38 protein-coding genes, 1 pseudogene and 2 riboswitches (1 of these 41 running past the window's edge) are annotated in these 57,671 nt (G+C 51.9%); of the genes and pseudogenes, 13 read left to right on the top strand and 26 right to left on the bottom strand.

The genetic code is table 11. The annotated features are described in order from the left end of the window. From T496_RS0107425 to T496_RS0107410, 4 genes are all read right to left on the bottom strand, one after another. Nucleotides 1-671, bottom strand: partial view of an anaerobic sulfatase-maturation protein gene (locus T496_RS0107425; RefSeq protein ID WP_027450199.1) — the 5' portion only. Its footprint begins 559 nt before the window's first position; 671 of the gene's 1,230 nt are visible here — the first part of the coding sequence; the start codon lies at nt 669-671; its stop codon lies beyond the left edge, outside the window. 71 nt (nt 672-742) lie between these two features. After that, entirely contained in the window at nt 743-5,542 is a 4,800-nt protein-coding gene (locus tag T496_RS0107420) for an FIVAR domain-containing protein (protein WP_027450198.1), read from the bottom strand. Between the two features lie 164 nt (nt 5,543-5,706). Next, a complete protein-coding gene (locus tag T496_RS0107415; RefSeq protein ID WP_027450197.1) occupies nt 5,707-9,660 on the bottom strand; it encodes a hybrid sensor histidine kinase/response regulator transcription factor in 3,954 nt (1,317 codons plus the stop codon). A 3-nt stretch (nt 9,661-9,663) separates the two neighbouring features. Then, the gene (locus T496_RS0107410; RefSeq protein ID WP_027450196.1) at nt 9,664-10,770 is read right to left on the bottom strand and encodes an acyltransferase; all 1,107 of its coding nucleotides are present in this window, start codon (nt 10,768-10,770) and stop codon (nt 9,664-9,666) included. Nucleotides 10,771-10,988: 218 nt separating this feature from the next. Between T496_RS0107410 and T496_RS0107405 the strand changes: the two genes are divergently transcribed. From T496_RS0107405 to T496_RS0107390, 4 genes are all read left to right on the top strand, one after another. Further along, entirely contained in the window at nt 10,989-14,045 is a 3,057-nt protein-coding gene (locus T496_RS0107405) for a hypothetical protein (RefSeq protein WP_155808754.1), read from the top strand. A gap of 131 nt (nt 14,046-14,176) precedes the next feature. Further along, nucleotides 14,177-15,325 carry an ABC transporter substrate-binding protein gene (locus tag T496_RS0107400; protein WP_027450194.1) on the top strand — a complete coding sequence of 383 codons (1,149 nt, stop codon included), beginning with the start codon at nt 14,177-14,179 and terminating at the stop codon, nt 15,323-15,325. Continuing rightward, nucleotides 15,322-16,353, top strand: a complete 1,032-nt coding sequence (locus T496_RS0107395) for an iron ABC transporter permease (protein WP_027450193.1) — start codon at nt 15,322-15,324, stop codon at nt 16,351-16,353. Before T496_RS0107400 ends, T496_RS0107395 begins: the two co-directional genes overlap by 4 nt. Continuing rightward, complete coding sequence (locus T496_RS0107390) at nt 16,346-17,122, top strand: ABC transporter ATP-binding protein (RefSeq protein ID WP_027450192.1); 777 nt, start codon at nt 16,346-16,348, stop codon at nt 17,120-17,122. Before T496_RS0107395 ends, T496_RS0107390 begins: the two co-directional genes overlap by 8 nt. A 68-nt stretch (nt 17,123-17,190) precedes the next feature. Here the strand turns inward: T496_RS0107390 and cbiD are convergent, their stop codons facing one another. Further along, nucleotides 17,191-18,969 (bottom strand): cobalt-precorrin-5B (C(1))-methyltransferase CbiD, encoded by a 1,779-nt coding sequence (gene cbiD / locus T496_RS0107385; RefSeq protein WP_027450191.1) that lies wholly within the window; start codon nt 18,967-18,969, stop codon nt 17,191-17,193. Between the two features lie 95 nt (nt 18,970-19,064). On the opposite strand from cbiD, the gene T496_RS0107380 reads away from it, so the two are divergent. Continuing rightward, nucleotides 19,065-19,931, top strand: coding sequence for a DNA/RNA non-specific endonuclease (locus tag T496_RS0107380; protein WP_052342123.1), 867 nt, complete (start codon nt 19,065-19,067; stop codon nt 19,929-19,931). 565 nt (nt 19,932-20,496) lie between these two features. Here T496_RS0107380 and cobM read toward each other — a convergent pair. The 8 genes from cobM to cobJ form a co-directional block, all read right to left on the bottom strand. Next, complete coding sequence (gene cobM, locus T496_RS0107375) at nt 20,497-22,344, bottom strand: precorrin-4 C(11)-methyltransferase (protein ID WP_027450189.1); 1,848 nt, start codon at nt 22,342-22,344, stop codon at nt 20,497-20,499. Then, on the bottom strand, nt 22,341-23,480 hold the full coding sequence (locus T496_RS0107370; protein ID WP_027450188.1) for a hypothetical protein: 1,140 nt from the start codon (nt 23,478-23,480) through the stop codon (nt 22,341-22,343). The genes cobM and T496_RS0107370 overlap by 4 nt, the downstream gene beginning before the upstream one ends. Beyond that, complete coding sequence (locus tag T496_RS0107365; protein ID WP_027450187.1) at nt 23,477-24,721, bottom strand: bifunctional cobalt-precorrin-7 (C(5))-methyltransferase/cobalt-precorrin-6B (C(15))-methyltransferase; 1,245 nt, start codon at nt 24,719-24,721, stop codon at nt 23,477-23,479. The genes T496_RS0107370 and T496_RS0107365 overlap by 4 nt, the downstream gene beginning before the upstream one ends. A 12-nt stretch (nt 24,722-24,733) precedes the next feature. Further along, nucleotides 24,734-25,201, bottom strand: a complete 468-nt coding sequence (locus T496_RS0107360) for a DUF4252 domain-containing protein (RefSeq protein ID WP_044110833.1) — start codon at nt 25,199-25,201, stop codon at nt 24,734-24,736. A gap of 1 nt (nt 25,202) precedes the next feature. After that, complete coding sequence (locus tag T496_RS0107355; RefSeq protein ID WP_027450185.1) at nt 25,203-25,616, bottom strand: hypothetical protein; 414 nt, start codon at nt 25,614-25,616, stop codon at nt 25,203-25,205. Then, nucleotides 25,604-26,116, bottom strand: a complete 513-nt coding sequence (locus T496_RS0107350) for an RNA polymerase sigma factor (RefSeq protein ID WP_027450184.1) — start codon at nt 26,114-26,116, stop codon at nt 25,604-25,606. The genes T496_RS0107355 and T496_RS0107350 overlap by 13 nt, the downstream gene beginning before the upstream one ends. A gap of 6 nt (nt 26,117-26,122) precedes the next feature. Next, nucleotides 26,123-26,647, bottom strand: coding sequence for a DUF4252 domain-containing protein (locus T496_RS0107345; protein ID WP_027450183.1), 525 nt, complete (start codon nt 26,645-26,647; stop codon nt 26,123-26,125). A 125-nt stretch (nt 26,648-26,772) separates the two neighbouring features. Next, nucleotides 26,773-28,209 carry a precorrin-3B C(17)-methyltransferase gene (cobJ, locus tag T496_RS0107340; protein ID WP_027450182.1) on the bottom strand — a complete coding sequence of 479 codons (1,437 nt, stop codon included), beginning with the start codon at nt 28,207-28,209 and terminating at the stop codon, nt 26,773-26,775. A 72-nt stretch (nt 28,210-28,281) separates the two neighbouring features. Between cobJ and cobU the strand changes: the two genes are divergently transcribed. From cobU to cobS, 3 genes are read left to right on the top strand one after another with little or no spacing between them, the layout of a single operon-like run. Then, nucleotides 28,282-28,788, top strand: coding sequence for a bifunctional adenosylcobinamide kinase/adenosylcobinamide-phosphate guanylyltransferase (gene cobU, locus T496_RS15120; RefSeq protein WP_027450181.1), 507 nt, complete (start codon nt 28,282-28,284; stop codon nt 28,786-28,788). 3 nt (nt 28,789-28,791) lie between these two features. Further along, nucleotides 28,792-29,802 (top strand): nicotinate-nucleotide--dimethylbenzimidazole phosphoribosyltransferase, encoded by a 1,011-nt coding sequence (gene cobT, locus T496_RS0107330; RefSeq protein WP_027450180.1) that lies wholly within the window; start codon nt 28,792-28,794, stop codon nt 29,800-29,802. Between the two features lies 1 nt (nt 29,803). Continuing rightward, on the top strand, nt 29,804-30,586 hold the full coding sequence (cobS, locus tag T496_RS0107325; protein ID WP_027450179.1) for an adenosylcobinamide-GDP ribazoletransferase: 783 nt from the start codon (nt 29,804-29,806) through the stop codon (nt 30,584-30,586). Here cobS and cbiB read toward each other — a convergent pair. From cbiB to T496_RS13670, 6 genes and pseudogenes are all read right to left on the bottom strand, one after another. Beyond that, nucleotides 30,556-31,512 (bottom strand): adenosylcobinamide-phosphate synthase CbiB, encoded by a 957-nt coding sequence (gene cbiB / locus T496_RS0107320; protein WP_027450178.1) that lies wholly within the window; start codon nt 31,510-31,512, stop codon nt 30,556-30,558. The two genes, cobS and cbiB, sit on opposite strands and share 31 nt — an antisense overlap. Continuing rightward, entirely contained in the window at nt 31,509-32,912 is a 1,404-nt protein-coding gene (locus tag T496_RS0107315; RefSeq protein ID WP_044110856.1) for a cobyric acid synthase, read from the bottom strand. The genes cbiB and T496_RS0107315 overlap by 4 nt, the downstream gene beginning before the upstream one ends. A gap of 111 nt (nt 32,913-33,023) precedes the next feature. Next, nucleotides 33,024-34,235 (bottom strand): annotated as a pseudogene (locus T496_RS14920) (cobyrinate a,c-diamide synthase); the annotation flags it as partial. 85 nt (nt 34,236-34,320) lie between these two features. Then, nucleotides 34,321-35,034, bottom strand: a complete 714-nt coding sequence (cobI, locus tag T496_RS0107310) for a precorrin-2 C(20)-methyltransferase (RefSeq protein ID WP_027450176.1) — start codon at nt 35,032-35,034, stop codon at nt 34,321-34,323. Nucleotides 35,035-35,039: 5 nt separating this feature from the next. Next, the gene (locus T496_RS0107305; protein ID WP_027450175.1) at nt 35,040-36,308 is read right to left on the bottom strand and encodes a hypothetical protein; all 1,269 of its coding nucleotides are present in this window, start codon (nt 36,306-36,308) and stop codon (nt 35,040-35,042) included. Between the two features lie 35 nt (nt 36,309-36,343). Next, nucleotides 36,344-38,503, bottom strand: coding sequence for a TonB-dependent receptor domain-containing protein (locus T496_RS13670; protein WP_231478023.1), 2,160 nt, complete (start codon nt 38,501-38,503; stop codon nt 36,344-36,346). A 65-nt stretch (nt 38,504-38,568) separates the two neighbouring features. Then, nucleotides 38,569-38,764: riboswitch (cobalamin riboswitch) on the bottom strand. A gap of 69 nt (nt 38,765-38,833) precedes the next feature. Further along, a riboswitch (cobalamin riboswitch) is annotated at nt 38,834-39,018 on the top strand. 162 nt (nt 39,019-39,180) lie between these two features. Between T496_RS13670 and T496_RS0107290 the strand changes: the two genes are divergently transcribed. After that, nucleotides 39,181-41,307 carry a TonB-dependent receptor plug domain-containing protein gene (locus T496_RS0107290; protein ID WP_052342121.1) on the top strand — a complete coding sequence of 709 codons (2,127 nt, stop codon included), beginning with the start codon at nt 39,181-39,183 and terminating at the stop codon, nt 41,305-41,307. Beyond that, nucleotides 41,294-42,352, top strand: a complete 1,059-nt coding sequence (locus T496_RS0107285) for a sirohydrochlorin cobaltochelatase (protein WP_027450172.1) — start codon at nt 41,294-41,296, stop codon at nt 42,350-42,352. The genes T496_RS0107290 and T496_RS0107285 overlap by 14 nt, the downstream gene beginning before the upstream one ends. A 133-nt stretch (nt 42,353-42,485) precedes the next feature. Here T496_RS0107285 and T496_RS14915 read toward each other — a convergent pair whose 3' ends face one another. From T496_RS14915 to T496_RS0107265, 4 genes are read right to left on the bottom strand one after another with little or no spacing between them, the layout of a single operon-like run. Beyond that, nucleotides 42,486-42,626 (bottom strand): hypothetical protein, encoded by a 141-nt coding sequence (locus T496_RS14915; protein ID WP_155808752.1) that lies wholly within the window; start codon nt 42,624-42,626, stop codon nt 42,486-42,488. 12 nt (nt 42,627-42,638) lie between these two features. Continuing rightward, nucleotides 42,639-45,893, bottom strand: coding sequence for a leucine-rich repeat domain-containing protein (locus tag T496_RS0107275; RefSeq protein ID WP_081783586.1), 3,255 nt, complete (start codon nt 45,891-45,893; stop codon nt 42,639-42,641). Nucleotides 45,894-45,914: 21 nt separating this feature from the next. Further along, nucleotides 45,915-47,720: a hypothetical protein gene (locus T496_RS0107270; protein WP_155808750.1), complete on the bottom strand. Its 1,806-nt coding sequence runs from the start codon at nt 47,718-47,720 to the stop codon at nt 45,915-45,917. Between the two features lie 47 nt (nt 47,721-47,767). After that, entirely contained in the window at nt 47,768-49,129 is a 1,362-nt protein-coding gene (locus tag T496_RS0107265) for a hypothetical protein (RefSeq protein WP_231478022.1), read from the bottom strand. A 745-nt stretch (nt 49,130-49,874) separates the two neighbouring features. On the opposite strand from T496_RS0107265, the gene T496_RS0107260 reads away from it, so the two are divergent. Together T496_RS0107260 and T496_RS0107255 are read left to right on the top strand one after the other, a co-directional pair. Then, entirely contained in the window at nt 49,875-50,354 is a 480-nt protein-coding gene (locus T496_RS0107260) for a cob(I)yrinic acid a,c-diamide adenosyltransferase (RefSeq protein ID WP_027450168.1), read from the top strand. Further along, the gene (locus T496_RS0107255; RefSeq protein ID WP_027450167.1) at nt 50,351-51,319 is read left to right on the top strand and encodes an aminotransferase class I/II-fold pyridoxal phosphate-dependent enzyme; all 969 of its coding nucleotides are present in this window, start codon (nt 50,351-50,353) and stop codon (nt 51,317-51,319) included. Before T496_RS0107260 ends, T496_RS0107255 begins: the two co-directional genes overlap by 4 nt. Here the strand turns inward: T496_RS0107255 and T496_RS0107250 are convergent. Genes T496_RS0107250 through T496_RS0107240 form a run of 3 tightly spaced genes read right to left on the bottom strand, consistent with a single transcriptional unit; the run spans nt 51,305 to nt 55,841 of the window. Further along, nucleotides 51,305-52,309 carry a S41 family peptidase gene (locus T496_RS0107250; protein ID WP_027450166.1) on the bottom strand — a complete coding sequence of 335 codons (1,005 nt, stop codon included), beginning with the start codon at nt 52,307-52,309 and terminating at the stop codon, nt 51,305-51,307. The two genes, T496_RS0107255 and T496_RS0107250, sit on opposite strands and share 15 nt — an antisense overlap. A 12-nt stretch (nt 52,310-52,321) precedes the next feature. Beyond that, nucleotides 52,322-53,113 (bottom strand): DUF3316 domain-containing protein, encoded by a 792-nt coding sequence (locus T496_RS0107245; RefSeq protein WP_027450165.1) that lies wholly within the window; start codon nt 53,111-53,113, stop codon nt 52,322-52,324. After that, entirely contained in the window at nt 53,103-55,841 is a 2,739-nt protein-coding gene (locus T496_RS0107240; protein ID WP_027450164.1) for a DNA gyrase/topoisomerase IV subunit A, read from the bottom strand. Before T496_RS0107240 ends, T496_RS0107245 begins: the two co-directional genes overlap by 11 nt. 148 nt (nt 55,842-55,989) lie before the next feature. Here T496_RS0107240 and T496_RS0107235 point away from each other — a divergent pair, with 148 nt between their 5' ends. Further along, nucleotides 55,990-57,531: a glycine--tRNA ligase gene (locus T496_RS0107235; RefSeq protein ID WP_027450163.1), complete on the top strand. Its 1,542-nt coding sequence runs from the start codon at nt 55,990-55,992 to the stop codon at nt 57,529-57,531. Nucleotides 57,532-57,671 lie beyond the last annotated feature (140 nt).

The following is a 57,671-nucleotide window of genomic DNA, read 5'->3' as shown; positions in this document are numbered from 1 at the left end:
TCCTTGTCGGCCACATGAGCAAGGTGTCGTCCGTCTTCATGAGGCAGAATTCTTTCGATGATGGGGGCAAACTGGATGTATTGGCATCCGTTCTCTTTGTAGAAGTGATAGACGTCGAGTGGGTAGTCAGCATTATAGTCGTTGACCACACCCATCGCATTCCATTCCACCCCGTGCTTCTGCAACAGTCGGATGCCGCGCATCACCTTGTAGAACGAGGGCTGTCCGCCGCGTGCGCGACGATATTCATCATGTAAATCCTGAGGTCCGTCAATGGAAATGCCGATGAGCCAGTTGTTGGCACGGAAGAACTCGCACCACTCGTCGGTAAGCAGCGTACCGTTGGTTTGTAGACAGTTCTCGATGATACGTCCGCGAGCATACCTTTTCTGGAGTTCCAACACACGCTTATAGAAACTGATGGGGCGCATCAGAGGCTCACCGCCATGCCAGGTGAACAGTACCTGTGGCTGCGTTTGCGACTCTATATACTGGCAGATGAACGTCTCCAACGTGCGGTCGTCCATGTTGAAACGCTCTTTCTGCGGTATGTCAGCATAAAGATGACTCTTCTCTAAATAGTAACAATACTTACAGGCCAAGTTACAAAGACTGCCTGCAGGTTTCGCCATTACGTATAATGGCCGAGCAAAGGGTGCGAATGTAGCCATGTGTTGTTTTTGTATGAAAGGCCGTGCACTACAAAAGGTGCACGGCCTTTAGTATTAGGATGAAAGATGAATTACTTCACAACGGTCTTCTTACCATTGATGATGTAAACACCCTTCTGGGTCTTGTTCACCTTCTGTCCCTGAGTGTTGTAAACCTTGCCAGCCTTGGCAGCAACCTCGATGGCGTTGATGCCGTCAACGATGTCTGCCAGGTTGTTGATGGCAGTCTGCAGGTTGGTCTTAGCTGTGGTCAGACTTTCAACGGTAGCATCCTCTGCAGCCAGCGCTGTCTCGGCATCGCTGATAGCAGTGTTCAGAGCAGAAACACTCTCAGAGGTCTTACCAGTAGTGTCAATAGCCTTAGCGGTAGCAATCAGAGCAGCCAGACTATCCTTTGCAGCCAAGAGGGCTGAGTCAACCTTCTCAATCTCGCCCATGTAGATCAGGCGGAAGTTATCGATAACGGTCCAGTCGCCCATCTCCTGACGCTCGTCCTTCTTCACACCGAGTGTGAGCTTGCCATCTTCTTCAACCTCTACCTCAACAGTGGTCCAGTAAGCACCATGTTGGAAGTACTCGATAGCAGCGTTTGGCATGTTGGGGAATGCACCCTTGTCGCTCTTGATTACATCGGTCAAGGCAGGAACGAGGTCAAGCTCATCAGTGATATTAGGCAGGAACTCCTTCTCGTCGTTAGCCATCAGGTAAGCCAGCTGAACAGCTTCCTCACCAGCATTGAAGGCCTCGCGCTGAGCATCGCCGTTACCATTGCGGAAGAAGCCCTGAACAGCAACCACGTACTTACCTGCCTTCAAACCTTCGAGGCTCTGTGTGAACGAGAAGTTCTCTGGCTCGAAGAACTCGTAGGCGTAGTCGGCAGCACGGTCGCCATTACCATCGGTTGTGGTAGAAACGCGAGCACCGCCATTACCGCCTGTGCACTGCTTGTTCCACATGTCGTAGCCGTCCTGACGGTTCAGGCTGGCATTCTTAATCAGGTAAGACACGTCAACGGGATTCTCCTCAGAGGCATCCTCGATCATGGCAGTACGCTCGGCAGGAGTAACAATGATCCACTGGTTCATTGGGTTGTCCAGACCTGTCTGATCGATGCCGATGTTGCTCCAGTACTTCTTGCCATCAGTACCCTTGTTGGGGTTGTAGCCCAACAGGAAGCCGTCCTGACCGTTAGAGCTGATATTGTAAACGCCCTCCTGGCCATCTACAGGCAGGAAGTGCCAGATGTCCTGACTACCAGTGTCAACATAGCCTTTGTATGACATCCAGCCACCACCGCGGCCGGTCTTGAACTTGAAGTTGTTAACCTCTGGAGTATCCAAGTCAACGAGCTCGAACTCAATACCTACCTGGTCAACAGCAGCGTGGGTGTTCCAGTCGGAACCAGTACCCATGAACATACCTGTACCTACGTTGAACAAGTAAACCTTGCCAGCAGCAGGAGCGCTTCCCTTATAGGTAGCCGTTGTGCTCAGAGCGTTGATCTTACGAGCAGCAGTCAGGTCGTAGAGAGCCTGCTCAATAGCACCAGCAGTAGTAGCCTCGGCAATAGCTGTCTCAGCAGCTGTGGTGGCATCGTTCAGGAACTTAGTAACTGAAGCAAGTGCGTCAGCATCCACTTCGGTCTTAGCCAGATCAGCAGTAGCCTTCAGAACTTCAATGTTCACAAGTTTGGCTACATTCAGGGCTGCGTTCAGAGTATTAGTAGCAGCTACAATTTCTTCGGCATCCTGTGAAATCAGCTTTGTTTTAGCATCGTTCAGGGCCTGGGTCAGTGTCGTTGCCAGTGCAGTAGATGTTGTATTGATGTCGAAACTCTCTGCTTCGGAAATGGCATTGTTCAGACTTGTGATAAGCTCGCTCAGGTCAATGCTGTTGCCAAGATAGAAGAGACGGAAGCTATCGAACATAGTCCAGCTGTCGTCGGTTGTCTTTTGGTCTTGTGCTACACCAATGGTGAGCTTACCGTCTTCACCTACGATTGCAGTTACAGAAGCCTGGTAAAGTCCAGTCTCAAAGGCAGGGATTACTTCCTTGCCCCAGTTTACGAATGCACCTTTCTCGTTGGTTTCTTTTGATGCAATGCCGGGCAGCTTACCTGCTTCAGTAGCAATGTTAGGCAGGAAGGTCTTCTCGCTGTTTGCTTTCAGATAGACCTCACTGATCAGCTCGCCATTGTTGTTGACGATATTTGCCTGATAGTCGCCATTACCCTGACGGAAGAAACCGTTAACGCGTACTTCATACTTACCAGGAACCAGATTGCTGAGCTCCTGTGTGAAGCTGAATGAGTTGGTGTTATAGTATTCGTAAGCATAATCGCTGTTGCGGTCGAAATTGCCATCGTCGCCAGATGACATGTGGGCGCCACCTGCATGATTCCATTTGTCGAGACTCCAAACACGGTTTAGTCCGCCATTGTCAATCAGATAGCTTACATCTACGGGATTCTCTTTGCTTGCATCAGCCAACTTGGCATCAAGTTCTGCACGAGTCACCAGCTTCCACTGGTTGTTGGGGTTGTCAACGCCTTCGCGATCTTTAGCAACGTTACTCCAGTAGCGATAGCTGCCCTTGTCTGTAGGACCGAATGGATCGTAACCCAGCAGACGACCTACGTCAGTGCGGTCACCCTCAGAGTTGATGGTATAAACATTCTCCTTGCCTTCTACAGCATTGAAGGTCCAGGTGTCTTGTCCATTGGTATCTACATAAGCATTGTAGTTGATCCATTTTTCTTCGCGGTTCTTGAACATGTGAGTCTGCATCTTAAATCTGCCACCGTCGGCAGCAATAAGCTTCACGCCAAGAGGATAGATGTCAACAGCAGCATGAGTGTTCCAGTCGGAACCGTTAGCCAGCCACATGCCTGTACCTATATTATAAAGGAAGTATTCTGTGTCGGCAGTAGGAGTAGAACCTGTGAATGTATCAGCTACTCCCAGTGCATTAATCTTGCGAGCAGTACGCAGTTTGAAAAGAATGTCATTCAGAACATCGGCAGAAGTACCGTTAGTGATAAAGTCGTTAGCTTCGGTCAGATCAACACCTTGCTCAGCTACGGCAATGGTCTGTTGGAGAATAGTTACGTCTACGGCTTCGGCAGCAGCTACCGCATTGGTAAGGGCTGTTGCTTTATTTGCCATCTCTTCACCATCTTCGCTATTGAGCGCAGCGCGTGCATCAGTTAATGCATTGGTGATAGCAGTATTCAGGGCATTGGTAGTATTACCATTAAAAGCCTCTGCCTTACCAATTGCAGTGTTGAGCGCTTCTATATATGGAGTCAGGTCTGCTGCGTCAAGTTCACCAGCATATGTCAGAGTGAAGTTGTCTATCAGCATCCATGCGGCTTCGGCACCTTCAACCTTGGCACCTATGCGGAGTGTACCGTTGGTAACAGTAACTTCGATTTCGTTTGTCCATCCTTTACCTTCGAATATGTTTGTAGAGAATTCGTTGGTGCCGTTATATGCCCATTTTCCATTACCAAGTTCTTTGGTGTTTCTGTCGTTGACTCTCTCGTCAGTAACGAGTGAATAAACATTAATCATGGGGGTGGTGACATCGTTGGCATATACCATACCTTTGGTGTTGCCTGCTGGGTCTGCTACATATTCATTGTATCTGTCGGCATTCATGTTATTGCCTCCTGTAGATACATAGATGGCTTGAGCCTTGAATTTATATTTACCATTGGGAACGGCAATATCCTGATAAATATCGCGTTGAGAGATATTCCAGAATTCCCATACTTGGTTGCAATGGTAGAAACCGTCGCCGCCACAATTGTTGTCGCCATACTCTCCATACCATGTCTTGTATGCGTTATCATTTCTGTGACTGTCGGCTACAGGGAATGTACCGCCTAGCACGAGCCACGAGCAATCATCACCTTCCTTCATGGCTTCAAGGCGTTGCTCACGACTTACAAGCTGCCAGATATTGCCGTTCTCTGCAATAGCGGCAGCATCACTTGTTGCCCATCCGTCAGCATTTGCTCCCATAGCTTTGCCGCCAGGGGTTGTCAGTGAATAGCAGTTGGTTAAGCCCTCCACAGTTACAGGAGTAAAAATCCAATTGGTTACGCCATCGTCGGTGTCCATATAGAGATTGCTGCCATTGATGGAGTGATTGTTTCCAAGTTTGGGGTCAAGTTGGAAACGCCCTTCAGCATTGCCGGCTTTCAAGTCAATGTCACGACCGCGAGGACCAAGTTCACCATGGGATGTCCAGTCGCCTCCAGTTTTAATGTGGTTGTCTCCCATCCATTTTCCAGTCTTCACGTTGTAAAGGAAGAATGTACCTTCAGCAGCGACACTTCCAGCATAGGGGGAGGTGAGTGTCACCGGTTCAGGTATCGCTCTTTCCTCAATCTTCCAGAAAGAGCGATGGTTGGTGCCGCTAACGGCAGCAAAGCCTTGTACCACGTTGTCGTTTCTCCAGTTCGCTCCAATAGTACCACTTGTGAAGTTGTAGGTGTTTTGGTCGGTTGAGGCCATTCCATACATACCTTCACCTTCTTCAGTGCATAGGATGATGCTGATTTCTACAGGTGTGTCGCCTGTTTTTACTTCAACCTCACTACTTGCTGTACTTTGCATGTACTTCTCTGTGACAGCATTCTGTACATAATAGCAATTGTCTTTGGTTGTGGCAATTAGCTTCCAATAGGATTTGTCGTTGAAACTACCCAAGGCCACTTTGCCAGTGCCATTGTCTTGCATGAAGATGTTTGCATCGTTTCGATTGCAGATGGAGTAGGTCTTCTGTTCATCAAACGATTGGGCAAACACGCTTCCTGTCAGTGAGGCTATCAAAAGCCCCAATACGAAAGTCAGTTTTCGTTTCATAAGTTTTTAGTTTGGTTAATAATAATGAATGAAAAACAATAATAAAAATTATGTTTTTTGGTTAGGTTCGTTTCAATTTAAGCGCAAAAATATAGCATTTCCCGTTCTCAGAACGAAAAATGCTATTCATAGAATACAAAAATCTATTCAGTGTCCTTTTTTGCCTATGAAAACTCCTTGGGCAATATGCCAAACTGCGCTTTAAAGCATTTTGCAAAGTAGCTTGTGGACGAGAAACCGACGCGTTCTGCCACTTCACTGCTGCGACATCCTTCGCGCAGGAGTAGGGCAGCCTGGTTCATACGCGATGTCTTCAGATAGTCTGTCGGCGTCATGCCAGTCAGCGCTTTTATCTTACGATAGAAGCTGCTTCGGCTCATGTTCAGTTGTTCGGCCAGCGTGTCGATAGAGAATTCCTCGTCGCGCATGTTGTCGGCAACAGACTTCTGCAGACGTTCCACAAACTGGATGTCTTGCTGGTTGAGGCCCAGCGGACTGTCGTCTTGCAGGGATGACGAGTTGAAGCCTTCGATGCTCTTCATGCGTTCGTAGAACTGCTGGCGCAGGCGCAGCAGATTTTCTATCTGCAGATGCAGCTGCTTGATGGCGAAAGGCTTCTCCATGTAGATGTCGGCACCGCTCTCCATGCCTTCCACCTTCGACTCTACGGTGGTCTTGGCCGTCAGCAGGATGAGGGGCAGGTGGCTGGTGTTGATGTTGGTCTTGACGTTCTGACACAGTTCGATACCGTCCATGCGTGGCATCATCAGGTCGCTGACGATGATATCTATCTCGCTATAGTTCAAGATGTCGAGGGCTTCTACGCCGTCGTGGGCCTTCACCACCTTGTACCACTGGCGCAGCGAGTCGGCCGTAGCCTTCAGCAGTTCCTCGTTGTCTTCCACCAGCAGGATGGTGTGTTTCTTTGCTGTGGGAGCGGCAGCCGCTTCTTTCGCCTCCTCGGCTACGGGAGCGATGTCTTCCGTGTCAACAGATGGCTCATCGCTGCTCACCAGTGGCAGCGTGATGATGAAGCACGAACCGCCGCCAGGGGCATCCTCATACTGCAGGTCGCCATGGTGCGCCTCGGCCAGCATCTTGGCATAGGCCAGGCCCAGGCCGGTGCCCAGCGAACTGGCAATGTTGTCGTTGCCTATCTGGTAGTAACGGTCGAAGATCTTGTCGCGCTCCTCGGTGGGAACACCCGAGCCATCGTCTATCACCGATATCTTGATCTTCTCATCGTTGCTGACCTCCAGTTTCAGGATGATTTCCCGATTCGTATATTTCAAGGCGTTGCCCACGATGTTCATCATCACCTTCTTCATCTTGTCCAGATCTATCACGGTGGTGACGCCCTCTTCGGGCAGTTGCAACTGTATCTGCTTGCCTTGCACCTTCACGGCATCGAAGAATTGCTTGTAGATGTCGGTCAGCATCTTCTTGATATCCACGTTCTGCTGCATCAGTGAGATGCCGCCATTCTCGGCCTTCTGGAAGTCGAGCAGCTGGTTGGTGATGCCCAGCAGGTAGTTCATGTTGCGACGTATCGACGAGAGGTGCTCTTTCAGTTCGCTGCCGCCCAGGGCTTCGCCGCCGTCTATCTTCTCTTGCATCTTCTCCAGTGGCAGACTGATCAGCGTCAGCGGGGTGCGAATCTCATGCACCAGGTCCACGAAGAAGCGAATCTTCGACTGGAAGGTCTGCTTCTCCTGCTCGGTTCTGAATGATTCCATCTGTCGGGCATAGCGGCGCTTCAATCTGCGCTGCGTGCGCATGAAGGTGTGATAGATGAAACCGGCAATCAGCAGCAGATAGAAGATGTAGGCCAGCGTGGTGCGATACCATGGTGGCAGAATGGTAATCTTCAGTCGGGCGATCTCCTGATCGTTGTTGTCGCCCATGCGTCTCAACAGGAACTCATAGTCGCCTGGAGGCAGGTTGGCATAGGTGGCCTCCGAGTTGGAGGTGCCTCGCACCCAGGTCTTGTCGAACCCCTCCAGCATATACTCGTATTTGGCAGGAGGCATACCGCAGAAGCGCGACGAGGCGAAGTGCAGCGTAAAGCTGTTGTCAGAGTAGGGGAGCGTGATGCTTTCCTTGGTGTAGAGCAGCACGTCGAGTCCCAGTCTGCGCAGTTCTTCCTGGTCGTTGTCGATATAGGGGAAGTTGATGCTCTGGATATAGACGTGCTCCAGGTCGAGCACGGGCTTCAACTGTTGGGGCACGAAACTGAACAGGCCGTTGGTGGTGCCAAAGAGCATGTAGCCACAATTGGGGTTGCACGACACGTTGGCCTCCTGGTTCTGGATGGTGGCATAGAGCTGGATGTCGCGGAGGTCGCGCGAAGGCGTGATGCGCACGATACCCGCTGTAGATCCCATCCATAGGTTGCCCAGCTTGTCTTCCTCGATAAAGGTGATGGCCAGTCCGTGAATGGCGGAACCATCCACATCGTAGCGCTCGAAGTCCTTGGCATCGGGCATCATACGATACAAGCCGCCGCCATCTGTGGCCAACCAAAGCACGCCCTGTGAGTCGCAGTGAATCACGTTGGCTGCCTGGAAACCAATGGTATTCGATTGGAAGAAATCAAACCAATCATTCTTTGGGTCTTTTCTGTATAGACCTTTGTTGGCCGACGAAGCCCACAACCATCCTTTGTCAGTCTCGGCTATAGCGACAAATGGAGTCATTGCGCTGATGCTAGCATAGCTGCGGAAGTGGTCGTTCTGGCGATTATAGTGTGAAAGTCCCCAGCTTGATAGAATGTAGATATCTCCATTCTTTGTCCGGAATATCTTGTTAATCTCGTTGCTGGGAATGGTGTAGGGTACAGAACTCGAGAAGGTAAAGTTGCGAACAGCACCGCTCTGTGTGTCAATGACGCGGATGCCCTGATGGCGCGTACCTATCCAGAGGTTCTTGCCGTCGAGCATAATACTGCTAATCTCCTGAGGCAGCTGTGCGTGACTATAGGTGCTGACCACTTGGGTACTGGTGTTCAATCGGAACAGCTCGTGGTCGGAGGCTATCCACACTTCGTTGCCCTCACCCATGCACAGCGCATTGATGTTGATTTGCCTATGTTGTTGTGTGGCAAGAGGAAGTTCCAACATCCTGATACCATGGTTTTGTGTGGGCAGAATGTTAATGCCTTCAGTTGCGGTCAGTACCATCAGCGAACTGTCGGCATCCCACACCAGGTGGTTGATGTTGTCGCTGTTCAGCAGATAGCCGGGGGTGTTGTTGGCATTGATAGACTCCAAATGCCCGCTTCCTGGATAGAACCGGAACAAGCCGTTCTCGCTGGCTATCAGTATGTGTCCACTGGCATCCGAAGTCAGGTGGCGTATGCCGCCAACTTGCGCCAATTGCCATTGCTGTCCTGTATTCTCGTGATGCAGGCTGAGTTGTTTCAGTGTGTTGTTGAAGCCCAGCCAGAGATGGCCGTTGCAGCGCGTCATGCTGATGGGGTTCTTGTCGTCCTTATAACCTTCCACCTTGTGCGAGCGCAGGAATTGTCCGTCGCTGCGGTAGATGGCCAGTTCGCCCGAGAACGTAGCCGCATAGATCAGACCGTCGCTGTCCATTTCGATGTCGCAGAAGAAGGTGCCGTGTCGGCTGTCCTGATACAGACTGTCCTTCTTCGAGTCATAGATGAAAAGTCCCTGTCCCTGTGTGGCTATCCAAATAAGCCCATTGTCGGTGTTGATGATTTTTGGCACGGCGGTACTGATGACAACGCCATAGCGGGTTTTCTTCTCAAAGCGGTTGTACTTGTTCTGTTGTCTGTCCAGCACGTACAGTCCTGCCGTACCACCCAACCAGATGTTCTTCTCGTGTTCAAAGATAGAGATGATGGTGTTAGTCTCGTTGGGGTTCTGTTTGGTAAACATGTCGCGATACACGTGCAGTCGCAGACCGTCGAAGTAGTTCAGTCCGTTTTCCGTGCCTATCCACAGCAGTCCGTAGCTGTCGCGCAATGCACAAAGGGTGGCATTGGTCGATAGGCCCGTTGAAGTTGAGAACCTATTCACATTGATGGGCTGAGCCAGCACGTTGTGTAGTAGCAGGCCCCCCATATATAATATAAGGTATAGTCTTCGTAGATTCATTTGTTATCCGATAATGTATTTGCTTTTGGGTAATAACGAAAGTAGTTTGGTGGTGATAGCGCAGCATACGAAGGTGAGCACGGCAATCGCGGGGATGGCCAGTGCCACGGGGATGCTGGGTTCAGAGGCATCGCCATCGATGATCCAGGCTGCAATGGGCGCCAGGAAGAACAGATGCATCAGATACATGCCGTAAGACAGTTTCGATAGCGAGGTGATGAGGGCAGGTGCTTTCGCCTGACGAATGCAGGTGAACAACAGAAACAGACCAAAGGTAGTAATGAGCACGTTCAGCGTGCAGAACTCCCACGACCATTCCAGCATTGGTGTCTCGATGAGCAGTCCTGGCTCACCTTTCCACCAGAAGCTCCAGGCGGTGAAGGCGGCGCCACCCACAAAGGCGATGGTGCCTACGGTCAGTCGCTTGCGCTGATTCCAGGTGAGGTGATAGCGGATGTAGTGGGCCAATACCAGATAGCCCAGGTAGCCCGAACAGTACCAGAACATGGAGAACTGGTTCCAGAAACACTCACCCCACAACTCGGCCGACACAAAGCGGTGCAGCCAGGGGATGATGGTGGTGAAAGTAAAGATGCCAATGAAGATAAGCTCCTCTTTGGCCGTGGCACGTTCCAGCCAAGGCGATACCACCGGTATGATCAGGTAGAGACTAATCAGCGGATACATGAACCACAGGTGTCCTGCCATTGAGGGGAAGTTGAAAGGCAGCAGTTGCAGGTCGGCCATTGATTGTTCCCATGTCATGCCACCCCATGCCAATGGCAGGAAGGTGTAGAGCAGCAGAAAGACAACCATAGGTGGAAGGATGCGCATAAATCGCCGACGATAGAATTGCACCATCGTGGTTCCAGGCTTCATCGGTACCAGCAAGAATGCTGACACAATCATGAACAGCGGTACGGCTACACGTCCCAGCGCTCCATCGTAGAAGGCAACCCAGAATCGATTGCTCTCGTTGGCCAGCATTGATACATTGCCAGCCAGCCCTGAAGCGTCGGCTCCATAGAAATTTTCACTGGCATGTACCAGCATCACCAAGAAGCATGCTACTACGCGAAGGTAGTCAAGGAACGTGATTCGCTCTTTCATTTATATTATTGTTTAATTGATGCGCAAATATACTAAATAATTCATACTCTGACAAGTAGAAAAAGAAGAATTATGTGACGATTAACAGATATTTTCCTTTTTTGAATAGATTCTATCCTTCTCTTTTCTATATATATTATAATTTTGCTCCCAGAAATATATGCTATCAGTTTCAAACCAATAAAACCAAATTATTATTAACTCAAAACTCAAGTTTTATGAGAAAATTATTACTATTCGTAATGAGCTTGTTGGTTGGCGGCACTATGCTTGCTCAAAGCTCAAACGTTGAGGTGGTTGACAACTTGTCAAAGTACACCGGTACGGAGACCTTCGTCTTTAACAAGGCGGATGGCAAAGTTTACGTTCGTAACAATTGCAATAGCTACGAACTCTATGGCGTTTATGAGAAGGTGAATTCTTTGAAGATTATACAGCCTGATTTGCAGGTGGGTGAATATTTGAAGGCTCCCGATGGCGCTTACATCAATCTGAACTACATTCCTAAGAACAATACCCGTGCGGTGGCTGTCATCAAGGCTTCTGAAGGTCCCGACTGGAAGGCTGTTTATGGATGTGGTTACGATAAGGATGGATGGAAAGACCGCTTCTGCTTCTTCTCTACCAATGCAACCATCGACCTTGGCGGTGAGACTGGCGACAGGTCTCAGATGGTCTATGGACAGAAAATCTGGACCGTGCTGGATGCAGCTGAAGGTACGCTGAAGATTTATGATGATGAGCAGATGAGCAATCTGAGAGGTACTGTGACTGACTCACCAAAGGGCGAGACAAATACTTGTAAGACTCCTCTGTATGTATTCGCTCAGAACAAGGATTATCCTGCCGAGGTAGGCGATCGTGTTCAGACCGACTGCTACAACTCTTACATCGAGCTCTACAACCTGAAGATCTACGAGGGTACAACACTGGTGTTCGACCTCATCCCCGTTCTTTCTAACAGCAAGGGCGCTCTGAAGGATAAGGTTTCTAACAAGATCTTCTATTCTGAGAACGACAAACTGTTCGAGGTAGGTGGCATTGAGGGCGGTATTACCGTATATCCTGGTAAGATGGTTTACAACACCACCGATAATAAGGTATATAAATATAATGGTACAGAGTTCGAACTCTGCGGCAATGGTGAGCGCACACTCGCTCCTATCGCTTCTACCGAATACAAGAACATGAAGAACTGGATTTGTCCTAACGAGCACTGGTCTTCTGTTTATGGCGAAGGCACACGTATTGGATGGGACGAGTCAACTGGTGTCAACAGCCTTAATCCTTATGTAGGTACAGGCGGTTGGGAGCCTCTGTCTTACAAACTGACTGTAGAACCTTACAAAGACTACAACGTATCGTTCACCTACAGCACTGGTGGCTGGGGCACATGGGACGGAAACCACAACGAGACCGATAGCCCAACAACTCTTCCTTTCAAGATTATCGATCGTGAAAACTACAATCACGGCAATGGTCGCTATAACGACGATGGCCTGATTGCCTTTACAAAGATTTCTCCCGAAGCAACCGAAGGCAGCAACTATGACGTTGACTTCACTTCTACCACTGACATTGCTACATTCATCCTCCAGTTTGGTGTTGTTGACGATGGTGAGCACACCCCTGCCTACTGGTTCAACTTCTCTAACTGGTCTGTTCAGGAGTATGTCTATCCCGAGTCTTATCCCGCAGTTAATCCCTTCGGTCCACTGTTGGCAGACCTGATTCCTGCTGTCGAGAATTACGATGGTAATATCACTACAGCTCTGAAAAACGTGCTCGACGAAGCTCTGAATAGCGCTAAGGCTGTTGCAGAAAGCAGCGATCTGGCTGCTCAGAAAGAGGCTTACGATGCCCTGAAGCAGGCTTTCGACAATGTGAAGGCCCTGAATGCTGACAACTTCAACGCGCTGAAGAACACTATCGCACTGGCTAAAGAAGAAGGCTTAGAGGCACTCGATGCTGAGTCTTTCTTCGAGAACGGTACTACCAACGACGATCTGAACAAAGCACTGAAGAGTGCTCGTATTGCTCGCAAGCAGAACGTGGCTGAGCGTCAGCCCAACGTATTCAAGGGCAATGTTCCTGCCAAAGGCGAATTCTATCTCTACAACGTAGGTCAGCAGCGCTTCCTCACTGGTGGCTCTGACTGGGGTGCACACGCAGCACTGGGTATGCCTGGCACATTGGTTACTCTCGAGCCAAGCGATGCTGAAGATGGTTTCTTCATCAATACTCACCTTGCTAATGGTTCTGATGATAATGGTGTGAAGGAATATATGAACTATCGTGGTTATGTGGACTGTCCTAAGGTTGATGACTGGTATTTTGTTGAGGTTGGCGATGGTAAGTACAACATCTATCAGTATGACTATAAAGATGTATATGTGAAGTACAATCCCGATGCAAGTGTCAATGATGGTCATGGCGACTGGAATACTGTTGGAACCGAGAACCATCTGCCTGCTGGTCAGACGACTGTTGACCCCGAGGATCTCGATGCACAGTGGATCCTGGTAACTAAGGAAGAGCGCCTGGCACTGATGGAGCAGGCTTCTATCGATAATCCTGTTGATGTTTCGTTCTTGATTGTTAACCCTGGTTTCAACCAGCGCGCAGAACTTGAACCCGCATGGACTTTCATGGAAGCTGGCGTTTGGGGTCGTGGTGATAATCACAATGACTTCACCGTTGAGGCATGGAACAAGGACGCCATGGTTCTTGACCAGGAGATTAAAGGCTTGACACCTGGTTTCTATGAGGTATCTGTTCAGGGCTACTACCGCGATGGTAACTTCAATAATCAGGTAAGTGTTATTTCTGATAATGGCGAGGCTCTCCAGTTGGCTAGCTTCTATGGAAATAATGCTGAGACTCTCCTGCCTAACATTGTGGAGTGTGCCGATAAGGCTCCTGGCTTGGGTTCTAAGTCTGATATTGGCGAACTGCCTAACAACTGCGATCAGGCAGCTCAGTATTTCCAGAATGGTCTTTACAAGACATCTATCATTGCGGAAGTTACAGCAGATGGCAAACTCGCCCTTGGTATCTATAAAGAAGATGCTGCCAATACAGAAGACTGGGTTGTTGCCGACAACTTCCGTATGAAGTACTTGGGCACCACTAAGCCCGACGCTGAGGGCATCAGCGAGAAAGTGATTCCTTCTGCACAGCAGAACAAGATCTTCAACCTGCAGGGTGTTGAGCTGAAGAAGGCCGAGAAGGCTGGTCTCTACATCAGCAACGGTAAGAAGTTCATCAAGAAGTAATCCAATTCCCTTTTACGGGAAACCATACATCAAGGTCTGCGTTGAAAAAACGCAGACCTTTTTTAGTGCTCTTTTCAGAAAAATATTGTACCTTTGTCAGCAGAATCAAGAACTATAACATGAAACGTGACATGAAACACATCTTCATGAGCAGCCTTGCCTGTCTGCTCGTCTTGTTGTCCGCTTGTAGCGGAGCCCACCGTCCTTCCAACGAAATTGCTGCCAGCGACTCGCTGTCGAACCCCGTCTATGCCAAGGGCTTCTCGGTGAAGACGCTCGACAATGGTGTCCGGCTGGTGGACGTGGCCGACCCGCAGGAGGACGAGGACCGCATGCCTGTTGACTATCATTTCGCTCTGGTGCAAAAGGGCGCTCAGGATGTTGAGATACCTCAGGGCTATGTCAGGGTCGATGTGCCTGTAGAGCGCACGATCGTGATGACCATGTTGCAGCTATCCAACTTCTTAATCCTCGATGGACTCGATGCCGTCAAGGGCATCACCGGCACCAAGAACCTCTTCGACAAAGACGTGCGTCGGCGCGTGAAGGAGGGCCAGATTGTTAAGATCGGCATGGAGGGCAACTTCGACACTGAGCTCATCCTGGCTGCTCATCCCGAGGTGATCTTCATCTCGCCTTTCAAACGCGGTGGTTACGATGCCATCAAGGAGACGGGCATCACCCTCATTCCTCATCTGGGCTATAAGGAGATGCACCCGCTGGGCCAGGCCGAGTGGATCAAGTTCGTGGCCATGTTCATCGGCAAGGAGCAACAGGCCGACTCGCTGTTCAACCACATTGCCAAGGCTTATAATAGTGTGAAAGTTGATCCTAGTAGCCTGTCGTCCGACACCATTCCCACCGTGTTCAGTGGCGAGATGCATGGCGGCAACTGGTATGCCGTGGGCGGCAAGAACTCACTGGCGCAACTCTTCCGCGATGCAGGTGCCGACTATGTCATCCACGACGACAACACCGGTGGTGTCAACATCGAGTTCGAACAGATGTATGCCACAGCGGCCAATGCCGACTACTGGCGCATACTCAACAGTTATGAAGGCGAATTCTCTTATCAGGCCCTGAAGAAGGCCGAGCCCCGCAACGAGCTGTTCAAGGCTTTCCGCGAGAAGCGTGTCATCTATTGCAACATGAAGCAGATGCCCTATTACGAGTTGGCACCCGTCCGTCCCGATCTTGTTTTGACCGACCTGGTGCATATCTTCCATCCAGCGATGGTCCCTGCTGACTATCGATCTACGTTCTACCAACTGCTGAAATGAAAAAGACGCTCTTGCTCATTCTCGTGCTGATGCTCGCCATCGTGGCGCTGCTCGTTCTGAACCTTCTGCTCGGAACGGTGCGCATTCCTTTTGCCAGCGTGTGGCGCATCCTGCTGGGCAGCGAGGGTGAGTCGGAGATATGGCGCAATATCATCCTCTCTTCACGTTTGCCACAGGCCCTGACGGCCTTGGTGGCTGGCGCTGGTCTGGCGGTGAGTGGCTTGCAGATGCAGACCGTGTTCCGCAATCCGCTGGCCGGTCCTTCGGTGCTGGGCATCTCTAATGGTGCCTCGCTGGGCGTGGCCTGCGTGGTGCTGCTCTCGGGTTCACTGGGAGGTGTGGCCCTGAGCCGACTGGGCTATCTGGGCGATGCCGCTATCTCGCTGGCTGCCATCGTTGGCTCACTGCTGGTCATGGGCTTCATCGTGTGGGTGGCTTCCAAGGTGAAAGGCCATGTCACGCTGCTCATCATCGGTGTCATGATAGGCTATCTGGCCACCGCCATCATCGGTGTGCTGAAGTTCTTCTCTGCCGAAGAGGATATCCGTGCCTACGTGGTGTGGGGACTTGGCTCGTTCGGTCGTGTGTCGGGTGGACAGATGTTGCTCTTCGTGTGCCTCATGTCGGTGTTGCTGCCTCTGAGCATGCTCACGGTGAAAGCTATGAACCTCTATATGCTGGGCAATGGCTATGCCCGCAACCTCGGACTGAACGTGCGGCGCACGCGTGTGCTCCTGATCCTCAGCTCGGGCACGCTGGTGGCCATCGTCACCGCCTATTGCGGTCCCATCATGTTCATTGGTCTGGCCGTGCCCCATCTGGCACGTGCCATCTTCCGCACCAGCGACCATCGCATCCTGATGCCGGCCTCGCTGCTCACGGGCGGTGCTTTGGCTCTGTTCTGCAACCTCGTGGCGCGCATGCCGGGTTTCGAAGGCGTGCTGCCTGTCAATTCTGTCACGGCCCTCATCGGTGCCCCCATCGTGGCTGGTGTGTTGTTCCGCAAAAGAAAGGAGAATTATGAGTAACATATCTGTCCAGCTCCGTCAACTGTCCATCGGTTACAAACAGAAGCATCAGCAGAAGTTGGTGGCTCAAGGTATCGATGCCACCATCGCCGAGGGCCAGCTCACCTGCTTGCTGGGTGCCAACGGCATCGGCAAGTCCACGTTGCTGCGCACATTGGCTGCCTTCCAACCGCCACTCCAAGGCGAGATCCTGCTCGACGGAAAACCGCTTGGCCACTATAGTGACAGCCAACTGAGTCGCAGGGTGGGGGTGGTCCTCACCGAGAAGCCCCACATCCGCAATATGTCGGTCAGCGAACTCGTCGGTCTGGGGCGTGCTCCCTATACCGGCTTCTGGGGGCGGCTCAATCATGAGGATCGCACCATCGTCAACGAGAGTCTTAGTCAGGTGGGCATTCAAAGTCTGGCTCATCGCATGGTCGATACGCTGAGCGACGGTGAACGCCAGAAGGTGATGATTGCCAAGGCGCTGGCCCAACAGACGCCCATCATCTATCTCGACGAGCCCACGGCCTTTCTCGATTTTCCCAGCAAGGTGGAGATGATGCAACTGCTGCGCCGACTAGCCCACCAGATGCAGAAGACCGTGTTCCTCTCCACCCACGACTTCGAGCTAGCCCTGCAGGTGGCCGACGTGTTGTGGCTCATGGAACCGCAGTCGCTGCACATTGGCACCGCCCGCCAACTGGCTGATAGTGGCGTGCTGTCGCGCTTCGTCGAGCGTGAAGGCATCGCTTTCGATGTCAATACCTTGCGGGTACAGATATAACCCCTCCCCAGCCCTCCCGAGGGAGGGAGTTAAGAAAGTCTCCCCTCGGGGAGATTTAGAGGGGGTGGTTAGTAAATCTCCCCCTCTTCGCCTATCAGAAGGATGGTCAGTTCGCCATCGGGCAACAGGGGTTGACAGTGTTTCATACAGTGGTCGATAATCGTGTCGGCCATTTTTTGTAGCTGTGCCTGTGGCACCAGTGTCCATAGCTCGCGGGCCAGCGTCATCTGTTCCAGGTCAATGTCTATGCCTGCCTCGTGCAGCATGCGGCCTATGAACGCTTTGTCCATCACCGTCTTCTTGCTGTGGGTGTCCAGATGTCCTGCTGCCAACTTCACAGCTTTGCCCAGCATCACGCCCAGAGTCACTTTCTTGAACCCCAACTCGTGGGCCGCCTTCAGCGTCTCGCCCACGTAGTTGCCATACTCCACGAAGGCTTGCGAGGGCAGGGTGGGATAGAGTCCTTTCACAAAGCGCTCACTCTTGCCGCCGCTGTTCACCACCACCCGTTCCGAACCGCTGGCTTTCGCCACCTGCATACACTTCCTGATGCTGTTGATGAACGCCTCTTCCGAGAATGGTTTCACGATGCCGCTCACCCCGATAATTGAGATGCCGCCTTCAATGCCCAGTCGCGGGTTGAAGGTGCGGCGGGCAATGTCGGCACCACTGGGGACGGAAAGCCTGCAGACCCACCCCCGGCCCCTCCCTGAATGGAGGGGAGTGGTTAGACCTTCCAGATTCTTTTTAATCATTTCGCGCGGCCCCTTGTTGATAGCTGGCTCGCCAGGAGGATAGTCGAAGCCCGGCAGCGTGAAGTGTCCAATGCCTTCACCCGCAAAGATTTCCCAATCTCCCGCAGTAAAAGAAGCTTCCTTTCCACTCGGAAGGGGCTGGGGGTGGGCTTCTATCCTTATCCCATCCGTCACGTCGGGGTCGTCGCCGGCATCCTTGATGCAGTAGGCATAGTCCTCGCCATAGCCCACCGCCACCATGATGGTCTCGCCGTCGGGCAGTATCACGGGCACCTCCTCGGGCTGCTCGCCGTCCATCTTCCTGATGGCAGCCACTACTGCCGCCGTAGCGCAGGTGCCGGTGGTCAGTCCGCTGTGGAGCGCAAAGAACTCGGGCAACAACTTCTCCACGGCACGGCGCAGTCCGTAAGGGCCGTTGCACCATGTGGCATAGCTTCCTACGGGGAGTCCTGGTCGCCTGATGGCAATGATTCTCATGTCCAGTCGGCGTGCTGCTGCCACCTTCTCGCTGAAACCGCCGCTCTCGCCACTCTCTTTCAAGAGGATGGCGTCGGCTTTCACGTCGATGGTATCACCATCTTCATAGTAGCACAGCTGATCGTCGGTGGCGCCTTGCGCCCTGGCCAGCGCTATTGATGAGGCACGTCTCAGTATGCGATAGCACACCTTGACGCCCTTCGCCTCCAGCTGTTTCAGCTTGCCGATACTCTGCACCCCCGTGGTGGCCAGCAGCGAGCGGATGTCTGTAGGCACCTCGTCGTAGCTGTCTATCCACTCGATGTCTGCATCGCGTGGCGGGTAGATGCGCTCGTAGCGCACCACGGGGATGTCCAGTGCTCGGGCCACCTCACCGATGGTCTTGTGCAGTTGGGCTGCAAAAGGGTGTGCCGCATCCACGATGAGTCTGATGCCGTGCTCACCGCAGAACGCCCGCATCGCCTCTCCGTCCATGGCACCGTCTGTGCGCACGCCGTGTTTGAGCGTCAGCTCCTGCTCGCCCGTCTTCGTGCTGTAGTAGAACGTGCTTCCGCTCTCCTCCAGCACCTCTGCCGCCTTGCGTCCCTCTGTTGTTCCGCCAAATACAAGTATCATGATGCAAAAGTAATAATAAAAATGTGATAACCCTTATCTTTCCACCTTTTTTTGCTACCTTTGCAACATTGATAGTTGAAAACAAAAAAATCACGATGAATAACAGAAAACGTAAGAGTGGAAGCAGGTTTGGCGGTCTGGGATGGATAGGACTTGTGCTACTGCTGCTTTTAGTGGCCGTTCGTGCGCTGACGCAGCAAGAGGAGGTAGAACCTGTAAAGGCAGAGACCGTTGTCTCGGCGCATCAGGACAATGGCACGTGGACGGCGATGCCCGACTCCGTCCTGGTGCTCTGCAAACCGGCTTCACTGACTTCGGTGCCCGAACAGGTGCTAGAGCGTACATCCTATGTGGTGTCGTATAATGCCGAGACCCGCTGCCCCAACTGGGTAGCATGGCAGCTCACAGCTGATCATACCGATGGACTGATGAAGCGCATCAGCAACTTCCACGAGGACGAGGACTGTCCGCTGCCTCGTGCCACGCTGCAGGACTACCGTGGCAGTGGGTGGTCGCGCGGTCATATGTGTCCCGCAGGCGACAACAAGTGGAGTCGTCAGGCCATGTACGACTCGTTCTCGCTAGTCAACGTGTGTCCGCAGAATGCCAAGCTCAACAGTGGCGTGTGGAACAGTGTCGAGACCGACTGTCGCCGCTGGGCCCGCCAGTATGGCGAGGTGTATATCGTCTGTGGACCCGTGTGGTCGCATGGGCCCCGTCGCACCATCGGAGCCAATGCCGTTGCCGTGCCCGATGCCTTCTTCAAGGTGGTACTCCGTCTATCGCCCACGCCACAGGCCTTCGGCATTGTGGTGAAGAACACCGAGGGCACCCGCAAGCGCGACCTCTACTTCAATAGCGTTGATCAAGTGGAGCGCATCACCGGCATCGACTTCTTCCCCGCCTTGCCCGATGATGTCGAGCGTCAGGTAGAAGCCACCGCCGATATGGCAGCGTGGTGAGTCGTCGGTGCCCCGAAGGGCCGTGCCAGCAGAGCGATTGTTTCGCCATGTACTCCTAAAAGTGCCACTTTCCGTTTGGAATAGTGGCACTTTTCATCTCCCATAGTGCCACTATTGTTGTGCAAAACTGCCACTATTGTTGTGCAAAACTGCCACTTTTGTTCTTAATCTAGCCCCTAGACGACTCGTTTCTAGGGGCTAGATGCGCCAGTTTTAGCCGCTGGATGTGGCCATTCTAGCCCCTAAAAGTGGTCATTCTAGCCCCTAGATCCAAAGTGATTGTTACCGTTCTAGACTTTAGAACTGCCATTTCTAGACTTTAGAACGGCCTGTTTTAAACTCTAGAACTGCCATTTCTAGACTTTAGAATCGGCCTTTCTAAAGTCTAGATTAGCTCTAAAACCTTTACTTTTGCAACTCAATATCTAAACTATTACCCCTCCATTCCCAAGCTTTTGCATCTCAAAACAAGTACTCTTGTCTGTTTGTTGGGATAATATGTGTACTTCTTCAAGACCGCTGTTGAGCGAATGAAAGGTGAATTTGCTCAACAGCGTAAGAATATTTAGTTCTCCCCCTGCCTGAAGAGGTGGGTGAAGTGTTTGTTGTATAGCTCAGAAAGCCCCTGACGATTGTCGATGGCTTCGCCTACCACAAGCATGGTGGTGAGCGTGAGGTGGTTGTCGTGGACCAGGCGCGCCAGGTCTTTCAGCTTACCGCGGTAGATGCGCTGGTCGGGCCAGGTGAGGTGATAGCAGGCGGCAACAGGGGTGTCCTCGGGATATTCCTGCAACAGCTGGCGCTGCACATCATCGACAATGGCGGCAGAGAGGAAGATGCACATGGTGCTCTGGCTGCGAGCCAAGAGGTGCAGCTGTTCCTTCTCGGGCATTGGCGTGCGACCTTCGCCACGGGTGAGGATGATGGTCTGACAGCGCTCGGGGATGGTAAACTGACTCTGCAACTCGGCAGCGGCAGCAAGGAACGACGAAATGCCTGGGGTGATGTGGTATGCCATGCCCTCGCGGTCGAAGAAGGCCATCTGTTCCTGTATGGCACCAAAGATGCAGGGGTCGCCAGTATGCAGGCGCACAATGAAGTGGCCCTGGTCGTAGTGTTCCTTCATCAGGGCACACTGCTCATCCAGATTCATGTCGGCCGACGAGCGCACCACGGCACCAGGCTTATGGCACTCGGTCAATGCCTTGGGCACCAGCGAACCGGCATAAAGAATCAGGTCGGCACGCTCCAGCATCTTCCTGCCTCGCACACTTATTAAATCGGGATCGCCAGGGCCGGCACCAACGATCTCGATGAAGCCTCCTCGGGAGCCTCCCCCAACCCCTCCGAAGGAGGGGAGATCTGACGAACATCCATCAAGCCCCTGTGGCACTCCCCTCCTTCGGAGGGGTTGGGGGAGGCCCAGTGCTGCTGTCCAGTTCTTTCCTTTTATCTTAGGCACAACGAGGGTGCCATGGCCTGAGCCGAGGATGGCGGCTGCCTCGCAGACGCTGGGTGTACCCACGTGTTTCATGACGGTGTCGCTGGGATTGGGCACCTCGACGGCGGCCAGTTCCTCGGCCGTATAGAACACCACTTCTTTTCCCTCTTCGCGCAGCAACTGCACGAAGGGCTCGTCTTGCTTTACGTCGATGGTGCAATAGCGGTGGGCACAGGGCAGGAAGCCTTGCTGGGCAAGGGCCTCGTGCATCTCACCCAGGATGGCTTGGTAGTCTGCCGGATGATGCGCCAGGCCGAAGCCGATGGTGCCAATCATGGGCACGAAATGGAGCTCAAGCATTCCATCGGGCGCATGGCGTATGAAGGGCGAAACGATAATCAGCAGCTGATACCTCTGTGGGTCAGCCTCGCTGATGTCGTGGATGATGGTGACATGGTCGGGTTTGGTTGCTTCCAGATAGTCGGTGCCTTCGTCGCGTACTTCCAGCAACAGGGCTGTTGGCTTGCGGTTGACAAAGGCAAAGATGCAGTCGTTCATGTCTTCAATCTCGCTGGCTACGGGCCAGTTGAAACGTTTTTGGAATGTGTCGAGCGCCCACAGTCCGGCACAGTCGCTCTGAGTGGTGATGACCTCGTGGGCGCTGAGCAGGGCCGACAACTCGCGCGTCAGGTCGTTGGCGCCCCCGATATGTCCAGAGAGGACCGAAATGACATTCTGTCCCAACGAGTCGATGCAGACCACGGCAGGGTCCGTGTGCTTGTCGGCAACAAGCGGAGCGATGGTGCGCACGCAGATGCCCATGGCACTGATAAAGATGAAGGCGTCGTAGCTCTTCCAGCAGGAAGAGACTGCGTCGCGACTCACGGTGTGGGCCGATGGAAAATGTTGTTGCAAGGTGTCAGCGATGGCACAGCCTGCCTCGCTTATTGGTATGATGGCAATTCTGTTCATTTTACTAAAAGTTGTTCTAAGAGTTCTTGGCAGTGTCCAGGCATGATGATATGGTGATTGCCGATTGGATTCGTGAGAAAATAACTAGTGGTGAGACGCTTGTCTAAGAGTTGTATCACCTGTTGGGTGCGGCAAAGGTCAGGCTTAGCCTCATTACGGACCAGTTCACCTTCGGCGATGAAGTGGCGTGAGAGATTGCCTGCAACCTTGAAGATGGTGACGGGGCCTTCTTTCATGTAGCCACGGATGCCTGTGCCAATGCCCGACTCATAATGGGTGTCGAGCTCATAGCGCTCTACCATGTCAAGGGGGATGGTACAGTGGGCAAAGAGTATTTCGCCAGTCTCAGGATTGATGCGTGAAGGGTTGGCCTGAAAGCCTGACACCCCCAACAACGAACGGACAATCATCATTGAGAGCATGGCAGGAACATCACCCTCGCAACCAGCCACATACCCTTCACTGTTCAGTTTGGCTAAAGTCATGCAGCCGGTATCCTTCACAGTGGTGAGGAGGTCGAAGCATCTAAGTGTAAAGCCTTGCAACTGATGTCTGTTGATGAGTGTTTTCAGTGCCTCGTAGATATGCTTTGACTCGCCAATCTCGTCAAGCAGTTCCTGCATGGGGATGTCTATTAGTTCTATTCCCAGCCTCTCTCTCACCTTCGCTTTGTCGGCATGGCTGGAGATAAGCCAGTCGGAAGGTGCACCAATGATGCCCAGCCGCGTACCAAAAAGAGACTTCCTGGCTTCTTCAACCTTTGATAAGAGCTGGATGCGGCGCGACATATAATCGCTGTTGCCATGTATAATCTCGCCACCGATATTGTGCTGTCGCAGGAATGACAGAATCTCCATCGAGGCGGCCAGTGAGTTGCTCTTTCCCGATGTCAGCAGATAGAACGGACGGCGACTCTTGTTCTGCAGTTCAGACAGTAAACGGCGGAAGATGCCTTCGGTGCCACCTGTGCGGACATATATCAGGTTGAGCGCATGGCTGCCATAGTCGCTATAGTCGGTGCCTTTCAGCAAATAGTCTATTCCCAGACTCTCCAGAAAAGCTGTTGTCATGGTGGTCACGGCATGCTCGTCGTGCAGTTCGGACGTCAGTGTGTAGATGGCGATGTCTTGTCTCATAGTAGATGTGGTTTAGAGGCGGTTAGTATGTCTATAGGATTATAGTCGTTGAGATGAATGTGGAGCGGTTCTCCCTGCTGAAGTCCAAAGTCCCGGCAGGCCTCGTCCCAAAGTGCACGACTATTGGTTGGTACCTTTGGTGAGGTGACGCTATTGAATACGATGATACCATCGTCGGTCAACACGGTCAGCACCTTTTCCATGATTGCTTTCAGATGACCACCATGTCCGCCGATGAAGATGGCGTCGGGGGAGGTGAGAGGTGAGAGATCGTACTCAAGGAAATCTCCTATGTGAATGTTGATGCCTGGAGCACCAAAGCGATGTGTGTTTTCTTGAATGATAGTCTCGCACTCCGGACGTATCTCGAAGGCTTCAACCTGAAGGTGCGGAAACAGCAGACGGGCCTCGATAGAGATGCTGCCCGTGCAGGCACCGATGTCCCACAGGGTGTGGCGATGCCCCAGGTCGAGCGCCTGAAGGGTCAGCAAACGGATGGGCATCTTGGTAATCATCTTCTCGCGACCATCAAGGAGGGCGAAGGCGGCATCGGGAATTCCAAAAGTTTTCTCGTACCTCGTACCTCGTACCTCGTACCTCGAAAGAATTACGCAGTTAGGCATGGTGAAATCACGCAGGGTAGCCTCTTCGATGGTGAGGGTGGTAATCTTTTCAAGGGTGGGATTACCTAAGTGTTCACCAATATGCATGGTGTAGTCCTTATAGCCATACTCCAACATGCGCTTCGCAATGACGGCAGGGGTGTGCTCGCGGTCGGTGAGAATGCCAATCTTCTCGGCCCGTTCAATCAGTGCACGGTCGAACTGTGGCCAGGGGCGTCCTGTCAGCGAGACGATGCGCATGTCGTGATAGGGCAGTAGCAGGCGGTGGGCCAACAGCTGAAGCGAGTTGAATGCGGGATAGACCACCACCTCGGCGTCGGGCATCTTGCGGCGGATGGTGTTGGCAAAGCCGAAGAACAAGGGGTCGCCGCTGGCGAAGACCACCACACTGTGCTCGGCGGTTTTCCCGCCGAGTCTTTCGTATCGCTCAAACACGGCATCCAAGGGCACGGTGATGTCGATCCATTCTGCACCTTCAGGCAGCAATGGCGCCACAATGTCGTGATGCCGCTTACCTCCAGAGAAGATGCTGCCATGACGAATAACATCCAGCACCTCTGGCGGAAACCAGGGGGCTGGATGGTCGGTGATACCTATGACGATAAATCTTTGCTTCATACAGATGGGTGGTTATTGTGTCATCTTCATCACGTCGTCGAGGGTGAAATGCCCCGAGAAGACGAGCAGCGTGAGCTCTTGGCCATCCTCGACCTGCATGAGAACCGCTGACTGCGACTTGTTTATGTGGTGGAAGATGTTGACCTTGCTGTCGTCTTCGTTGACTTGCATCAGCAACTCGTAGTTGTCTTTGTCCAAGATGCTCTTGACCTCGCCTTTCAGCTTTTTCTGGATGGCGGCATTCTCGCAGGTGATGATTTGAATACCGGTCAACTTGCCGGACAGCGTCTTGATATCGACACCGGGGATGGATGGAGCTGCATTCTTGCCGGCCAATCCCAGCATGTACTTTGAGATATAGACGTAGGTGACGTTCTTGGCATCGGCATATTTTTCGAATGCCTTGACCTGGGCGTTGGCACTGAGGCTGCACAGGGCAACCATCGTGCACAGGAAGAATCTTATGATAGACTGTTTCATGTTATTTCAAGTTGTTTAATTGTTCGTTTAATGTTCGTTCTGTCTTGTCGCTCAGAGCTTTTGCCTTCTCCAGATGACCCATGCCGCGGTTCAGGTTGACAGCCAGCAGTGTGAGCGCACGCTGGGCCTCTTGTTGTGCCTTGACGGGATCCTGGTAGGTGTCTTGTTCGGCCAGATTCTGATACTCGTCTTGACTCAGCAGGTGATATCCCACACCAAAGACGAGGGCCATGCAAGCGGCAACGGCTGTGATGCGCCATATGCTGGGGTACAGCTTGCGCTGTTTGGCGTGCTGCCGAGCATGCTGTTGTTGCAGTTCCTGTTGCTCCCATTCGTCGATCTTGGCAGAGAGACGTTCTGAGAGTCCTTCAGGAATGGGTATCTGTTCGAGTTGTTTTAAATTCAGCTGGTCCATGTCTTAGTGATACTTTGAAATTGATGTTTCAGTTTTTTCTTGGCTCGCATCACGATGATGCGGATATTACCTTGCGAGAGTCCGGTGTCGCGTTCTATCTCTTCGTAGGAGCGTGCTTCCACCTCGTGCATCTGAATGATCTGTGCCTCTCTGGTGGGCAGTTGCCGGATGAGTCCTTCTAGCTGGTTTACAGCATCGCGGGCGTCAACCTGGTGGTCCAGGCTCAGCTGGTCGGGCGGTCCGTCTTCGCACTTCAGCTCTGCCGAGGTGTCCAGTCGGTGCTGGCGGCGCTGGTCGATGAACAGGTTGCGCATCATGGCGACGAGGTAGGCCTCGGTCACCGCCTCGGCAGGCAGTTCATTGCGTTTCTGCCACAACTTCAAGTAGAGGTCCTGAAGCAGGTCTTCAGCATCCTGCGCCTGTCCGGTCAGGTGGTAAGCCACCCGATAGAGAAACTGATGGTGTGGCAAGAACCGCTGTTTGAACTCCTTTGCGTCCATGACGGGCTATTCGGCTTTATCTTTGTCTTGTTCCATCAGTTTGGCAAGGTCCAGCTTGCCCTTGATGATAACCAGTGACACCTCTTTTTTCTCTTCGGCCAGGATGACAAAGATGTTGTTCCTGCCACTGGTGTTCTGACATATCTTCACGCGCTCGCCATCTTCGTTGGCACTGACAAGCACCTCCCAGTCTTTGCCAGTGGTGAGAGCATGTGCATCCGCTGCCAGTTGCTCGCCAGCTTTCTCCTCTTCACAGGTAAACACATCGACAGAGCTGATGTTTTTCAGAATGTCGCCCGACTTGTCGCCGATGTTTATGTTGTTGCCAATATGAAGTTCCTCGTTATTGTGTGATGCCAGCTTGATCATGAACTTGGGGATGTGGATATGCGTCACGCCGTCGATTTTTGACAGACTCTTGAAACTCTTGGCCTGAGCGTTGACGGTGATGCATGCCAATACCAGTGCTACGCAGACAGCCAGTGCCTTAACATTTCTCCATGATACATACTTGATAAATGAGTGTTTCATTGTTGTTTGGATGTTTTAATGATTGACTTTTGTTTTCTGTTCTCCAAGAGCGTCATCGATGAACCCTTCTATTAGTACATACGGAAAAGATGTAGCGTCTGTTACAGAGACTGGCGTTTTTTTTTCTAAATATCTCGGCCTGGGGACAAATATTCGGCATCGTCGAAGGTTAAGATGGCATTGCAAAGTGTGGCAGCCAGATTACTTCCGCCCTTGCGTCCTTCGACAATCAACTTGGGGATGTGGCGCAACGTCTTGACGGCATGCTTGCTCTCGCACACATGTACAAAACCCACGGGGGCGGCGATGATACCGGCTGGATGTAGCTTACCCTTGTGCACAAGGTCGCAAATCTCGAAAAGTGCCGTGGGGGCATTGCCCACCACATAGAGCGCGTCGGGATATTGCTCGGCAGCCTGTTGCATGCTGGCCTGACTGCGGGTGATGCCTTTCTCTTCGGCCATCTGTTTGGTTTTGGCATCGTTGATGTAGCAATGCACCTGGATGCCCAGACGGTCGAGGGCGCCCTTGCGGATGCCGCTGGCAGCCATGGTGACATCGGTGACGATGTGTTTCAGGGTGCCGTCCTTTACCTTATTATATATTAGTTCGGTGGCACGCTCATCCATCCACAGACAGTCTTCCATCGAGAAATCAACGGTGGTATGTATAGCATGTAGCAAAGGCCACAGGCGCCAGCGGGGCACGTCTGGGTGCTGCATCTCGGAAAGAATGGTGCGGAAGCTTTCCATCATGATAGACTGGCCGGGCTTTACGTCTTCCTGCTTCTCCTCGCGGTAGTACCCGCGTGGTGTAATAAAGATCTTACGCCCCTCGCCCTTTGGAGAGGGGGCGGGGGTGAGGCTTATGTACGACTGGGAGTTGCCTATCAGTACAACGGTGAACATGTCCACCTCCTCGGGGTCGAATGCACCCAGGGTGGTGAGCTTGACCTGCTGGTCGTCGCGCCCTGCCTGACGTACATAGCCTACGGGGGTGTCGGCACTGCGCTCCTGCAAGAAGAGCTCTTGCAGACGGTAGAGCTGCCAGTAGCGTCCGTGCGACTTGGGGTTATAGACAGCCGTGACGAAGTCGCCAACGGCAGCAGCACGGATGCGGCGCTCGATGACCGACCATGGCGTCATGAGGTCGCTCAGCGAGATGATACACATGTCGTGACCAATAGGAGCACCCAGCAGCGAGGCCGCCTTCTGGAAGGCAGAGATGCCCGGCAGTACTGTTACCTCGACATCGGTGGCAGCCTGTTCCTGCTGCATCTCGTAGATGAGCGGCGCCATGCCATAGATGCCGGCATCACCACTGGAAATGACCACCACGGTCTTCTCTTGCAATGCCAGTTGGAATGCCATCTCGGCACGTTCACGCTCTTTCTTCATGCCAGTATCTACACACTCGCATCCTTCTTTCAAGTATGGCTCAACAAACTGAAAGTAGTATTTATAGCCAACCACGGCATCGGCCTGACTGACGGCATGCAGTACGGCAGGTGTCATATCCTCTGGACTTCCAGGGCCTAAGCCCGCTATGATTATTTTCTTCATATTGCTTGCAAAGATACAAAAAATGATTAACTTTGCAAGCAAAAAGCATAAAAGAATCATTTTTACAGGACAATGAGCAGAATAGTTCTGATTACGGGTGGACAGCGCTCGGGGAAAAGCGAACAGGCAGAGGCTCTCGCACTGAGTCTGAGCACGCATCCTGTGTATATGGCAACGGCCCATGTGTGGGACGAAGAGTTCCGTCAGCGGGTTGAAAAGCATCAACAAAGGCGCGGGCCGCAGTGGACCAATATCGAGGAGGAACGCTGGCTGAGCAGACACGACGTGACAGGACGCGTGGTGTTGGTGGACTGCATCACGTTGTGGCTCACCAACTTTCTGGCAGACGACAAGACCACGGAACAGACCTTACGCGAGGTAAAAGACGAGTTTGACCGTCTGACGGCGCAGGATGCTACCTTTATCTTTGTGACCAACGAGATAGGCAGTGGCGGCGTGAGCGAGAATGCCCTGCAACGACACTTTACCGACCTGCAGGGCTGGATGAACCAGTATGTGGCCAGCAAGGCCGACGAAGTGATACTGATGGTGAGCGGCATTGCCGTCAAAATCAAATAGATCATGGAACTAAAAGACGCAATACAACAAAAAATAGATAACCTGAACAAACCGAAGGGATCGCTGGGACGACTGGAGGAACTGGCCATGCAGGTGTGCCTGATACAACAGACGCTGATACCGGCGCTGAAGCATCCCTGTCACCTGCTGTTGGGTGGCGACCACGGCATAGAGCGAGAGGGCGTCAGCGTGTCGCCCCGTGAGGTGACGTGGCAACAGATGATCAACTTCACCCATGGCGGCGGGGGCTGCAACATGTTCTGCCGACAACATGGGTTCGACCTGCGCATCGTGGATGTGGGGGTGGATTATGACCTGTCGGGTGTGGCGGGCATCGTGAATCGCAAGATTGCGCGAGGCACGCAGAACTTCCTGCATGAACCTGCCATGACGGAGGCGCAGTACAACGAGGCTCTGAACGTGGGTGCCCAACTGGTGGACGACTGTGTGGCAGAGGGGTGCAACGTGATTTGTATCGGTGAGATGGGTATTGGCAATACATCGCCCAGCAGTATCTGGATGCACCTCTATGGCAACATCCCTCTGGAAGACTGCATCGGCGCGGGCTCGGGACTGAACAGCGCGGGCGTGCAGCACAAGTACAAGGTGCTGCGACAGGCCGTAGATAACTATCTGGCGCTGCCTGCACCGCAGCCATCGCCACTGCGCTACTTCGGTGGTTTCGAGATGATAACAGCCATTGGTGCCATGCTGCGTGCTGCCGAACAGCACCTGGTGATATTGGTTGACGGGTTTATCATGACGGCCTGCGCCCTGGGTGCCGTGCAACTGAATGCTGAGGTGAAGAAGAATATGATTTTTACTCATTGTGGTGATGAGTGCGGACACCGCCGGATGCTGGACCTGTTGGGCGCCCGCCCGCTACTGAACTTGGGACTGCGACTGGGCGAGGGAACCGGTGCGCTGTGTGCCTATCCGCTGATAGACTCGGCGGTGAGGATGATGAACGAGATGAACAATTTTGACGACGCTAAGATAACTAAATACTTCTGATATGATATCGAGCTTGCACACGCCCTGGTACGACCGTCCTTGGGCGGCACTGATCTTTTTTACACGACTGCCGCTGTGGCGCATCTATCAGCCCCGCAAGGAGAGTTACCAGTCGGTGGTGGAGTGGTGGCCCCTAGCAGGATGGATCACTGGCAGCGTGACGGCAGCGGTGCTTTACTTTGGCAGTCTGCTGATGCCTTTCATGACGACTGTCATCGTGGCTATCATCGTCAGACTGCTGCTGACGGGGGCACTGCATGAAGACGGACTGGCTGACTTCTGCGATGGGTTTGGTGGTGGCGGTAGTGACCGCCAGCGCATACTGAGCATCATGAAAGACTCGCACATAGGTACCTATGGCGTGCTCGGACTGGTGGGCTATGAGTTGCTGCTATTTTCCTCGTGGTTCATGTTGGGCCCTGAGTGGGCTGCGCTGACGGTGCTGGCTGCCGATCCGTTTGCCAAGATGGTGACAAGTCAGCTGGTGATGATGCTGCCCTATGCCCGCCGTGAGGAGGAGGCAAAGATAAAGCTGGTGTATCGGCCTATAAGTACGTGGGCAGGCGTAGGACTGGCCCTGCAGGGACTGGTGCCCATGGCGCTCTACCTATTATATACGCGTATAGCCTGGGAATGGGTGCTGTTTGTGCCAGCACTGGTGATGTATTTCCTCTACCTGCTGATCAGGCGTAAGCTTAAGGGCTATACGGGCGATTGTTGTGGAGCGGTGTGTCTGCTGGTGGAACTGAGCATCTACGTGGTGGTTAGCATCGTAGCCATATAGCGCAAGGCTACCAATACGACCATGACAATCTCTGCCGTTCTGTTGACCAGGACGGCTTTTTTCATGTCTTGAGTGGTCAGCTCGCGTTCGTTTTGGCCAATAAACGGTTTGTAGAACAGTTCACCGAAATAGTAGTGCGGTCCGCCAAACCGGCAGTCGAGGATGCTGGCCAGTGCTGCCTCGGGATAGCCGCTATTGGGCGAGGCATGCTGACGGCCGTACTTCCGGATAAAAGAGAGCCGCATGAAGAAGCCTCGCTTTGGTGATGTGTGCAGGGGCGTGCAGATCATCAGTACTGCCGTGAGTCTTGCAGGGAGATAATTTGCCACGTCGTCGATATGAGCTGCCCAGCAGCCGAAGTCCTTATAGCGTTCGGTCTTGTAGCCAATCATCGAGTCGAGCGTGTTCACCATCTTATAGGCCAACATGCCGGGCGTGCCCAGCAGGGCAAACCAGAAGAGGGGGGCAATGACACCGTCAGAGAGATTCTCTGCCAGCGTTTCGAGGGCAGCAGTGCGCACCTCCTGGGCCGACAGCTGGGAGGTGTCGCGACCTACGATGCGTGCTACCTGCGTTCTGCCTTCGTCCAGCGAACGGTCGAGGGCTAAAAAGACCTCGCGTACCTCGCGAATCAGCGTGGTGCCAGCCAGACAGTAGAAGATGATGACAGAGTCGAAGATAACTCCTATGTTGAAGGGAAGGAAAAAGAGATAGTGGCGGATGAGATATGCGACAATAAAAACTGATATGATAAGGCCAATGGTCATGAGTGCACCCTTCATTTGGCGATGAGGCCCCTTGTTTAGTCTGTGCTCGAAGAAGGCGATGGTCTTGCCAAACCACACAATGGGGTGGGGCAAACGAGCAGGGTCGCCAAAGAGAAGGTCCATGACCCATCCAATGAGTAGTGAGAGAACCTTAATCATTCGCTTAAGATTTGATAGATACGTGCCATGTCCACGTGTTGGCGTACGTGGTCGGCCAACTTGTTGTATTGTTCCTCTTTGAAATCGGCAAGACTCTGTGTCGGCGTGGCGGTCGTTGTCAGGCCCTTGAGGAGATGCTCGATGACGGGAGCGTTGTCCAGAAAACCGTGGATATAGGTGCCGATGCAGTGGTCTGTCTGCAGGATGGGCTCGTCGGTAGAGCTGACGCCCTGATGAATCTCGTAGCCCTGGCAGGTCTGACCGTTGAACTGGAAAGTTATTTGTTGGGTCTTCTTCTCGGAGGTCATCGTGGTGTGGATAGGCAGAAGTCCTAATCCCGGCAGAGAGGCAATGTTGCCTCCCTCAATGCCGTCGGGGTCGTTGATGGTCTGTCCCAGCATCTGGTAGCCACCGCAGATGCCTACCACCGTCTTGCCATTGCGATGGGCGCGCTGAATGGCCTGCGCACAACCGTTGCGGCGCAGCTCCATCAAGTCGTCGAGTGTGGCTTTGGTGCCGGGTAGAATGATTATGTCGGCCCGGGCAATATCAGCGGTGTTGTTGGTGTAGAAGAGGTTGACGCGCGGGTCACGCTCCAGGGTGTCGAAGTCGGTGAAGTTGCTGATATGTCTGAGCAGCACCACGGCAATGTTTACCTTGCCCTCGGCCAGTTCGCGGCGTTTCATCTCCAGACTGACGCTGTCTTCTTCGTCGATAAAGATGTCGCGAAAGTAGGGCACCACACCCAGCACGGGGATGCCACAGATGTTCTCCAGCATCTGGCGTCCCTGGTCGAACAGGCGCATGTCGCCACGAAACTTATTGATGATGATGCCCTTGATGCGCTGGCGGTCTTCGGGTTCTTGCAGCATGATGCTGCCATAGACCGAGGCAAAAACACCACCGCGGTCGATGTCGGCCACAAGAATCACGTCGGCATGGGCATGGCGAGCCATCGACATGTTGACCAGGTCGCGGTCTTTCAGATTGATTTCGGCAATGCTGCCAGCTCCCTCCATCACGATGGGATTATAGCGTGCTGCCAGGCGGTCGAAGGCTTCGCATACAGCTCGGCGGTAGTCGAACCCAGTGCCCGTGCGCCAGTAGTCGTAGGCATCCTTGTTGCCAACGGGGCGCCCGTTGAGCACCACCTGCGAGGTGTGGTCGGAACTGGGCTTCAGCAGCAGGGGGTTCATGTCTGTATGACAAGCAATGCCTGCGGCCTCGGCCTGTACGGCTTGGGCACGACCTATCTCTAAGCCGTCGGGTGTGGCATAGGAGTTGAGCGCCATGTTTTGTGCCTTGAAGGGAGCCGGTTGGTAGCCGTCTTGCTTGAAGATGCGACAGAAGGCAGCGGCAATAATACTCTTGCCTACATCACTGCCTGTTCCTGCCAACATGATGGGGTGTAACCCTTTACCCCCTAAGTTAGGGGGCAGGGGATCTGAAGAGGCAGTTTCTTTGTGATTGTTCAGACCCCTATCGTCCCCTAACTTAGGGGACATGTAGAGATGCGTATAGCTGGCTAATACGTTTTTATATCTGAATACTGGCGTTGGCACAGGTTCGCCTTTGGCATTATAGACCTGCGTGATGCTTTCAGGCGTCGCTGCAAACTGGGTGTAGTGGAACTCGTGACCACGATATTCCTTACCGTCCAGCATAAAACTGCGATAGCCAAGCGACAACTTGCGGTCTGCCTTGCGAGCCGAAATGCAGTGGGGCAGAACGCCGCACATGGGATATTCGCCCTCGTCGGTGATGATTTCTTCGCAGAGATACATCATTCCTCCACATTCTGCCACGACATGTCCGCCCTGCAAGGCATAGTTGCGGATGGCCTCTCGGCATGCTTTGTTCTGTACCAGTGCCTCGAGATGTTTCTCAGGATAGCCTCCCGGCAGATAAAGAAGGTCTATATCGGTGAGGTCTGGCGTGTCGGTCTCGGGATCGAAAAACTGTGGTTGAGCGAAACTGTCGATAACTTCTGTATAGAGAAATGAAAACGACTCTTGATTGCGGGCTATCAGCACCTTTTCGGGGCGTGTAGGTTTAGTTACGGCGGACTGGCACTTTGCCGTAACTAAAGTGGCACTTTGCCGTAACGAAACTGTAGGTTTGCCGTAACTAAACTTACTCTCTTCCGAAACAAGTGTTTTCCAGTCCACATGGCTTTCTATCAGTGCGAGCAGTTCGTCGCTGCAGGTATCTTCTGAGAAGTCGAGCCCCAGATAGCGTGAGCCCGTCTCCAAAGCCTGACTCTTGGGCAGATAGCCCAGACAGGTGATGCCAACGTCCTGACACACCTGCTGCAACATGGCATAGTGGCGGTCGGACCCCACCTTATTAAATATAATACCGCTGATGCGTACCCGTGGGTCGAACTGCAGGAAACCCTTTAGTAGTGGTGCCATAGAATAGGCAGCGCTCTTGGCATCGACGACCAAAATGACGGGGATGTCGAGTGTGCGAGCGATCTCTGCCGACGACCCCATGTCGCGGTCGTAGCCATCGAAGAGGCCCATCATCCCTTCCACCACGCAGATGTCGGCCTGATTGCCATAGCGGCAGAAGAGTTCTTCGACATGCTCTGGTGTAGCCATAAACGTGTCTAGGTTGACGCTGGGACGACCGCATACCGCCTCATGGAACTTCGTATCTATATAGTCAGGTCCACACTTGAACGGCTGCACCCGGTAGCCCTTCTTGGTGAAAAGGGCCATCAGGCCGCGGGCTATTGTGGTCTTCCCGCTGCCACTGGTGGGGGCTGCTATGAGAAAAGCGGACTTCATACGGCGACAAAGATAGTTATTTATTCTGAATTGGAGAAGCCGAAAGGATGCAAAGTGAGAAATAAGGCATCTGTCGGGCCATGATTTCTTCAGAATGGGTGGTGTGGAAAGCATTTGGCATGCCAATATTCTCGAAATAATGGCATGTGATATGTGCTTCTTGCTGCAACAGACTCTTCACTGCCTGCTGACACTGCGATAATTTCATGATGACTACCACATGATGGGATGTCAAAAGCTGACGAAGTGTAGCTGCGTCGGCATCGCCAGGCAGAATGATGAGGCGTTCGTGCTGACTCACCAATGAGAGGCCTGCCTCGGCAGCGGCAGCGATAAACGAAGGGATGCCGGCCGACTGAACAGTGGGTATGCCTTGACTCTGAAGTCGGTCCATCACGTAGTGGATGGAGGCATAGATGCTGACATCGCCTTCGACGGCAACAACCACCCGTTGGTCCTCATGGTAACACTTGACACAATCGTTGTAGATGGCATCGTAAACCAAAGAAACCGCCTGACGGTCCTTGAGCATAGGCAGCTCGAAGACCCTCAGGCGGTTGTTGTCGCACCACTCGCCAATAATCTCGGTGGCACGTGATCGCAATGTCCCCTCAGTACTTCTTGTCGCAGGCACCATGACAATGTCGGCTTCTTTTAGCGTCTTTACAGCTTTCAATGTCAGCAACTCGGGGTCGCCAGGTCCCAGCGATAGGAATGTGATAGGAGTCATACGTTTTATTTTTCAAAGAAACGAATCTGATCGAAGTAGATACCAGACGCCAACTGGGCACCTTTTGTCACGCTGCCAGTGGCCACATCGTAGATGTAGATGCGGTTCTCGGTGTCGTTGCTGATGCCAAAATATGCCTTATTCTCCTTGGCGTTGTAAACAGAACGCTGAGAGAAACTGCCGGCACTGTAGGGCAAATCTTCACCGTTGTACTGCAAACGAGTAGCTGTCTTGGCGTTCAGGTCAACAACAGAATAATAGTAAGCCACGTCCTGGATGCCAGTGCCCACGGTGTTGTCGCCTGAGTAAACCAGCGCCTTGTTGCCGCCCAGATACTGGATGGTCAGGATCTTACCCTTGGTGCCAGGGAAGGCATTGTAACCCTCTTCGAAGTCGTACTCACCCTTCTTGATGCGCAGCAGGCAACCATAGTATTTCTTTGATACAGAGTTGAAAGCCGTCAGGTAAAGGTTGTCGTCTTTGTCGAAGAAGATGAAGTCCTGTAGCAGTTCGCCATAGGCAGAACCTTGCATCTGGGCAGCTTCTTTATTGATAATCTCCTGCTCTACCTCCATGCTCTCAGGGTTGATCACAGCAATACGGAAGAAGGGCTCGTTGGTGCTCTTGTTGCTTCCGCTGGTCACACCTTTGTTGTTGTAGAAATAGAACAGTTTGTTGTCGCTCTTACGATAAGCCAACAAACCACTGGTCGAAAGCACGTTGTAACCCTCTGCCACCTGAATACCGGCAACGGTTCCTTCAGCGATGATGCTCATGTCGGTGGTGTTCAGCTTGGTCCATATCACCTTGGTGTGAGCATCGTCGGTTGACATGATGAGCAAGGTGTTCTTGTTGAGCCATGCGTGGGTGTAGTTACGTGGAGCATAGGTGTTCTGGTCGAACTTCTGTTCCTGAACGGCAGTTATCTGATTGTCCTTCAGCTGCAGCTTAGAGAAGCGGTCTTTTGAAGAAGGAACCTGATACATGAACTCATCATCGTAGATGCTCTCAATAGTATAATCGGTAATCTCGACACCATTGCCATCGAAAGATATCAGCGTGTCGGGATTGCTCAGCGACGCAGTGCTTAGCGTGATGTGGGTCTCGGTTTTGCTCATACCGCCGTACTTGCCGACTGTACAGGTCAGGTCGTAGTGAGCGGTGCTCTCTTCCTTGGTTTGTTCATTACTTGTTTCGTCGTCTTCGCAAGCGGTGAAAGAGGCAGTCATCAGTAGTACTGCCATCAGTGAATGAATGAAACTTAGCTTTTTCATTGTCTTGTATTTCTGATTAATTAAGTTGAAAATATTTATTGTAATAATAGTCTGAATTTGGCAAACAGGGTGCGTCCTGGTTTCTGCAACTTATAGTTGTCGTAAACGGTGGCGTCGAAGATGTTCTCGCAATCCAACGAGATGCTGTAGCGGCGGTTGTGCCAGGTGTAAGTGGCGTTGGCACCTACGATGTTTTTCTCGGGAATACGTGCCTTGGTACTCTTGCTGCCATAGGCCTCCCAAGAGAGAAAGAACCAGTGTACCCACTGATGGTCGGCGCAGAGTGACAGGTGGTCATTTTTTTGAAAGACATCTTTTAGCGTGTAGCGCACCTCTGCCGATGAAAACAACCATGGGCGGTTGGGCACCCGGTTGTTGAAAGTGGCATTCCGTTGTCCGTTGTCTAAGTAGCGCAGACGGTTGCGTGCATCCTGCCAACTGATGTTTCCTATCAGTTGTAACCTGCTGTCCCAGTCGTAGCGTATTTCTCCCTCCATACCTTTGATATGTACGGCAGGTTCGTTGCTGTATTGCATCATTCCTTCTTTTTCGGCTATCTGTGGCTGAATGTAGTTGTCCACATAGCGAAGAAAACCGTTTGCCTCATAGAACAATGTGTGTTGTCCGCTGCGTAGGGTGCCGAATAGTCCTATGTTCAGGTTGTCGCTACTCTCGGGCTTCAAAGCCATGTTGGCATAAATGGTGGTCCCGTTACCTAGTAGTTCACGTGCCAGGGGCAGGCGAGTGCTGTGCTCATAGCTGGCTTTGATGGTTAACAATTTGAGAATCTGGAGCCGGGTACCGATGCCACCGCCAAAATGGTTCTTGGTGTTGCTGCCTTTCACATCGCGTGAGTTGGTGAGGAAAGCCAAGTCGGTTTGTTCCACTGACAGGTGGTTGATGTAGTCTTTGAGAAAGAATGTGTTATACATTCTGCCTTGCCACAGTGACTGGTTGTATGCCAAGCCAATGATATGTTTGGCCAACACATCGTTAGCCGGTGTAAACTCCTTATCCACTTCGTCCCATCGATGATTGCCAATGCGATTCATGGTGTAGGTGAAATCAAACATGTGGTGGTCGGAAAGATGATAGTTCAATTCGGCACGAACCACCGTTGTAGGACGTTTGATATGTCGTAACTGGAAATTCCTGCCGTTAATCTCGTTGCGTCCACTATAAATATAATCGCCATTCCAGTCATATTGGCGATGGGCAGTGTCCGTTGCTATAGAATGGTCCCAGGTATGTGAAAAGGAAAGGTTTGCGCTAAGGTTTTCCGTCAGGAAGTGGCGCTTTTGGTAGCGGGCACCAATGCTCCAGGCCGTAGTGTTGCGCTCAGCCATACCGATGACGCGTGTCTGTACCTGTCCGGTCTGCAGTTCCTTGTTGGTCTGCAGGTAGCTGGTGCCGATAAAGAATTCGTCTGTCCACCATTTGTCTTTGACCCCCACTTCCATCTGACCTATGAAAGAAAGGTAGTCATCGTGAAAGCGCTTGCGGTTTTGAGGAAGGTATTTTCGCACAGCCTCGTCCCACAGTTCCACACCTTTCATTGTGTAGTCGTTTTTGGAATAGTCGAAGCCAAGGGTAGGGCGGATGGTCAGTCCATTCTTGAAGATATATTGTGCGTTGAAGTCGGCCTTATGGGTGTGGAAAGAACCTACGCCATACGACACATCCATGTAGTTGCTCTTTCGCTGATTAGTTACAATGTTGATGGCACCACCCAGCGCATCACTATTCAACCAGACAGGCACCACACCTTTATAGATTTCTATGTGGTCAATTGTGCTGATGGGCAGATTGGCAAGTGTGGCACCCGAGCCTTTTACGTCGAGGGGAATGCCATCGATAAAGTAGCGCACGGCATTGCCAGACATACCATTGATGCTTAGGTCGAAGTCGGAACCCAGCCCGCCTTCCTCGCGAATCTTAACCCCTGCCGTTCGATCGATAATGTTGTTCAGATTGTTGATGCTGCCTGCAAAAGAGCGAATGTCAACGGCATTCACTGTCAGCGCACCTTCGCGCAGTTGTTGTATCTTGCTCTTGCCGGTGATGGTCACATCGGATAGGGTCACAGAATCGCGCATGTGGCTCTTCCGTGACTTCTGTGCTGAGGCTGTTGCTGTACCGCCAATCCACAGCATGATGGGCATCATCGCAAGGATAATGTGGGTAGTTGTTTTCATTGTTAACTGTTGGGCCTTGTCCCGAGGCATCCACGTTGTATCTGTTTTGTTTGTAGAGCAGACACTGTCTGCTCCCTTCTTTGGCAGGTTTCCTGACTTTCTCCCTCAAAAAAGTCTGCCTTCCCGAATGTTGCTTCAGTGGCTTCCTGTTGACTTTTCCATAACGAAGATTACAGTAGCGGGCACTGTTCAGGTTTTACACCTGATTCCCTCTCTTCCCCAGTGAAACACGGGGGAATCACCAAATCGGCAGCAAAGGTACAACATTTTTTTGACTAAAGTTGTTGTTTGTTCAAAAAAAAGTGTAACTTTGCACCCGCAATGTTGTAAAAAAACACTGCCCACAGAGGTGCGCTTAGCCGCGCTTAATTGGGAATAGGGGTGAAAATCTCCAACTGTCCCGCAGCTGTGAACTCCATTATGGCTCTTAAGCATAAACGCCATTGTCCATTTGGGCGAGAAGGCGCTTGAGAGTGGAGGAAAGTCAGAAGACCAGCCTCTTGTAGGAAATTGACGATATGCTTTCGATGTAAGGGCATATGGTACTAGCTATGACAAGACGTAGAATTGTGTACAACCATAACTGTGCATGTGTGTATTATTATATAAGTAATAAGTCAGGAGAACGTCCTGTCGTGAGATAGTACGTTCTCTCTTTTATCTTTAAAAAGAGATTCATGAAACGCATCGCAATAGTGGCAGGATTGCTGTTAGGCATCATGCCGGCCATAAAAGCCCAAAAGGTGATACAGGGCGACAGCCTGCAGGAGGTGGTGGTGACGGGTACAGGTACTCGGCATCTGCTACGGACAGCGCCTGTTCAGACCGAGGTGATTACGAGCCGCGACCTGCAGCAGTTTGCAGGACGCAGCATCGAGGAGGTCTTGAGCAGTTTATCGGCTAGCTTTGCTTTCAACGAGGACGATATGGGGTCGCATCTGCAGCTGAACGGTCTGGGCAATAGCTATGTGCTGATCTTGCTGGACGGCAAACGACTGCATGGCGACAATGGCGGACAAAACGATTTAGGACTGATTGATCCGGCACGTATCGAGCGCATTGAAATAGTGAAGGGGGCAGCATCGGCTCTCTACGGCAGCGATGCTATTGCTGGCGTCATCAACATTATTACACGCAAGCAGGAAAGCAACATACAAATAGACCATGAGACACGCGGCGGAAGCTATGGCGACCTGCGTCAGCATAATGGCGTAGGCATAGCTTTCGGACGCTTTAGAAGCTACACCAACTTCCACTTCCGTCACAGTGATGGTTGGCAGAATACCGGGGTGGAAGACCCTACCCAGATAGGTGGCAGAGTTGTGACGGATTCACGCAATAAGACAGTCAACAGAAACGAGCTTTGGCAGGTGGCCGAACGCCTGTCGTATCATCCAAGGAAAGACATGGAAGTCTATGCCGAGGGTATGATGTATCATAAGCGCATCTATCGTCCCAATGGCAAGTATTCCTTTGCCGATGTTCATGGCTACGACCTGTCCTATGATGATGCTGCCGTCTCGTCGGGCTGGTCTTGGCAGCGAAAGAATGGCACACAGCTCAGTGCCGACATCAGTTGGAACCGCCATGCCTATTTCTATGATTATACGTCAGAGAATGGATGGGTGGTGGAAAGTGATAACCCCGCAATACCTTTTATCTATTATAAGGGAGACCGCGCACTGCAGGCAGACCAGCGTCGCTTTCTCTCCCACCTGAAAGGAGTCTTCCGCTTGTCGGAGCATCATCGCCTGAGCACAGGCTATGATTATCGCTTTGACTGGCTGAAGGCTCCTTTACGTATTAATAAGGATCGCGTGACAGACTGGACACAGGCTGTATATGTACAAGACGAGTGGAACCCATTGGCGAACCTGAACGTGACAGCGGGTCTCCGTCTGGACCACAACCAGCAGTTCGGATTGCACCTGACGCCAAAGATCAGCGGTATGTGGAGTCTGGGCGATGTGGTATTGCGGGCTTCGTGGGCACAGGGATTCAAGTCGCCAACACCTAAGGAGTTGCACTATCGCTATGTGCGTGACATGGGTGGCGTGCGCCTGTTCTTGGGTAATACCGATCTGAAACCTCAGACCAGCAATTACTTCTCGCTTAGCACGGAGTATCACATCCGCCAGCTCACCGTCAGTCTGACGGGCTATTACAATAAGGTTGAACATATGATTAATCTGGTGACCATCCCCAAGCAACAGGCGCCTGCCGACCTTCTGATACAGTATGCACCGGCTTTTGTTCGGCAGTATAAAAACCTGGAGGATGCCTATACCACCGGTCTTGACTTCAACGTGAAGTGGAATGTCACCAAAGAGATCCAGGTGGGTGGCGGCTATAGCCTGTTGCAGGCTCGTGGTAGCGTGTATGACGAGAATACCGAACAGTTGCGACGTATGACCATCGACGGAACGGCTCACCATAAGGGCAACGTCTTTCTGACCTGGAACCATCGTTTCACTCCGTCGTACCGCCTCGGCGTAGGACTCTATGGTCGTGCTTCTTCCACGCGATATTACGAGAACTACGGCAATGGCAAGGGTTACCAGCTGTGGCGTCTGTCTACCAATCATGACCTCTTCCACATGAAGACCACCACCTGTAGGGTAGAGGCAGGCATCGACAACCTGTTCAACTATGTGGACCGCACGCCCCATCTGCGCCATCTTGGTACCACTACGCCCGGCACCACGGTCTATGCATCGCTAATCCTACGATATAATCACGGCAAAAAGATAAACTATAATAAACATTACTCAACATTAAAATCAAACAACAATGAAGAAGATTAAGTTCTTACTGATGGCTTTTCTGGCCATGACAATGAGTGCGGGCTTTGTAGCTTGCGATGATGAAGACAACCAGCAGAACAACTTTACGAAGTATCTGTCTAGTGTAGAGTCGCAGGTGAAGGCCAAAAAGGCAAAGAGCAACAATAAGAAGGCGCTGCTTCTCGTGGCTTTCGGTTCTACGTGGGAGAATGCCCACCAGACCTTCAAGGACATTGTGAACGACTACGAGAGTGATCAGGCTTTCAAGGATTATGATATCTACTTCTCTTTTACCTCGGCTATTTGTATCAACAAGAGCCGTGAGGGCGAGCACTACGAGAGTCAGGACTTCTATGCGCCCAACTTCTGGTTGGAGGCCATTGGTCGTCAGCAGTATGAAGAGGTGCGTGTACAGTCGCTCCACGTGATTCCTGGTGAGGAGTTCCTGCGCTTGCGCGATAACTATATCAAGGACTTCAAGAACAATGTCTATGGCGACCTCGATGATCAGTATCTGGAAGAGGGCGTCAAGGTGTTTATCGGTGGCCCTCTGATGGCAGAGCAGGAAGATGTAGAGGCTGTTGCAGCTGCACTGAACAGCAACTTCAGTGAGTATGTGAAAGACAATAAGGTGATGGCATTCCTGGGGCATGGTAACCCCGAGGGCTATAACTATGGCAATGGTAATGTGCGCTACGAGCAGTTGGAGACCGCCCTGCAGGCTATCAATCCCAACTATTACGTGGCTACTGTCGATATGGAAGACAACCTGCTCGACGACCTTTATGAGCGCATGAAGGACCGAGTGACTCCTGGTACCACCATCACGCTCCACGCCTTGATGTGCATTGCCGGCGACCATGCCCACAACGATATGTCTGGTATCGAGAACGAGGGTGACAGCTGGCGTGAGTTCTTTGCAGAAAAAGGCTACAACTGCAAGTACGACGGCAACGATGCTAATACGGCTAACACTTGTATCCTGAAAGGTCTTGGCGACTATGCCAACATCCGTGCTATCTGGAAGAAGCACACCAAGGAAGCCGTAGAGATGTTTGCAGAGTAAACTTACAATAGGATGAATAAAAGAAAGCGTGTTGCCCGTATGAGCAACACGCTTTCACGTTATATAATAAAACTTTAGTTCTCTTTTATAATAGTGACACAGCACGCTTATATTTCGAAGTGTGAGGGGAATTTTATTGACCGCCGTCAAAATCCCAATCATCGTAATCTTCATCGTCAACAAACTGACTTTCCACAGGGCTGCCTGTTAGCAAATAGGACTTATACTTAAGCATTACCACGCTTGTGGCGGGTTTTTCATATTTTTTCTTCATTGCTGTGTCCTCCTATTTGTTAATGTACTTTTTCCCATTGTGGATATACATGCCCTTCTGGGGTTTCCCGTTGAGTTGACGACCATTCATGTCGTAGTAGTGCTCTGTTCCGTCGGCATCGATGGTGCGGATGACAGCGTCGATAGTAGTCGCCTCACCGTCGTCTATGACCATGTTAAGAGCGCGGGCACCACTATTTGAAGTAGCTTGGAAGTAAGCATGGAAGGGACCAATGTAAGCCTTCGGCTGGTTCTCAGGCACCTTGTGCCATTTGCCGTCGCTCTGCAGCAGATAGGTAGGCTTCTTGGCATCGTAGAGCGAGCTGTTAGGTATCTCCACTGTAGTGCCCTTGAACATAAAGCCGCCGATGGCTTCAGGATCACTCGTTGGCGGAGTGGCTATGGTGGTGGCGTCAGTAGTGGATAGCTTTACCGCATCTTCACCCTCCACAACGATATAATATGGTGTGTAGGCAGCCATTTCCTTATCTTGCACCTCGTTGAAGGTGACGGTGGTCACCCCTGTGTCGGTTGCTATCGTTGTAGGAGCATAGACCTTGGCGTTCTCTGCTGTGAGTGTCAGCGCATAAGGCAGGTAAACCGTGTAGCCGCGCCCCTCAAAGCGTTCCTCAGATGTCATTTTGGGAGGATACACCAGTTTACCGTCTTTATCCTTCAAGGGTATCTCTTCGTAAACGGGATTGCCGCTTTCGTCGGTGACGGTTGTTGCATAGATAACGCTCTTGCTTCTGAGCGTACGTCTTAGCGACACCGCGCCCGTCGTCGTGATGGTGACTGGCGGATTGAAGTCCCAACCGTCTGTCAATTCTATGCTGTTGGCATTGCCGCCAATAACGACATTCGCCTCGCCCTGAGCTGCGCTGTTTCCAGCAGGCAGATAGACGATGGTACACTCGCTCATGCCATAGAAGGAATTGTCGGTGTCGCTACGGCTGACGTTCACCGTCGTAGCAGTTCTGTCATTATTAATGAAGCCAGTAACATTCGACATATCAACATAGCGAAGGTTGTATGCCTCGTCGAACACTGCACCGTCCAGCTTGTATTGCTTGCCTGCGGGGAAGGTGATGCTGGTCAGTCCATTGCAAGACGCGAAGCAGTTGCCCATTATCCAAACGTATGTGTTTGTGAGGTTTTCTGTAGGTATCGTATAGTCGCCGGTCTTGCCTGGAGCGCAGACTACGACATAGCTGCCATAGTCTGTATTGTGTATCAGCACGTTATCTACACTGCTGTAATTATTTGTGTTACCGTCTGCCACGGTAATTGTGGTCAGCTTAGGACAGAAGGCCAGGAAGTTGCCCTTATGGTTTGCGAAGCCTGTACCGATAGCAAAACTGGTGAGCTCGTCACAGCCGACGAAAGCATCCTCGCCAACGTTGGTCACGGCATCAGGCAGGATAACGCTTGTCAAGGCGTCGCAGTTCTCAAAGGCACTGGCACCGATGGACGTAATGTTACGGCCAATGGTGACGGACGCCAGCGTCGGGTTGTCCTTGAACACTCCGTCGAGGATGGCGGTGACGGGCTTTTCGTTATAGGTGTCGGGGATGGTGAGGCTCGTGGCACTGCCCGTATATTTCACAATCTCGTAACTCGCGTCGCCTTCACCTGCCGGACGATAGGTGAAACCGCCGTCCACCTCGTCTATACAGTTGGCAAGATACATGTCCTTCAGCGTGGAAGGCACAGGATAATCAATATAATTGCCAGTGAAGTAGTACCAGTTGCCCTTGCCCAGCACGCCTTTTATGCCGTCTTGCTTCATGTCATTCTCCGCGTAATATTTATTCCCAGACTCTGACAGTGTACTTTCTCCTTCCTGCAAACCTATGAGACCACTTCCGCCGGAAGCACTCCAATAGGCGCAATTGGTGATTGTGCTTTCTTCGTTGCGATTTGTCTTTCCAACGATGTTTCCCTTAACATGGACACTCATGATATCCAGAAAGCCTGTTCTTGCATAGCAGCGACTGACTGTAACGCTACCGGCACCGCCGACAATACCTCCCATTGTTGAGGATTCATTTTTACTGTTCCATAGCTGGTTGAGGGCAGCGCAATCGGTGATGATCACGTTGTTATAGACATTGCCAACAATACCTCCTATCCATCCCGTGCTTTGCGCCTTTCCGTAGAACATACAGCGCTCAATGGTCGCATTGCTTGCATACCCCACAATACCTCCGACGCTGCCTGATCCGGCAACGATATAGTCAGTTCCCGTAACAAGAATATCGCTGAGATGCGTATTGCCGTTAGCATAGCCAAGCACAGTGCCCTGATAGTCTGAACCCGACACCGATGGATTCTTCAGATGCATATTATAGATGGTGGCGTTTTCGGCATAGCCAAACAGGCCATTGTACTCTACTGCCCTGTCAACCTTGAGGTTCTTGATGACATGACCGCCACCGTTGAAGATGCCGTTGAAAGGATGTGATGAGGTGCCGATAGGCGTCCACTTATCAATACTTGACAGGTCGAGGTCTGTGGTCAGTGTCACCATCTTGTTGTTGCTGCCTTTATACTTGTTGCCACCGTTCACGGCATCGCGGAAATCTATCAAGTCCTGCAGCGAAGTAATCTCCTGCGGGGCATCGTTCAATTCGTAGATACGCGTGAAAGCCTCCTGCCATCCCACAGTCTCCCAGCCGCGCGCCGAACCGTTGTACTTGGTGCTGAGGTAACTGCCGCAACTTCCTTCCGGCACGTATAAGATACGCGACGCTGCCATTTCGGCCATACCCTCTTTTGTTCCCGTAGAACTAAACACGTCGTTCAGATGCCATGCTGGAGCCGCTGTTGCCTTGCTGGTTACGTTCTTCAGAGAAGCCATGTTGACAAAGGCTCCACGCTCTATGGATGTCAGCGTGGAAGGAAGGTTGACTTCTGTGACCGAGGAGCAGCCAACAAAGGCGTAGTCACCAATCGTCTGCACCCCCTCGCCAATGGTGATTTTTGTCAGGCCGTTGCACAGGCGGAAGGCCACCGGTCCTACTTCGACCTGGTAGTCTGTGCCGCTAATATTGACCGATCCGGGTATGGTCAGTTGCCCCTCTGTCCAATAAGGAATACAACTGTTGTATCCATTGCCCAGCACGACTTTATGGTTAGTTCCGTCGATTCGAGCGACGGCGGTTTGCAGACTGCCGTTTACAGTCACGTTGATGCTGCCTTGTGTGTAGTCAGCACACACCGTAAGTGGCAGCAGCATAGCTAACAGTATCAGTATGTAATTTTTCATTGTTGTTGCCTCCTGTCATTTTTATTCTTTACCTTTGAGCACCCATTTCATCAGTTGATAGTCGGGCGACGTGACGCTGCCAAAAAAGAAGAAGTCCTGACCGGCAGGCACGTGGTCGGCTGTACTGCCCGTGTCGATAATCATCACGTCGGCCTCCGTCTCATTTTCCGTTGTATGCGGTGGACGTACGCCTTCTCTTTCAGAAGGCTTGTCGCCCTCATTAGCAAAGTAATAGGTCAGTTCGCTCTGTCGCTCCATAAATTTGAGCAGATTGACGTAGGGCACCACGGTATCGTAGGTGGTATGGTAGAACCCGATGCGCTTCTGTGGCCGCCAACCAACCGTCAGATTGTTGCTCTCTAATGCCTTCACGAGGTCCTTCATGAAATCATTCTGAAGCTCCTCACCCTTGGTAAGTCGCCTGAAATCCGCCAGGCATTTTTCCGTGAGCATAAACCTCATGTTTCCATGAACATTATCACCGTCATCAAATGGAAAAAGACTGTCTTTTTGAAGAATCTGTTTTCCATTATGAATACCGGTTTCCTTTATTAGACGGAACATTTCGTTCACGTCGCCCGTGCTATATTGGTCTTTGGCATCGGGATTCTTCTTTGCTTCGATATAGTCAATAACACCCGTGTTGAGGAAGTTTTGCGTCAGGAAGTCGGTTATGGCATACTGGCGCATATAGGGATTGCTGTCGAGCATACCTTTCAGTATGAGCGGCATGACGATAGGCATTGAGACGCGTTCTTTCCGATGAGAAGTCTTTATGAAAGGGTAAGTGGTGCTACCATCGTCCGTCATATAGTACTGCAGATGGTCAACAGGACTGTAAGGCCCGTCGCCACACACCGAACCGGCAAAGTGCAGCTCGTCTGTGAGGTCGTTGGTCTCAATGTACTTATGCGTGGCCAGCGATACGGAGCCGCCCTGCGAGAAGCCTACACAAATGGTCTTCCAGCCATCGTCCAGCGGCAGCTCCTCTTCTCTGGCCACCTTCTGTTGGTAGAGTGCCAGCCCGTAGCGGGTTGCATCAACACACTGGCGGGCGGTGAGCTCCTGATAGAGGTAGGGGTGCGGTCGGTCTTTGGTCAGTCCGTAGCCTTCGTAGTCGGGCAGGATGACCAGGCAGCACGGCTGCCGTAACAGGTCGTAACGGGTATAGAAGAGCATCATGCCTGTATCGGTTCTGAAATTATCAAGCCCCAATATGCTGGTGTTCCTCTCATACGAGGTGGGACATTCCCAGTTGCTGGTGATGGTGACGTGACAGCCAATCACCACATTACTGGGGCGGATCTTAATATCTGATATCAGCGAAGAGCCCCAGGGCCAGCCCATGAGAATATCCGCAAAATCATCCACTACGGTGTTCATGGGCACTCCCATTAATGCGGACAGCCGAACAGGATTGCCGTCGGCATCAACCGAAGGATAGGTATAGTAATACAGACGTGCCGACGAGCGTTCCTGTTTCCCCTCGTAATTCCAGTCCTGGTCGGGCGTAATGGTTGGTGCGTTGCGGCGTGCCTTGGCGCGCTCTATCAGTTTCTTGATGGCTGCTCGTTTGGCAGCCATCTTTACCTCAAACTCTTCCGGGGTGTAGGTCGCCATGCCGTCATCAATCGTCACAGTGTCGCTTTGTCCCGTCTGAGGGTTCACATACACACTGTCGTGGCTGCTAAAGACAGCATACGCCACTTTGGTCACCACAACGTCGTTGACATTCACGGGCTGATGCAGTCCGTCAGTAGTCACATTCTGTGCATTGGCAGCAAGCAGCACGAGCAGCCCCATAATTGTTGAAAGAATCCTTTTCATCTTGTTTTTTGGTATTTAGTTTTCTATCTGTCTGTTTTACTTATGAATCATAGCGAGATACCGGCAAATTCATACACATTGTCCTTGATCTGCTCCTCAGCATTGTCAATGAGGTCTTTCTTCAGTTGCTGCTTGGCCTCCTCGGTACCCGGCATGAAGTTCTCCATCTGGAGCATGGTGGCGCCAATGTGGTGGAAGAGACCGTAGTCAACGTGGTTGCCCCAGTCGCCGAACTCCGTCTCGACGGTGCAGCCGTGGGCTTTCAGGTAATCGGCCATCTCTTGGCCTACGTGCCAGTCCATGTACTTGTCGCCGGCAGAGTGCATAATGTAATATTTGGTCTTGGTGTTGGGATGCCAGGTCTGTCCTTCGCCGCAAAGGGAGTTCTCGCGGAGCTTCTGGGCCAGTTTTTTGCCGACGGTCGACTGAGGATTGAGTGCATCGGGCGTCAGAATAAGGTTGACAGGGCAGTCCTTGGCTTTTGCTTCATCACCACCAGCAATGAGCTTGTTGATGTCCCATGTGCCGTAATCCTTGGAGAGTATCCACTTCTGGATGTTGCTGGCAAGAGGCTCTACAAACACGTCCTTGTAGTCAAAGTCCATGTGGTAAGTCTCCTTGTAAGCCACCACCACGAGTGGGAAAGAACAAGCATAACCAGAGGTGGGGTTGGTAATGTTACTGATATAAACGCTGTGCAAGTCGAAGGGAGCAGCACCTCCCGAGGTCAGGTCCCAATGGATGTCAGGACGTTTCTCGTCGCAGTAGCGCTGAACGGCGAGTGCCGAGAAACCACCACTGCTATAGCCCACATTGAAGGTGGGCAGACCGCTGATGGCATAGCCCTCGTCTTTCAGAATCTGCATGGCGGCATCCCAAGCATCGATGGTCTCAATGCTGGTAATCTCCGGACAGCAGTAGGCCTGTGGCTTGTCCTCTGTGAGCGTCCAGCCATAGAGGTCGGCAGAAACCATAATGAGATTCTGGTATTTGTTCATGTAAAGACCGATGTCGTCAATCTCGTTCTGAGAAGTACGCTCACCATGCTTGGCACATGTAAACTCATTGTAGAGCATCAGTCCGCGAGGTGAAGCCACCTTATTATATACGTCAGGGGACATTGAGATGACGCCAGTAAGCCGTACCGGCGTCTTCAAGTCGGGACCGACGCTGGTATATTCGAACACGATTTGACGGAACTTTAAGTTCAGCGCATCATTCGCAATCATTTTCAGTGCGTGACACTCCCGACGGTTCGTTATCTTCTGGTCGAGATTGTATGCACGGCCTGAAATGGGGGCAGGATCATCATTGTTCGAACATGCTGTGAATATGTGACAGCAAATAAGAATAGCAGCCATAATCGTTGTCAGTAAAGACAACCTGTTTAATGTTTTAGGTGTAGTCATTTTGAATTCTGGTAATATTAATTATTAGTATGACAAAGGCGCGATTTGGCTTCGAGCTATTGCACTATATGCATTTTCTCGCTAGTGCCATGTTGTGAAAGTTTGTATTCTTGATGCAAAGATAGTATATTCTGCGTTTAATTCAAAACAAATAAAACAAAAAAAGTTAAATTTGATAAAATTGGTACAAGGGTACACAGATGGAGGTGGGGAGTAAGGCGAAAAGATGTAGAAAAAAAGAATGGCAAACGAAACGGTTTGCCATTCTTTTTTGTTATCTGGTCGACAGACTGTGTCACAAATCATACCTCGTCAACATGACGGGTACGTCATATCGTATTAATAGGATGAATAAAAGAAAGCGTGTTGCCCGTATGAGCAACACGCTTTCTCGTTATATAATCAAACTTTAGTTCTCTTTAAACACTGTAAGTGTAGCTTTTCGACATCAGTGCGTTTGCCTCGTTCCAATTGCTAACTACAGTAGCTACAATCTTCTTAATTAATTTCTTCATAATCGTTATCCTTTCTTTTCTTTAATTCTCGGCCGACCCCTTGTCGGCGTTACATCTTTTTTCTCTCTATAATCCTAACCGAGTGCAAAATTAGTACGTTTCCTCCAAACAGCCAAGCATTTACGTCGTTATTGTCTGAATAACAGCATAATGGTGACCTATGTCAAGAGCGCATTTTTCATGGGGATTGTTTGGAACGTATGTATATTTTGTTTAACTTTGCCACAAGAATGAAACAGATTTATACGAAGACAGGCGACAACGGACAGACCTCGCTGCGCGGAGGTGTGCGGGTGGATAAGGATGATGTGCGCATTGAGACCAATGGACAGATAGATCATCTGAATGCACTGCTTGGCGTGGCTCGTGGCATTGTTGATGCACCGCTCTTGCGGCGTGTACAACAGGAACTGATGGTTGTGATGAGCCATGTGGCTACACCGCAGGGGGATGAGAACCCCAAGCCGCTGCATGTGGCCGCCTTGACCGCTGAGATGGAGACGGCCATTGACCTCCTGACGGCTGACAGGCCCCTGGGTTTTGTAGTGCCTGGCGACAAACCGGAGACTGCCATGCTTCATGTGGCACGCACCCAGTGCCGCACGGTGGAGCGTCGGCTATGGACACTCCACAGGACGTATCCCGTGGATGCCGATATTCTGAGATTCTTCAATCGCTTGTCTGACTATTTATTCGCGCTTTCACTATGATTCAAGGTCACGGAGACGATGCTTTTCGCTATGAGGATATTCGGATGAACTTCAGTTCGAATATCTATGCCCATGCCGACTTGACTGCCCTGAAGGCTTTTCTGGCAGAGCGCATGGACGTGATAGCGCAATATCCCGAGCCCGACGCCTCGTCGCTGGCAGAGGTCATCGCCCAAAAGAACCATATTCCCGCCGGTAGTGTACTGGTCACCAATGGTGCTGTAGAGGCAATCTATCTGGTAGCACAGATGCTGGCTGGCGCGGGCATCCATCAATATAAGGTTAGTCAGCCCACGTTTAGTGAGTATGAGGATGCTTGCCGCATGTTTGGCATGGAGAAGGGGGAACATGGTGCTTGCTGGATATGTAATCCCAACAACCCTACTGGTGCGGTTACCCGCCATCTGCCTTTGGATAAATATCAAGTGGTGGTGGTTGACCAGTCGTATGAAGATCTGACGGCAGCCCAGCTGATGTCGCCTGCCGAGGCGGTGGCAGCCGAGCATGTCATTCAGATTCATTCCCTGACCAAGACCTATGCCGTCCCAGGACTTCGTGTGGGCTATGTCGTAGCTTCCGAGTCGATGATCAGTAGGTTGCAGCATTGGCAGCGCCCCTGGTCTGTCAACGCCTTGGCTGTAGAGGCTGGCAAATGGCTCTTGCACCACGACGTCTGTGTGGTGCCCGATATGACCGCCTACCTGACAGAGACCCAGCGTCTGAATCGTGCGCTGAACCAATTGCCCATGATACAGGCACTGCCCACCGAGACCAACTTTATGCTGGCTCGTATGGAAGGTGCCACAGCGGCAGAGCTGAAGGCATACCTCGCCCAAGAGCATCGCATGTTGATTCGCGATGCATCCAATTTTCCAGGATTAAATGAACATTATTTCCGCATCTCGGCACAGAAGCCCGAAGAAAACGATGCGCTGGTAGCGGCTATTGCCTCATTTCGTCAGTAGGTCGCAGGCATACTCTATGAGCGTGTCGCGTCCTTTGGCTACATCTTCGTCGGTCAGCTCTACCAGGTGGTCTGGCTCTATGCCAAACTCGCACGACTGCTGATTGGCATCGTACATCGGTACGGCAGAGAAACGCACGTTCCAACCGTTTGGCAGACTGCTGCTGAAGGGCATGCCGGCGCCGCCGCCTGTATGATCGCCCACGATGATGGCTTGTGGCATTTGTTTCATGTACATCACAAACTCGTTGGCAGCGCTATACACGTGTCGGTTGGTCAGGATGACCACGGGTTTCTGCCAGCGGATATTGCTTGATGGCTCAATATAGCGGGCTTCCATCTTCGAGAAGTCATGGCGCCCTGGGCCTGTCTTATGCTGGTAGTAGCCCACTAGCGTTTTCTCGTTGCAGAAGCGGGCTGCCAGTTTCTCGGCGTTAGTCAGATTGCCGCCACCGTTATTGCGGATGTCGATAATCAATCCTCGGCACAAGATACATTCCATCATCACCTCGTCCAGGTTGCCATCGCCCATAGCATCCTGAAAACTCTCATAGCGTATATAGCCAATGTTTCGGTCCAGCAGCCTGTAGTCCAGTCCGGAAGCAATCTTATAGTCCGTGCCCATGTAGCGGCGAATCAGCGAGTCGTTGTAGTTGGCAGGGTAGTTCTCGTACCACGCCCAGTAGCGTCCGTAGTCAAAGGCCGTCGTGATGTTCACATGTCCGTCGCGCAGTTCGCTGAGCATCGCAGTCAGCACTTCAAAGAGTTGTTTGCTGGTCATGTTGTCGTCAATGCGCGCGGCATACTTCACTTTCACGGCATCCCAGTCCAGCCCATACGCCTGTTGCTTGTAGTCAAAGAAACAGTAGTGCTCGTCTATGATTTTCCACAGCGCCTCGAAGTTGCCTTGTGGCGAATTGTCAAACTGCTCTTCATCGACGCATGCGGCAAAGAATGGTAGCAGGCAGAGCAGGTATAGTAGTCTTCTCATGGTTCGGTATCGTTAGAAGTTCTTGATGAGGCCCACCATCAGTCGGTGTGACAGTACGTGCTGTTTCAGGTGGTTCACCTGCAGCTGCTGGTAGTCGCCCAGGTAGCTCAGCGACAGCATGGTGGTGCGATAGATGGGGTAGGCCACCGTGAAGTGCTGGCGGAAGTAGGGGGCAGCAACGAAGGTGGTGGGCACGATGTTGTGGTCGTAGTTGCCCAGTGAGAACATCTCATAGTACGACTGGCCATAGTTGGGACTGAACGCCACGCCCACCAGGGGCAGGTTCAACTCATAGCGCATCAGCACATGGTGCTTCCACAGGGGGAAGGTGTAGCTGGCTATGCCCGTGGGCATCAGTTGCAGTGAGGCACGTGCCTGTGCCGGGTTGTTGGCATTGGCGGTGTTGTAGATAAAGCCCAGTCCGGCGTTCACCATGCCGCCAGCCTGCAGGTGCAGGTTGCCGTTGAGCATTTGCCATCGGTACAGGCGTCCCCAAAGAAAGTTGAAGGCGCCCTCCACCTCGCTCTTGTCGCCCGACCGATCCTTCGCTGTTGACAGGTTCAGCTGACTGTGCATCAACGTGCTCCAATTGGACGAAGGTTTCTTCCGCTCAGAAGAAACCAGGATGCTAAGACCATTACCTTTGAACTTCTCCTGTGTGAGGTACGTGTCTAGTATGTTGGTGGTGCCATAGCCCACCTGCTGATAGCGTGTAACGTAAACTGGTTCCTGTCCATTGGCTGTGTAGCCAATAGAGAGGAACCAGCAAAGGGTTATCATCCATCTGAATGTTTTATTCATCATCGAAAAGTCTTAGTTGACCGGTCATCTCGTCAATCACCTGCTGTTGGCTTTTGCCCTCATCAGGATCCAAGTCTTCTTCCTCTGTGGTATCAGCGGCTTCCGGTGTCTCGGTGGCCTCTGGCTCCTCGGGGAATCTCGTAGGCTCTAGCTCAACGATGCTCTCTATCTGATAGGTGCTCAGTCGTTTACCCTTAGCCTTGAAACCTTTCACCGAGATAAACTGTTCGGCGTCGATCTCTTCCGAGCCGCGGAACTCGTCGGCACCGCCATAGGTCACCTTGATCAGCGGATAAACCTGGTCGCTGAGCAGAATCAGCTTTGAGGCGGGGTTCTCGCCCAGGTAGTTCTGCTTGCGCTTGGTGGCCTCCATCAGGAAGCGTTTCACGTAGGGATAGCCCTGATTGTCGGCATCGAAGAGTACGGCTGTCCATACCTTCTCGGGTTTGAACTTCTCTATGCGCAGGATATTTTCTTCGTAGTGGTTGTTGGCATCGAAATTCGTCAGGTAGAAGTCGCCGTTGGTCAAAACCACCAGTATCTGGTCGTCGTCGAAGAACTCGCCCAGCAGTCGTCCGTGCTCGTCGTAGTTCAGACGATTTACGTCGGGGTCGAACCACACCTTGCGTCCACCCAGTGTCGAGTGTCCTTGCGACTTCAGCGTGATGCGGTGCACGGGCTTCTTTGTCAGCAGGTTACCCTTCGAGGCACGTCCCTTGATCAGCACTTCGGCAAACGAGCGCTCCAAGAAGATGCTCATGCGTGGGTTCTTGGCCTGCACGGAAGCATCGAGTGTCACTTTGATCACCTCAGCCTCGCCATTGGGGTTGGCTGTGAAGTACATGATCTTCGAACCGGCTGTGCCCTGAGTCAGGTCGTACTCGCGGTCGCGGGTGATGCCCGTGATGTTGAATCGCTTGATGTAGCAAGGACCGTTGCGTCCGTCGCGATACACTACATTATAGATGGTGCGCTTATCGTTCTTCTTGAACACGTCTATCCACAGCACATTCTTGCCCACAAAGAGCTTCTCGGCCACGCGCACTACCTTGTATTTACCATCCTTGTAGAACAGGATGATGTCGTCGATGTCCGAGCAGTTGCACACGAACTCGTCCTTTTTCAGACCTGTGCCGATGAAGCCTTCGCTGCGGTTAATGTAGAGCTTTTGGTTGGCTTCAGCCACCTTCGTAGCCTCGATGGTGTCGAAGTTTCGAATCTCGGTGAGTCGGGCGTGGTCCTTGCCGTACTTATCCTTCAAGAACTGGAACCAGGCGGCGGTCACCTCGGTGAGGTTAGCCAGGTCGCGGTCTATCTCGTCGATCTCGGCCTTGATGCGAGCCATCAGCTCGTCGGCCTTCTCCTTGTTGAACTTCAGGATGCGCTGCATCTTGATTTCCAGCAGTCGCAGAATGTCGTCCTTGGTCACCTCACGCACCATCTGAGGATAGAACGGCGTCAGACGGTTGTCGATATGCTCGCAAACCTTATCCACATTGGGTGCTTCCTCGAACTTCTTATCCTTATAGATGCGCTCCTCGATGAAGATCTTCTCCAGTGAGCAGAAGTGCAGTTGTTCCAACAACTCACCTTTGCGAATCTCCAGTTCCTGACGAATCAGGTCTTTGGTGCGCTCGGCGCTGTGAATCAGCACGTCGCTCACGGTCAGGAACTGTGGCTTCTCATCCTTGATGACACAGCAGTTGGGCGAGATGTTGATCTCGCAGTCGGTGAAGGCATAGAGCGCATCGATGGTCTTGTCGCTCGACACACCAGGGGCCAGGTGTACCTGTATCTCAACCTGAGCTGAGGTCAGGTCGGTCACGTTGCGTGCCTTGATCTTACCTTTTTCAATGGCTTTCGTGATGCTCTCGATGAGCGTCGATACCGTCTTCGAGAAAGGCAGTTCGCGGATGACCAGCGTCTTCTGGTCCAGTTTCTCAATCTTGGCGCGCACTTTCACCACGCCGCCACGCTGACCGTCGTTGTATTTCGACACGTCGATGCTGCCGCCTGTCTGGAAGTCGGGGTAGAGGTGGAACTCCTCGCCGTGCAGATAGCTGATGGCAGCGTCGCATATCTCGCAGAAGTTATGGGGCAGGATCTTGGACGACAGACCTACGGCAATACCCTCGGCACCCTGTGAAAGAAGTAGGGGAAACTTCACGGGCAGTGTGATAGGTTCCTTGTTACGACCGTCGTACGACAATTGCCATTCGGTGGTCTTGGGGTTGAAGACGGTGTCTAGAGCGAATTTAGACAAGCGGGCCTCGATGTAACGGGGAGCAGCAGCGCGGTCGCCTGTCAGGATGTTACCCCAGTTACCCTGCGTGTCCACCAGCAGGTCTTTCTGACCCAGCTGCACCAGCGCATCGCCGATAGAGGCATCGCCGTGAGGGTGAAACTGCATGGTGTGACCCACGATGTTGGCCACCTTGTTGTAGCGTCCGTCGTCCATGCGCTTCATCGAGTGCAGGATGCGGCGCTGCACAGGCTTCAGTCCGTCCTCGATATGCGGCACGGCACGCTCCAGGATTACGTATGAGGCATAGTCCAGAAACCAGTTCTGATACATGCCGCTCAGGTGGTGCACCACCGATGCATCGAAGCGGTTAACCGGCTTGTAGTCAGAATGGCCCTCGGCGTTTTCTGGTTGATCAGAGTAGTCCGAATTGTCGGAAATATCAGTATTCTCTGACTTCTTCAATTCTTCTTTTTTTTCGTCGTCCATTACTTGCTTGTTTTTCAGTTTGTCTGCAAAATTAGGAAAAAATAGCGAGAAATGTCGCAGTTTAACTCCCTTTAACTCCATAATCTACCTATAACTGCTTAAAAAGTTGTAACTTTGCAGGCAAATTTCTAGAAATTATTATTTTATTATGGCACAAGAAGACGTATTTAAGAAGATTGTATCGCACTGTAAGGAGTATGGTTTCGTTTTCCCATCAAGCGATATCTACGACGGACTGGGCGCTGTTTATGACTACGGTCAGAACGGTGTGGAGTTGAAAAACAATATCAAACAGTACTGGTGGAAGTCTATGGTTCTGCTTCACGAGAACATCGTGGGTATCGACTCTGCTATCTTTATGCACCCCACCATCTGGAAGGCCTCTGGCCACGTTGATGCTTTCAACGACCCCCTCATTGACAACCGCGACAGCAAGAAGCGCTATCGTGCCGACGTGCTGATTGAGGACCAGATTGCTAAATACGACGAGAAAATTCAGAAAGAGGTTGAGAAGGCTCGCAAGCGCTTTGGCGACTCTTTCGATGAAGCAAAATATATGGAGACCAGCGAACGCGTGAAGGAAGCTAAGGAGAAGCGCGACGCACTGCATGCTCGCTATGCTGAGGCCATGCAGGGTCCCGACCTTGAGGCTCTGAAGCAGATCATCCTCGACGAGGAAATAGTAGATCCTATCAGCGGCACCAAGAACTGGACCGACGTTCGTCAGTTCAACCTGATGTTCTCTACCGAGATGGGTGCCTCTGCCGATGGCTCAATGAAGGTTTACCTGCGTCCTGAAACTGCTCAGGGTATCTTTGTGAACTACCTGAACGTGCAGAAGACTGGTCGTATGAAGATTCCTTTCGGTATCGCACAGATCGGTAAGGCTTTCCGCAACGAGATTGTGGCTCGCCAGTTCATCTTCCGCATGCGTGAGTTCGAACAGATGGAGATGCAGTTCTTCGTAGCTCCCGGCACCGAGCTGGAGTGGTTCCCCAAGTGGAAAGAGACCCGCATGAAGTGGCACCAGGCACTGGGCTTCGGCGCTGAGAACTATCGTTTCCACGACCACGACAAGCTGGCTCACTATGCTAACGCTGCCACCGATATCGAGTTCAAGATGCCATTTGGCTTCAAGGAGGTTGAGGGTATTCACTCTCGTACCAACTTCGACCTCAGCCAGCACGAGAAGTTCTCTGGCAAGAGCATCAAGTATTTCGATCCTCAGACCAACGAGAGCTATGTGCCCTACGTTATCGAGACCTCTATCGGTGTTGACCGTATGTTCCTTTCTATCATGTGCCACTCTTACTGCGAGGAGAAACTGGAGAATGGCGAGACCCGCGTAGTGCTAAAGTTACCCGCAGCCTTGGCTCCTGTTAAACTGGCTGTGATGCCTCTGGTGAAGAAAGATGGTCTGCCCGAGAAGGCACGCGAGATCATCAACGACCTGAAGTTCCACTTCAACTGTCAGTACGACGAGAAAGACTCTATCGGTAAGCGCTACCGTCGTCAGGACGCTATCGGTACTCCTTATTGCGTCACTGTTGACCACGACACCCTGAACGATGGCTGCGTCACCCTGCGTTTCCGCGACACCATGGAGCAGGAGCGTGTGAAGATCAGCGACCTGGCTTCTATCATCGAGGACAAGGTTAGCATTGCAAGTCTGCTTAAGAAACTTCAATAAATGAAACTGAAATATTTTATCTTTGCCTGTCTCTCACTGCTGAGCTTTGCCTCATGCAGTGAGACCGATGGCGAGGTCGATGAATATGACAACTGGCAAGCACGCAATGCTGTGTTCTTTGCCTCGTTGGAAGACTCGCT

Source organism: Xylanibacter brevis P6B11 (assembly GCF_000621825.1).
In the GTDB taxonomy this organism is placed as follows: Bacteria; Bacteroidota; Bacteroidia; order Bacteroidales; family Bacteroidaceae; genus Prevotella; species Prevotella brevis.
This window is presented reverse-complemented; position numbering and strand designations above follow the sequence as displayed.

Coding starts and splice junctions, on each gene's coding strand:
- T496_RS0107420 (WP_027450198.1), bottom strand. CDS start 5,542: ATGAAACGAAAACTGACTTTCGTATTGGGGCTTTTGATAGCCTCACTG.
- T496_RS0107415 (WP_027450197.1), bottom strand. CDS start 9,660: ATGAATCTACGAAGACTATACCTTATATTATATATGGGGGGCCTGCTA.
- T496_RS0107410 (WP_027450196.1), bottom strand. CDS start 10,770: ATGAAAGAGCGAATCACGTTCCTTGACTACCTTCGCGTAGTAGCATGC.
- T496_RS0107405 (WP_155808754.1), top strand. CDS start 10,989: ATGAGAAAATTATTACTATTCGTAATGAGCTTGTTGGTTGGCGGCACT.
- T496_RS0107400 (WP_027450194.1), top strand. CDS start 14,177: ATGAAACACATCTTCATGAGCAGCCTTGCCTGTCTGCTCGTCTTGTTG.
- T496_RS0107395 (WP_027450193.1), top strand. CDS start 15,322: ATGAAAAAGACGCTCTTGCTCATTCTCGTGCTGATGCTCGCCATCGTG.
- T496_RS0107390 (WP_027450192.1), top strand. CDS start 16,346: ATGAGTAACATATCTGTCCAGCTCCGTCAACTGTCCATCGGTTACAAA.
- cbiD (WP_027450191.1), bottom strand. CDS start 18,969: ATGATACTTGTATTTGGCGGAACAACAGAGGGACGCAAGGCGGCAGAG.
- T496_RS0107380 (WP_052342123.1), top strand. CDS start 19,065: ATGAATAACAGAAAACGTAAGAGTGGAAGCAGGTTTGGCGGTCTGGGA.
- cobM (WP_027450189.1), bottom strand. CDS start 22,344: ATGAACAGAATTGCCATCATACCAATAAGCGAGGCAGGCTGTGCCATC.
- T496_RS0107370 (WP_027450188.1), bottom strand. CDS start 23,480: ATGAGACAAGACATCGCCATCTACACACTGACGTCCGAACTGCACGAC.
- T496_RS0107365 (WP_027450187.1), bottom strand. CDS start 24,721: ATGAAGCAAAGATTTATCGTCATAGGTATCACCGACCATCCAGCCCCC.
- T496_RS0107360 (WP_044110833.1), bottom strand. CDS start 25,201: ATGAAACAGTCTATCATAAGATTCTTCCTGTGCACGATGGTTGCCCTG.
- T496_RS0107355 (WP_027450185.1), bottom strand. CDS start 25,616: ATGGACCAGCTGAATTTAAAACAACTCGAACAGATACCCATTCCTGAA.
- T496_RS0107350 (WP_027450184.1), bottom strand. CDS start 26,116: ATGGACGCAAAGGAGTTCAAACAGCGGTTCTTGCCACACCATCAGTTT.
- T496_RS0107345 (WP_027450183.1), bottom strand. CDS start 26,647: ATGAAACACTCATTTATCAAGTATGTATCATGGAGAAATGTTAAGGCA.
- cobJ (WP_027450182.1), bottom strand. CDS start 28,209: ATGAAGAAAATAATCATAGCGGGCTTAGGCCCTGGAAGTCCAGAGGAT.
- cobU (WP_027450181.1), top strand. CDS start 28,282: ATGAGCAGAATAGTTCTGATTACGGGTGGACAGCGCTCGGGGAAAAGC.
- cobT (WP_027450180.1), top strand. CDS start 28,792: ATGGAACTAAAAGACGCAATACAACAAAAAATAGATAACCTGAACAAA.
- cobS (WP_027450179.1), top strand. CDS start 29,804: ATGATATCGAGCTTGCACACGCCCTGGTACGACCGTCCTTGGGCGGCA.
- cbiB (WP_027450178.1), bottom strand. CDS start 31,512: ATGATTAAGGTTCTCTCACTACTCATTGGATGGGTCATGGACCTTCTC.
- T496_RS0107315 (WP_044110856.1), bottom strand. CDS start 32,912: ATGTTGGCAGGAACAGGCAGTGATGTAGGCAAGAGTATTATTGCCGCT.
- cobI (WP_027450176.1), bottom strand. CDS start 35,034: ATGACTCCTATCACATTCCTATCGCTGGGACCTGGCGACCCCGAGTTG.
- T496_RS0107305 (WP_027450175.1), bottom strand. CDS start 36,308: ATGAAAAAGCTAAGTTTCATTCATTCACTGATGGCAGTACTACTGATG.
- T496_RS13670 (WP_231478023.1), bottom strand. CDS start 38,503: ATGAAAACAACTACCCACATTATCCTTGCGATGATGCCCATCATGCTG.
- T496_RS0107290 (WP_052342121.1), top strand. CDS start 39,181: ATGAAACGCATCGCAATAGTGGCAGGATTGCTGTTAGGCATCATGCCG.
- T496_RS0107285 (WP_027450172.1), top strand. CDS start 41,294: ATGAAGAAGATTAAGTTCTTACTGATGGCTTTTCTGGCCATGACAATG.
- T496_RS14915 (WP_155808752.1), bottom strand. CDS start 42,626: ATGAAGAAAAAATATGAAAAACCCGCCACAAGCGTGGTAATGCTTAAG.
- T496_RS0107275 (WP_081783586.1), bottom strand. CDS start 45,893: ATGAAAAATTACATACTGATACTGTTAGCTATGCTGCTGCCACTTACG.
- T496_RS0107270 (WP_155808750.1), bottom strand. CDS start 47,720: ATGAAAAGGATTCTTTCAACAATTATGGGGCTGCTCGTGCTGCTTGCT.
- T496_RS0107265 (WP_231478022.1), bottom strand. CDS start 49,129: ATGACTACACCTAAAACATTAAACAGGTTGTCTTTACTGACAACGATT.
- T496_RS0107260 (WP_027450168.1), top strand. CDS start 49,875: ATGAAACAGATTTATACGAAGACAGGCGACAACGGACAGACCTCGCTG.
- T496_RS0107255 (WP_027450167.1), top strand. CDS start 50,351: ATGATTCAAGGTCACGGAGACGATGCTTTTCGCTATGAGGATATTCGG.
- T496_RS0107250 (WP_027450166.1), bottom strand. CDS start 52,309: ATGAGAAGACTACTATACCTGCTCTGCCTGCTACCATTCTTTGCCGCA.
- T496_RS0107245 (WP_027450165.1), bottom strand. CDS start 53,113: ATGATGAATAAAACATTCAGATGGATGATAACCCTTTGCTGGTTCCTC.
- T496_RS0107240 (WP_027450164.1), bottom strand. CDS start 55,841: ATGGACGACGAAAAAAAAGAAGAATTGAAGAAGTCAGAGAATACTGAT.
- T496_RS0107235 (WP_027450163.1), top strand. CDS start 55,990: ATGGCACAAGAAGACGTATTTAAGAAGATTGTATCGCACTGTAAGGAG.